Origin of the sequence: Algibacter luteus (assembly GCF_030344935.1) — a bacterium.
GTDB classification, from domain to species: domain Bacteria; phylum Bacteroidota; class Bacteroidia; order Flavobacteriales; family Flavobacteriaceae; genus Arenitalea; species Arenitalea lutea.
This window is the reverse complement of sequence record NZ_CP128313.1, coordinates 3,665,050-3,722,720: the sequence shown is the minus strand read 5'-3', so window position 1 is coordinate 3,722,720 and position 57,671 is coordinate 3,665,050. Positions and strand designations below refer to the sequence as shown.

Annotated in this window: 50 protein-coding genes and 2 tRNA genes (2 of these 52 only partly in view); 23 read left to right on the top strand and 29 right to left on the bottom strand. The window is 33.5% G+C overall.

Going from position 1 to position 57,671, the window contains the following annotated elements:
* The 6 genes from O5O44_RS16165 to O5O44_RS16140 all read right to left on the bottom strand — a co-directional run.
* On the bottom strand, positions 1-479 hold the 5' end (the start) of the coding sequence (locus O5O44_RS16165) for an OmpH family outer membrane protein (protein ID WP_289195220.1). Its footprint begins 532 nt before the window's first position; 479 of the gene's 1,011 nt are visible here — the first part of the coding sequence; its start codon is at positions 477-479; its stop codon lies beyond the left edge, outside the window.
* Between the two features lie 173 nt (positions 480-652).
* Complete coding sequence (bamA, locus tag O5O44_RS16160) at positions 653-3,334, bottom strand: outer membrane protein assembly factor BamA (protein WP_289195219.1); 2,682 nt, start codon at positions 3,332-3,334, stop codon at positions 653-655.
* Positions 3,267-4,007 (bottom strand): undecaprenyl pyrophosphate synthase, encoded by a 741-nt coding sequence (gene uppS, locus O5O44_RS16155; RefSeq protein ID WP_289195218.1) that lies wholly within the window; start codon positions 4,005-4,007, stop codon positions 3,267-3,269. The genes bamA and uppS overlap by 68 nt, the downstream gene beginning before the upstream one ends.
* Before the next feature lies 1 nt (position 4,008).
* Entirely contained in the window at positions 4,009-4,695 is a 687-nt protein-coding gene (gene porG / locus O5O44_RS16150) for a type IX secretion system protein PorG (RefSeq protein ID WP_289195217.1), read from the bottom strand.
* A 103-nt stretch (positions 4,696-4,798) separates the two neighbouring features.
* A complete protein-coding gene (locus O5O44_RS16145) occupies positions 4,799-5,692 on the bottom strand; it encodes an NAD kinase (RefSeq protein WP_289195216.1) in 894 nt (297 codons plus the stop codon).
* 65 nt (positions 5,693-5,757) lie between these two features.
* On the bottom strand, positions 5,758-6,417 hold the full coding sequence (locus O5O44_RS16140) for a CBS domain-containing protein (protein ID WP_019387666.1): 660 nt from the start codon (positions 6,415-6,417) through the stop codon (positions 5,758-5,760).
* 146 nt (positions 6,418-6,563) lie between these two features.
* Between O5O44_RS16140 and O5O44_RS16135 the strand changes: the two genes are divergently transcribed.
* The 6 genes from O5O44_RS16135 (at position 6,564) to clpX (ending at position 12,061) form a co-directional block, all read left to right on the top strand.
* Positions 6,564-7,277, top strand: a complete 714-nt coding sequence (locus tag O5O44_RS16135; protein WP_289195215.1) for a pyridoxine 5'-phosphate synthase — start codon at positions 6,564-6,566, stop codon at positions 7,275-7,277.
* Entirely contained in the window at positions 7,277-8,044 is a 768-nt protein-coding gene (locus tag O5O44_RS16130) for an alpha/beta fold hydrolase (protein WP_289195214.1), read from the top strand. Before O5O44_RS16135 ends, O5O44_RS16130 begins: the two co-directional genes overlap by 1 nt.
* 15 nt (positions 8,045-8,059) lie before the next feature.
* Entirely contained in the window at positions 8,060-8,407 is a 348-nt protein-coding gene (locus tag O5O44_RS16125; protein WP_289195213.1) for a phage holin family protein, read from the top strand.
* Between the two features lie 203 nt (positions 8,408-8,610).
* Positions 8,611-9,939: a trigger factor gene (gene tig, locus O5O44_RS16120; RefSeq protein WP_289195212.1), complete on the top strand. Its 1,329-nt coding sequence runs from the start codon at positions 8,611-8,613 to the stop codon at positions 9,937-9,939.
* A gap of 143 nt (positions 9,940-10,082) precedes the next feature.
* Positions 10,083-10,757, top strand: a complete 675-nt coding sequence (gene clpP, locus O5O44_RS16115; RefSeq protein WP_019387671.1) for an ATP-dependent Clp endopeptidase proteolytic subunit ClpP — start codon at positions 10,083-10,085, stop codon at positions 10,755-10,757.
* 71 nt (positions 10,758-10,828) lie between these two features.
* Positions 10,829-12,061 (top strand): ATP-dependent Clp protease ATP-binding subunit ClpX, encoded by a 1,233-nt coding sequence (clpX, locus tag O5O44_RS16110; RefSeq protein WP_019387672.1) that lies wholly within the window; start codon positions 10,829-10,831, stop codon positions 12,059-12,061.
* 393 nt (positions 12,062-12,454) lie between these two features.
* Here the strand turns inward: clpX and O5O44_RS16105 are convergent, their stop codons facing one another.
* Positions 12,455-13,969, bottom strand: a complete 1,515-nt coding sequence (locus O5O44_RS16105) for a GH3 auxin-responsive promoter family protein (protein WP_289195211.1) — start codon at positions 13,967-13,969, stop codon at positions 12,455-12,457.
* A 42-nt stretch (positions 13,970-14,011) separates the two neighbouring features.
* Here O5O44_RS16105 and O5O44_RS16100 point away from each other — a divergent pair, with 42 nt between their 5' ends.
* The gene (locus O5O44_RS16100; RefSeq protein WP_289195210.1) at positions 14,012-14,806 is read left to right on the top strand and encodes a DUF2797 domain-containing protein; all 795 of its coding nucleotides are present in this window, start codon (positions 14,012-14,014) and stop codon (positions 14,804-14,806) included.
* Between the two features lie 61 nt (positions 14,807-14,867).
* A complete protein-coding gene (locus O5O44_RS16095) occupies positions 14,868-15,107 on the top strand; it encodes a hypothetical protein (RefSeq protein ID WP_289195209.1) in 240 nt (79 codons plus the stop codon).
* 80 nt (positions 15,108-15,187) lie between these two features.
* Here the strand turns inward: O5O44_RS16095 and rpsU are convergent, their stop codons facing one another.
* The 4 genes from rpsU to O5O44_RS16075 form a co-directional block, all read right to left on the bottom strand.
* Complete coding sequence (gene rpsU / locus O5O44_RS16090) at positions 15,188-15,382, bottom strand: 30S ribosomal protein S21 (RefSeq protein ID WP_019387676.1); 195 nt, start codon at positions 15,380-15,382, stop codon at positions 15,188-15,190.
* Positions 15,383-15,418: 36 nt separating this feature from the next.
* Positions 15,419-16,282, bottom strand: coding sequence for a sigma-70 family RNA polymerase sigma factor (locus O5O44_RS16085; protein WP_019387677.1), 864 nt, complete (start codon positions 16,280-16,282; stop codon positions 15,419-15,421).
* Positions 16,283-16,482: 200 nt separating this feature from the next.
* Positions 16,483-19,155 carry an AsmA family protein gene (locus tag O5O44_RS16080; RefSeq protein ID WP_289195208.1) on the bottom strand — a complete coding sequence of 891 codons (2,673 nt, stop codon included), beginning with the start codon at positions 19,153-19,155 and terminating at the stop codon, positions 16,483-16,485.
* Between the two features lie 117 nt (positions 19,156-19,272).
* Positions 19,273-19,977, bottom strand: coding sequence for a queuosine precursor transporter (locus tag O5O44_RS16075; RefSeq protein ID WP_289195207.1), 705 nt, complete (start codon positions 19,975-19,977; stop codon positions 19,273-19,275).
* Between the two features lie 70 nt (positions 19,978-20,047).
* Here O5O44_RS16075 and folK point away from each other — a divergent pair, with 70 nt between their 5' ends.
* Together folK and O5O44_RS16065 are read left to right on the top strand one after the other, a co-directional pair.
* A complete protein-coding gene (folK, locus tag O5O44_RS16070; protein WP_289195206.1) occupies positions 20,048-21,193 on the top strand; it encodes a 2-amino-4-hydroxy-6-hydroxymethyldihydropteridine diphosphokinase in 1,146 nt (381 codons plus the stop codon).
* A 130-nt stretch (positions 21,194-21,323) separates the two neighbouring features.
* The gene (locus O5O44_RS16065) at positions 21,324-22,268 is read left to right on the top strand and encodes a hypothetical protein (RefSeq protein ID WP_289195205.1); all 945 of its coding nucleotides are present in this window, start codon (positions 21,324-21,326) and stop codon (positions 22,266-22,268) included.
* Positions 22,269-22,333: 65 nt separating this feature from the next.
* Here O5O44_RS16065 and O5O44_RS16060 read toward each other — a convergent pair whose 3' ends face one another.
* From O5O44_RS16060 to O5O44_RS16050, 3 genes are all read right to left on the bottom strand, one after another.
* Positions 22,334-23,161 carry a hypothetical protein gene (locus O5O44_RS16060; RefSeq protein ID WP_019387682.1) on the bottom strand — a complete coding sequence of 276 codons (828 nt, stop codon included), beginning with the start codon at positions 23,159-23,161 and terminating at the stop codon, positions 22,334-22,336.
* A 69-nt stretch (positions 23,162-23,230) separates the two neighbouring features.
* Positions 23,231-23,890 carry a class I SAM-dependent methyltransferase gene (locus O5O44_RS16055; protein ID WP_289195204.1) on the bottom strand — a complete coding sequence of 220 codons (660 nt, stop codon included), beginning with the start codon at positions 23,888-23,890 and terminating at the stop codon, positions 23,231-23,233.
* Positions 23,891-23,896: 6 nt separating this feature from the next.
* The gene (locus O5O44_RS16050; RefSeq protein ID WP_289195203.1) at positions 23,897-24,430 is read right to left on the bottom strand and encodes an RNA methyltransferase; all 534 of its coding nucleotides are present in this window, start codon (positions 24,428-24,430) and stop codon (positions 23,897-23,899) included.
* Positions 24,431-24,559: 129 nt separating this feature from the next.
* Between O5O44_RS16050 and mutS the strand changes: the two genes are divergently transcribed.
* From mutS to O5O44_RS16035, 3 genes are all read left to right on the top strand, one after another.
* Positions 24,560-27,172 (top strand): DNA mismatch repair protein MutS, encoded by a 2,613-nt coding sequence (gene mutS, locus O5O44_RS16045; protein WP_289195202.1) that lies wholly within the window; start codon positions 24,560-24,562, stop codon positions 27,170-27,172.
* A gap of 97 nt (positions 27,173-27,269) precedes the next feature.
* Positions 27,270-27,341 (top strand) — tRNA-Gly (locus tag O5O44_RS16040).
* Between the two features lie 26 nt (positions 27,342-27,367).
* Positions 27,368-27,451: transfer RNA gene (locus O5O44_RS16035), tRNA-Leu, on the top strand.
* A gap of 83 nt (positions 27,452-27,534) precedes the next feature.
* Here the strand turns inward: O5O44_RS16035 and O5O44_RS16030 are convergent.
* The 3 genes from O5O44_RS16030 to O5O44_RS16020 form a co-directional block, all read right to left on the bottom strand.
* Positions 27,535-27,954 carry a putative metal-binding motif-containing protein gene (locus tag O5O44_RS16030; protein ID WP_289195201.1) on the bottom strand — a complete coding sequence of 140 codons (420 nt, stop codon included), beginning with the start codon at positions 27,952-27,954 and terminating at the stop codon, positions 27,535-27,537.
* Positions 27,955-28,344: 390 nt separating this feature from the next.
* Positions 28,345-28,677 carry a hypothetical protein gene (locus O5O44_RS16025; protein ID WP_019387687.1) on the bottom strand — a complete coding sequence of 111 codons (333 nt, stop codon included), beginning with the start codon at positions 28,675-28,677 and terminating at the stop codon, positions 28,345-28,347.
* A 100-nt stretch (positions 28,678-28,777) separates the two neighbouring features.
* Positions 28,778-30,013 (bottom strand): 3-deoxy-D-manno-octulosonic acid transferase, encoded by a 1,236-nt coding sequence (locus O5O44_RS16020; protein WP_289195200.1) that lies wholly within the window; start codon positions 30,011-30,013, stop codon positions 28,778-28,780.
* Positions 30,014-30,167: 154 nt separating this feature from the next.
* On the opposite strand from O5O44_RS16020, the gene O5O44_RS16015 reads away from it, so the two are divergent.
* The 7 genes from O5O44_RS16015 (at position 30,168) to O5O44_RS15985 (ending at position 40,147) form a co-directional block, all read left to right on the top strand.
* Complete coding sequence (locus tag O5O44_RS16015) at positions 30,168-31,322, top strand: DegT/DnrJ/EryC1/StrS family aminotransferase (protein WP_289195199.1); 1,155 nt, start codon at positions 30,168-30,170, stop codon at positions 31,320-31,322.
* Positions 31,315-32,334 carry a UDP-glucose 4-epimerase GalE gene (gene galE / locus O5O44_RS16010; RefSeq protein ID WP_289195198.1) on the top strand — a complete coding sequence of 340 codons (1,020 nt, stop codon included), beginning with the start codon at positions 31,315-31,317 and terminating at the stop codon, positions 32,332-32,334. Before O5O44_RS16015 ends, galE begins: the two co-directional genes overlap by 8 nt.
* A gap of 222 nt (positions 32,335-32,556) precedes the next feature.
* Positions 32,557-34,095, top strand: a complete 1,539-nt coding sequence (locus O5O44_RS16005; RefSeq protein ID WP_289195197.1) for a helix-turn-helix domain-containing protein — start codon at positions 32,557-32,559, stop codon at positions 34,093-34,095.
* A gap of 235 nt (positions 34,096-34,330) precedes the next feature.
* A complete protein-coding gene (locus tag O5O44_RS16000) occupies positions 34,331-37,489 on the top strand; it encodes a SusC/RagA family TonB-linked outer membrane protein (RefSeq protein ID WP_289195196.1) in 3,159 nt (1,052 codons plus the stop codon).
* Positions 37,490-37,509: 20 nt separating this feature from the next.
* Positions 37,510-38,967, top strand: a complete 1,458-nt coding sequence (locus tag O5O44_RS15995) for a SusD/RagB family nutrient-binding outer membrane lipoprotein (RefSeq protein WP_289195195.1) — start codon at positions 37,510-37,512, stop codon at positions 38,965-38,967.
* A 32-nt stretch (positions 38,968-38,999) separates the two neighbouring features.
* Positions 39,000-39,650: an immunoglobulin-like domain-containing protein gene (locus O5O44_RS15990; protein WP_289195194.1), complete on the top strand. Its 651-nt coding sequence runs from the start codon at positions 39,000-39,002 to the stop codon at positions 39,648-39,650.
* Positions 39,651-39,670: 20 nt separating this feature from the next.
* Positions 39,671-40,147, top strand: coding sequence for a lipid-binding protein (locus O5O44_RS15985; RefSeq protein WP_289195193.1), 477 nt, complete (start codon positions 39,671-39,673; stop codon positions 40,145-40,147).
* Between the two features lie 57 nt (positions 40,148-40,204).
* Here O5O44_RS15985 and lspA read toward each other — a convergent pair whose 3' ends face one another.
* The 5 genes from lspA to O5O44_RS15960 form a co-directional block, all read right to left on the bottom strand.
* Positions 40,205-40,717 (bottom strand): signal peptidase II, encoded by a 513-nt coding sequence (lspA, locus tag O5O44_RS15980; RefSeq protein ID WP_289195192.1) that lies wholly within the window; start codon positions 40,715-40,717, stop codon positions 40,205-40,207.
* A complete protein-coding gene (gene fabD / locus O5O44_RS15975; RefSeq protein ID WP_289195191.1) occupies positions 40,718-41,611 on the bottom strand; it encodes an ACP S-malonyltransferase in 894 nt (297 codons plus the stop codon).
* Between the two features lie 187 nt (positions 41,612-41,798).
* Positions 41,799-43,355 carry an NAD(P)/FAD-dependent oxidoreductase gene (locus O5O44_RS15970; RefSeq protein ID WP_289195190.1) on the bottom strand — a complete coding sequence of 519 codons (1,557 nt, stop codon included), beginning with the start codon at positions 43,353-43,355 and terminating at the stop codon, positions 41,799-41,801.
* A 139-nt stretch (positions 43,356-43,494) separates the two neighbouring features.
* Positions 43,495-44,550: a bestrophin family protein gene (locus O5O44_RS15965; protein WP_289195189.1), complete on the bottom strand. Its 1,056-nt coding sequence runs from the start codon at positions 44,548-44,550 to the stop codon at positions 43,495-43,497.
* A gap of 116 nt (positions 44,551-44,666) precedes the next feature.
* The gene (locus O5O44_RS15960; protein ID WP_289195188.1) at positions 44,667-45,599 is read right to left on the bottom strand and encodes a dihydrofolate reductase; all 933 of its coding nucleotides are present in this window, start codon (positions 45,597-45,599) and stop codon (positions 44,667-44,669) included.
* Between the two features lie 316 nt (positions 45,600-45,915).
* On the opposite strand from O5O44_RS15960, the gene O5O44_RS15955 reads away from it, so the two are divergent.
* The gene (locus O5O44_RS15955; protein WP_019387696.1) at positions 45,916-46,212 is read left to right on the top strand and encodes an isoamylase early set domain-containing protein; all 297 of its coding nucleotides are present in this window, start codon (positions 45,916-45,918) and stop codon (positions 46,210-46,212) included.
* Between the two features lie 281 nt (positions 46,213-46,493).
* On the opposite strand, the gene O5O44_RS15950 is transcribed toward O5O44_RS15955, so the two are convergent.
* From O5O44_RS15950 to O5O44_RS15930, 5 genes are all read right to left on the bottom strand, one after another.
* Positions 46,494-47,318 (bottom strand): thymidylate synthase, encoded by an 825-nt coding sequence (locus O5O44_RS15950; protein ID WP_289195187.1) that lies wholly within the window; start codon positions 47,316-47,318, stop codon positions 46,494-46,496.
* Positions 47,319-47,493: 175 nt separating this feature from the next.
* Positions 47,494-49,017 carry a NupC/NupG family nucleoside CNT transporter gene (locus O5O44_RS15945; RefSeq protein WP_289195186.1) on the bottom strand — a complete coding sequence of 508 codons (1,524 nt, stop codon included), beginning with the start codon at positions 49,015-49,017 and terminating at the stop codon, positions 47,494-47,496.
* A 15-nt stretch (positions 49,018-49,032) separates the two neighbouring features.
* Positions 49,033-49,656: a bifunctional nuclease family protein gene (locus O5O44_RS15940; RefSeq protein WP_019387699.1), complete on the bottom strand. Its 624-nt coding sequence runs from the start codon at positions 49,654-49,656 to the stop codon at positions 49,033-49,035.
* Positions 49,657-49,775: 119 nt separating this feature from the next.
* A complete protein-coding gene (locus tag O5O44_RS15935; RefSeq protein WP_289195185.1) occupies positions 49,776-50,735 on the bottom strand; it encodes an electron transfer flavoprotein subunit alpha/FixB family protein in 960 nt (319 codons plus the stop codon).
* 103 nt (positions 50,736-50,838) lie between these two features.
* Complete coding sequence (locus O5O44_RS15930; RefSeq protein WP_289195184.1) at positions 50,839-51,585, bottom strand: electron transfer flavoprotein subunit beta/FixA family protein; 747 nt, start codon at positions 51,583-51,585, stop codon at positions 50,839-50,841.
* A 156-nt stretch (positions 51,586-51,741) separates the two neighbouring features.
* On the opposite strand from O5O44_RS15930, the gene O5O44_RS15925 reads away from it, so the two are divergent.
* Together O5O44_RS15925 and O5O44_RS15920 are read left to right on the top strand one after the other, a co-directional pair.
* Positions 51,742-52,719: a pyruvate dehydrogenase complex E1 component subunit beta gene (locus O5O44_RS15925; RefSeq protein WP_289195183.1), complete on the top strand. Its 978-nt coding sequence runs from the start codon at positions 51,742-51,744 to the stop codon at positions 52,717-52,719.
* A gap of 63 nt (positions 52,720-52,782) precedes the next feature.
* Positions 52,783-55,290: a DUF5686 and carboxypeptidase-like regulatory domain-containing protein gene (locus O5O44_RS15920; protein WP_289195182.1), complete on the top strand. Its 2,508-nt coding sequence runs from the start codon at positions 52,783-52,785 to the stop codon at positions 55,288-55,290.
* Between the two features lie 110 nt (positions 55,291-55,400).
* On the opposite strand, the gene O5O44_RS15915 is transcribed toward O5O44_RS15920, so the two are convergent.
* Together O5O44_RS15915 and metK are read right to left on the bottom strand one after the other, a co-directional pair.
* A complete protein-coding gene (locus O5O44_RS15915; protein WP_289195181.1) occupies positions 55,401-56,285 on the bottom strand; it encodes a hypothetical protein in 885 nt (294 codons plus the stop codon).
* Positions 56,286-56,497: 212 nt separating this feature from the next.
* Positions 56,498-57,671: the 3' portion of a methionine adenosyltransferase gene (gene metK, locus O5O44_RS15910; protein ID WP_289195180.1), read on the bottom strand. The gene runs 80 nt beyond the window's last position; 1,174 of the gene's 1,254 nt are visible here — the last part of the coding sequence; the start codon falls outside the window, past its right edge; it ends in the stop codon at positions 56,498-56,500.

Sequence of the window (57,671 nt, the reverse complement as noted above, 5' to 3'; positions counted from 1 at the left end):
TGTTTTGCAGAATACAACATCACAGCGTCTGATGATTTATCAAATATAAAATCATATTTTCTGCCTTCAGCCATGTCTTGAACTGCTGCAAAAATTTGATCTTGTATGGGTTGCATCAATTGTCTTTTTTGAATAAACAAATCGCCATTAGGCCCAAATCGCTTTTGTTGATAATCTAAAATCTCATTTTCTTCAAAAGCAATATCTTCTTCGCGCTCATCAACAAGTTCTTTTGTTAAAAGCGCTTTTTCGTTACTTAAATCTTTTCGCTTTTGCTCAACCGTTGCTAATTTTGCTTGAATCTCGTTTTTCCATTTCTGAGCTTTATCTTCTAATTGTGCTGTGGCTTCTTGATATTCGGGTACATTTTGTAAAATATACTCGGTATCAATATAAGCAATTCTTACCCCACGTTGTGCATGCGAATAAAAGCTTAGTGTAAAAACTAATGTCAGTAAAAAAAGAACTTTATTTTGCATCTGTTTAATATTTTATAATTTATCTTTTATAAATTCTAAAATGACAGATGGTTATTCTCTGCCTTTTTGAACTTGGTTTTCAAAATTAACGAATTTTAATCTTAAAAATTTTAATTCTCATGCAAATCATTATTGTGTTATTAGAAAATATCGTGCCAAAGTATTTTTTTTAGTTAAAACTGTTGTCCAATTATGAAATGAGTTTCCCATCCATTTTTAGTAGTTTGCCCAGGTAATGGATCAAAACCATGGCCAAAATCAATACCTAATAAACCAAATGCTGGCATAAATATTCGAATACCTAATCCTGCAGAACGCTTGATGTTAAAAGGATCGAAATCTCTAAAATTTTCGTACGATGAACCACCTTCAATAAAACCAAGGGCATAAATTTTAGCCGATGCTTTTAATGTTATTGGATAACGAAGTTCTAATGAGAATTTATTGTAAATACTTGAACCATCTTGAGATGCCTGCCCTGTAGTTTCATCTAAATGGGTAAGCGATTGGTTTGGATAACCACGTAATTGAATAACTTCTCTTCCATCTAACGAGAAATTACCTAAACCATCTCCTCCTAAATAAAAACGCTCAAAAGGTATTACACCTCTGGCATTATTATATGCTCCTAAAAATCCAAATTCTATTTTTGGCCTTAAAACTAAATTTTTTGTTATTTGAGTATACCACTCACCAGAGAATTTTACTTTGTAAAACTCTAACCAATTGAAGCGTTTTTGGTCAATTTCAGTGATGTCATTAGTGGCTTCAATATACTCAATATCTGCAGTGCTATCAGCATTGTTTCTTCTTTCTACGGCGTCATCGTAATCATCTGAAAGTTGTTCGTAGTCAACACCGTTAAATAAAGAATAAGGGAGCGAAAATTTTGCGCTAAAGGCGAAGTTAGACCCTCCTGTTGGGAAAATAGGATCAACACTTGTGTTATTTCTACTTAAGCCAAAAGTGTATGATAAATTGTTTGAGAAACCATCACCAAATGTAAATAAACCTGTGTTGTAGTTATTTAAGTCATAACGTTGGTAACTTACTGCTTGCGATAAGGTGAAATAGTCATCTGGAACCGATAATCTTTTAGCTAATCCAAAGGTTAAACCTGTAATGTTAAAACTTCTACTTTTATCTGCGTTCCCAGTCCTGTAATCGTATAAAAATTGTTTGGTATGCGATAAAGATGTAGAGAATTGTACTGGACGTTTTCCTCCTAACCAAGGTTCAGAAAATGAGAAACTATAGGTTTGATAGAAACGACTAGCTTGCAAACGTAGCGATAATTTCTGTCCGTCACCCATTGGGATTGGCTTATAAGCTTCTTTTTTAAAGATGTCTTTTATAGAAAAGTTGTTAAATGATAAACCAAGTGTTCCTATAAAACCTCCACCGCCGTAACCACCTTGTAGTTCTATTTGGCTAGATCCAGTTTCTTGAACTGCATATTCCATATCAATAGTGCCTTCTACGGGGTTGGGATTGTTAAAATTTGGAGTTATTTGTTGGGCATCAAAAAAGCCTAATTGCCCAAGTTCTCTAACCGTTCTTACCACATTGGCTTTGCTGTATAATTGTCCAGGGCGTGTACGTAGTTCTCTATAAATAACATGGTCGTTGGTTTTATCATTTCCAACAACTGAGACGCTGTTAAAATAAGCTGGTTTTCCTTCAGAAATTCTAACTTCAATATCAATAACATTATTATCAGCACTTACCTCCACAGGGTTTACACTCGAGAATAAATAGCCGTTATTTTGATATTGATTTGTAATATCTTGAGCATCTGGTTTCGAATTGTCGGCTATTCTTTTTTGTAATAAGATTCCATTGTAGGTATCGCCTTTTCTAATTCGTAACAATCTACTAAGTTGTTCGTTTGTATAAACGGTATTACCAATAAATTTAATGTCTCCAAAAGTATATTGCTCACCTTCATTAACTTTAATTACTAAAGAAATGGTTTTATCATCGTTATAAATCAAACTGTCCGATAATATTCGGGCATCTCTATATCCATTTTCTTTATAAGTATCAATTACATGACCTAAATCTGCTTGATACGATGAGTCTATGAATTTTGAACGTTTTAAAACCCTTATTGGGTTAATTTTCTTAGTGCCTTTCATGCTTTTTCTAAGTTTTTTATCACTCAGAACGTCGTTGCCTTTAAAGGTTATATCTTTAATTTTTACTTTTTCACCTTTATCTATATTCAACACCATATTTACTCTTGAGGCTTTCACGGTATCTTGCACCTCAATGGTATTAATATGTACTTTAGTATTTAGGAAACCTTCTTTTTTGTATTTTTTAGTAAGAAAGTTTTTGGTAGTTGTAATTAAGTTTTCGGTGACTTTAGTTCCTTTTGTTAGTTTATTCTCTTTAACTATACCTTCAATTTTACCCTTTTTAACGCCTTTGACTTTTAGTTCGTTGAGTTGAGGTAAATCAAATAATTTAATCTGCAAGTAAGCCACATTATCTTCTATTTTTGTAACGTATACTTCTATATCGCTAAATAGTTTAGAGTTCCAAAGTTTTTTAATGGCATTACCTATGTCTTCACCAGGGATTGTAATTTCTTGCCCTTTTCTTAAACCAGAATATGCTATAATAGTTTGTTCGCTAAATGCAGTGTTTCCAGCAACTGAAACTTCGCCTAAAGTGTATTTTTTTCCTTCTGTAAAGTTAGAATTTTGTGAACTAACATTAAAAAAGCTAATAAAAAATAGTATTGCAATGCAGTTCTTTAAATATGATGTAGTAGATATATTTTTAACTAAGTTGTTCACTTGTTTTCCCAAATCGTCGTTCTCTTTTTTGATATTCAATAATAGCTTCATATAAATGCTGCTTTGTAAAATCTGGCCATAAGACACTTGTGAAATATAATTCTGCATATGCAATTTGCCATAATAAAAAGTTGCTTATACGTTGTTCTCCACTGGTTCTAATTAGCAAATCTACATCTGGTAAATTTTGCGTGTAAAGATGCTCATTTATAATTGATTCATCAATATTTTCGGGAGAAATTATATTATTTTTAACTTTAATACTTATTTCCTTAACAGTGTTTATGATTTCTTCTCTAGAGCCATAACTTAGTGCAAGAGTTAGGGTCATTCTAGAATTATCTTTTGTGTTTTCTATAACTTCATAAAGTTCTTTGTGCACTTTGGTCGGTAAAGAATTTAAAGCACCAATGGCAGATAATTTAATGTCGTTGTCTTGAAGTGTTTTTATTTCTTTTTTCAAAGAGGACACTAAAAGTTTCATAAGTGTTTGTACTTCTAATTTTGGTCTATTCCAGTTTTCAGTTGAAAAAGCATAAAGAGTTAAGTTTTTTATGCCAAGTTCAGCGCTAGCTTCAACAGTTTGTCTTACAGATTTGGTTCCGTTTTCATGACCAAAAGCGCGCATCATGCCCTTTTGTTTTGCCCAACGCCCATTTCCGTCCATAATTATGGCAATATGTTTAGGTAATGATTTTGTATGAATACTGTTCTTTAAATCCATTTTATTCTACGCAATAGCAAGGGTTTTCTCCAAAGGTGTAAGTTAATGTAATTCCAGAAAACACATACCAGTCGCTATTATTTATATTTCCAAAACGCAATGATTGTAGTTCACTTGCATCAGGTTTGCTTCCATCAAGTTCGTCTGAGAAGGTATAACGCGCACCAACTTCAATACCTAAAATAAAATTCTCTAAAACATTGGTTTTAAACCCTATAGCCATAGGAATTCCATAAGCCCAACTTGAGGTATCTTCTTGTGTTTGTGCACCGTTTGAAAAATAGTGATTATCGTGATAAGCCACTGTAATACCTGAATATAAATATGGAGTTCCTAGCTTTTCACCAGAGTGCAGGTTAAAATCTAAAAATGTAAATTCCATACCTAATGAGATTTCAGTTATTTTGCTCGAGAACTCATAGCCTCTTTGAATACGTCTTGGGTCGTCTGAATTGGTATCGATACCTTCTAATTCACTAAATATTATTGAGCCTCTATAGGAATGTCTTTTACTTCTGTTCCATTTATATAAACCGCCAATAGCGAATTGATTTGGTGAAATATAGTCGGTAGCACCTACGTCTCCAATAAAATTACTTCCACCTAAAAAAACGCCAATTTCGTTAATTTGGCTAAAGCTTAATTGAGCGCTTAAAATGCTTAATATCAATATGGTTAAATGCCTCATAAATATTCAAAAGTTTGCAAATATAATAAATAAGATTAGCCCATAACAATTTGAGCTAAATAGTATTAGTGTAAAACAGAAATTCTTTTGAAATATTGTTAAGTTATTTAAGCGAATTACGTTTATCTTCTCCCCAAAGCAGCTTTTTTCTTAAGGTTGCTAAAAAGCTTTCGTTTAAAAGGTCTATCATCTTAATTTTAAAATCTGCCTTTTTAATTTTAATAAGTGTGCCGTTATCTAGTGTGGCAATTCTAGAATCTAAGGAAATTAAATGCTGTTTTTCTCGACCGTTTACTCTAAGGTGAATTTCTGTAGAATCGGGAATAACCAATGGTCTAGCACTTAGGTTATGAGGCGCAATAGGAGTTAAAACAAAGTTAAGTGCACCTGGAGTAATTACAGGGCCGCCGCAGCTTAATGAATAGCCTGTTGAGCCAGTAGGTGTAGAGACAATTAAACCATCACTCCAATATGAATTTAAAAATTCGTCATTTAAATGTGTATCAATGGTAATCATAGCAGTTGTGTTTTTTCTGCTTACTGAAATTTCATTTAACGCGAAATTCATCGATTTTATATCCTCATTTTCCGGAACTGTTTCAACAGTTAGTATTGAACGTTCAGAAATTCTGTATTTTCCATCTATAATATTTTGAATAGCCTCTTCAATGGCATCAACTTGAATAGTAGCTAAAAACCCTAATCTTCCTGTGTTAATTCCAATTATAGGAATACCTAAATCTTTCACAAACATGGTTGCTCTAAGAATAGTACCATCGCCACCAATACTCACTAAAAAACTAAAACTTTCATCAAGTTCGGTAAATGTTTTATACTTATGGTAGTCTTTTATATTGTGAGGTTCTTTGTATATAAGCTTGTAAAACTCCGTTTCGATATAAGCATCGATGCCTTTACTTTCAAGAAAATTGAAAAGCGTTTCAACCGATTGTGGTGTTGTTACATTAAAATATCGTCCAAAAATGGCAACCTTCATGTGTTTATTTTATTTTCTATGGTTGTTTGGTATTTTGTATTGAGTTCAAAATATTTTTCACCAAACTACATGTTTAAATATTTTTTTAAATAGTCTGAACGTTCTTTTAATGTTTCAAGATAGCCATCTTCTTCATGTCCAGAAACAATGTTATAGCTATAGCGTCTAAATGTTTGTATAATTTCATTAAGCCCAGTATTCCCTATCTTTAAGGTTACTTGAACCAAATCGGTGTTCATTCTAGAAATAAATGCGCCTAAAAGTTTACCGTCGTTCGATTCAACAATCTGACTTATCTCACTAAATGAATAATCGTTAATACCTTTTTCCACGATTAAAATGCCTCCAGCTTCAGAGAAAAAAGGCGATTCGCTAAATAAACTGATAACATCATTTAATTCATAATAACCTAAATACTTGTTATGAATATCTAAGACAGGCATGACATTGGTTGAATTTACAGCAAAAGTTTCCAAAATATCGAGCCATACGGTATTTTTTCTAACATAAAAATCTTCCAATGCGTATTTATACTCGCTTAGTTGTTTGTCGGCGTCAAAAATATGGGCATCGGTCTCAGAAAAACAACCTAAATAGGCACCGGTATCGTCTTTTACAGGAATATGCGAGAATGTTAGTTGATTAAACAATAATTGTAAATCTCTTGTTTTACTGTTAATGTTTAACGGTTTTATGTCGTTAATTATAAGTTCTGAAAGTTTCATCGTTCTTTCCTAATATAAATTGATAATTCAAATAAACTAACTGCGCATTCCATTTTAATAGTACTCTTAAAATGTACCGCAAATTAATCAAAAAAATAGTACCAATGCTTGTTGTACTTTGTATTTTTGTCTTTTAAAATAGATTTATGACAAAGTTAAGTGTTAATATTAATAAGATAGCAACCTTAAGAAATTCCAGAGGAAGCGATGTGCCAAATGTAGTACAGTTTGCAAAAGATGTGCAACGATTTGGTGCGGAAGGAGTGACTATACACCCAAGACCTGATGAAAGACATATAAGATATCAAGACGCACGCGATTTAAAACCAGAAGTTTATACCGAATATAATATTGAAGGAAATCCAATAGAATCATTTATTAATTTGGTGTTAGATGTGAAGCCAACACAGGTTACGTTAGTGCCAGATGCTGTTGATGCTATTACAAGTAATGCAGGCTGGGATACTATAAAACACAAAGATTTTTTAGTTGATGTGATTAAAGAATTTCAAAACACCAATATTAGAACTTCAATATTTGTTGATCCAGTTTTAAAACAAATTGAAGGCGCCAAAGAAACTGGAACTGATAGAATCGAGCTTTATACTGAGGCATTTGCGCATCAATATAGTAAAGGAGATTTTGAAGGCATAAAATCATATGTTGAAAGTGCCGAATTAGCAAATAATTTGGGTTTAGGAATTAATGCAGGTCACGATTTATCGCTTGATAATATTGAGTTTTTCAAAGAGAACATACCAAATTTGTTAGAGGTATCAATTGGGCATGCATTAGTTGCAGAGAGTTTATATTTGGGAGTAGAAAATGTAATTCAAATGTATTTAAACAAACTTAAATAATGCTTTTACATTCAAATATTTTAGGAGTAGGAAAGCCATTTGTTATCTTACATGGGTTTTTAGGCATGAGCGATAACTGGAAAACCCTTGGCACTCAGTTTAGCGAAGAAGGATTTCAAGTGCATTTGTTGGATCAGCGTAATCACGGAAGAAGTTTTCATGATGCCGAGTTTAATTATGAGGTTTTAGTTGAAGATTTAAAACAGTATTGCGATGTTAATAATCTTACCAATATGGTGCTATTAGGGCATTCCATGGGCGGAAAAACAGCTATGTTATTTGCTGCAACTTATCCAGAAATGGTTTCAAAATTAATAGTTGCCGATATTTCACCAAGATTTTATCCGGTGCATCATGATGCTATTTTAGAAGGACTAAGCGCTTTAAATTTTAACGAACTTTCATCAAGAGGTGAGGCAGATGAAGCTTTAAGTCACTTCATATCAGATCAAGGAATCCGTATGTTTTTACTTAAAAATTTATATTGGGTAGAAAAAGGGCAATTAGGGTTACGAATCAATTTAGAAGTTTTAAAAAATGAAGTTGCCGAGGTTGGTGAACCCTTACCAAGTTATGCCAGATTTGATAAAGACACCCTGTTTTTACGTGGAGACCGTTCAGAATATATAGGAATAGAGGATGAACGCATTATAAAAAATCATTTTTCAAAGGCTAACGTAGTTACCATTTCTAATGCTGGACATTGGTTACACGCCGAAAATCCGAAAGACTTTTTTGAAGCTGTAATTAATTTCGTAAATTCATAAATAAATACAAAAAACATGAATTTAATTTTAAGATTATTGCTCAACGCTATCGCGGTATTTGCTCTTGCAAATATTTTAACGGGCGTTTATGTAGATGGATATGTCTCAGCAATTATTGTTGCGCTCGTATTGTCTATCTTAAACCTATTTGTAAAGCCCATTTTGATAATTTTTACATTGCCCGTAACCATCATAACTTTAGGTTTATTTCTGCTCGTTATTAACGGGTTGATTATTCTTTTAGCCGATAAATTTATTGATGGATTTTCGGTCGAAAATATATGGTGGGCAATCTTATTCAGTATTCTTTTATCTATACTTCAATCGCTTTTACAGTCTTTCTTGAAAACAGATAAAAAATAGCTTCAAAATCAAGTAATTAAAAACTTTGTTGGGATGTAAAAATGTATTATTTTTGCATCCCAATTTTAGTCACAGAAATCGCTGTACATTAAAGGCTTAGAGTTTCTACTAAATTTGGATATTTTCGCGTAAGCGTGAATTAATTAATTTAGGTTTAAAAACCTTTTGTTAAACTCCCGTAAAAGGGTTTTATATCATTTAAAATGAATATTACAAGAGAAAACGTTGATGCATTAAATGCTGTAGTAAAAGTTGATATCGCTAAAGAAGATTATAGCGATAAAGTAGAAAAAATATTAACAGATTATCGTAAAACAGCTAACATTCCAGGTTTTAGAAAAGGTCATGTACCAATGGGAATGGTTAAAAAGCAATACGGAAAAGCTGTTTTGGTTGATGAGGTAAACAAGTTATTACAAGATGCTTTAAACAAATATTTAACTGAAGAAAAATTAGATGTTCTTGGGCAACCATTACCCAAAACACAAGATGAAATAGATTGGGATGCCGATAAATTTTCTTTTGAATTTGAATTGGGTCTTGCTCCAGAATTTAAAGTAGAATTGAAAAGTAAAAAAGCCATCACGCAATACCATATTATTGCTGATGACAAAATGATTAATGAGCAAATTGAGCGTATTCAAAAACAATACGGGAAATTAGTTTCTCAAGATACTGTTCAAAAAGACAGTGAAATAACGGGTACTTTTACTAATGAGGAAAAAGAGATAAACAATACAGTAACTTTAACTTTAGATAAGTTTAAAGGAAAATCTACTGCAAAACAATTTATTGGCGCTAAAGTTGGCGATGTTATTACATTAAAAACTAAAGGACTTTATGATGACGAGCATGAATTAATGCATGCTTTAAAATTAGGACATGATGATGTTCATGGATTAGATGTTGAAGTTAATTTTGAAATTACTGAAATTAACGAACGTGAATTGGCTGATTTAGATCAGGAATTATTTGATAAGCTTTTTGGAGCTGGAAATGTAACTTCTGTAACCGAATTAAAAGCCAAAATAAAGGAAGATGCCGAAAAACAGTTTGCGCAACAAGCAGACCAAAAACTGCTAAACGATGTTACTGAATATTTAGTTGAAAATACTAAATTCGATTTACCTGCCGAGTTTTTAACAAAATGGATGCAAACAGCTGGCGAGCAAGAATTAGATGCAGACCAAGCAAGAGAAGAATACGAGAAGTCTGAAAAAAGCTTACGTTATCAGTTAATAGAAGGAAAGTTAATTGAAGAAAATAACGTTCAAGTAACTATGGACGATATTAAGAATCATGCAAAAGAAATGATTAAAGGACAAATGGCTCAATTTGGTCAAATGAATCCTTCTGATAAAGAGTTGGATGATATTGCTGCCAGAGTGTTAGGTAATCAGGATGAGGCACGTCGTATATCAGAGCAGTTAATTAGCCAAAAATTGCTTGAGCTTTATAAAGAAAAAGCAAATATTAAAGTAAAAGAATTAAGTTACGAAAACTTTGTTAAAGAAGTTTACGGTGACAAATAGATAAATAATAAATGCTTATATTTAAGCGCTTAAATCAAAAGATTTAAGCGCTTTTTTATTAAAAACAAAATTCACATTTAATTCATTAAAACTTATCTTTATGTAAGTCAGATGGTTAAATAAAAAACACAATAAAAACGACTATGGATTACGCAAAAGAATTTGAAAAATTCGCGATAAAAGACCAAGGTATAAGCAGTACATACTATAATAAAATTATAAGTAGCATGTATCCTACTAACCTTACACCGAATATTATTGAAGAGCGCCAAATGAATATTGCAATTTTCGATGTATTTTCTCGTTTAATGATGGACAGGATTATTTTCTTAGGAACAGGAATTAATGATCAAGTGGCCAATATTATTCAGGCTCAATTATTATTCTTAGAAAGTACAGACGCTAATAAAGATATTCAAATATATATCAATTCTCCAGGAGGAAGTGTTTATGCGGGCTTAGGTATATATGATACCATGCAATTTATAAAACCAGATGTAGCAACTATTTGTACTGGTATGGCAGCTTCTATGGGGGCCGTATTGTTATGTGCTGGTGAAAAAGGTAAGCGAAGCGGATTAACGCATTCGCGTGTCATGATTCATCAACCTTTAGGCGGAGCGCAAGGTCAAGCTAGTGATATTGAAATTACGGCTAGAGAAATTTTAATTCTAAAAGAAGAACTTTATAAGATAATTAGTAAGCATTCAGGACAAGATTACGACAAAGTATATGAAGACAGTGATAGAGATTACTGGATGAAAGCTGATAAGGCCAAAGAATACGGTATGATAGACGAGATTTTGGCTCGCAAATAAATAATTTGTAATTTTAAAGAATTGTTACAGAGGTAATTATAACTTTTTACTCTCAAAATTAAATAAGATTAATGGCAAAAGAAGAATTAGAATGTTCGTTTTGTGGTCGTAAAAAACCTGAGACAAACTTGTTGATTGCGGGATTAGATGCACACATCTGTGATAGATGTATTGAGCAAGCTCATGGTATTGTACTAGAGGAATCAAAACAAAACGATAGCAGTGACTTATCTGCAGAATTAAAACTTCGTAAACCCCAACAAATTAAGGCGTTTCTGGATGAATATATTATAGGTCAATCGTCAACCAAAAAAGTAATGTCGGTTGCTGTTTATAATCACTACAAAAGATTATTGCAACCAGTTACTACAGATGATATAGACATTCAAAAAAGTAATATCATAATGGTTGGGCAAACGGGTACAGGTAAAACATTAATGGCGAAAACCATTGCTAGAATGTTAAATGTACCATTGGCTATTGTTGATGCAACGGTTTTAACTGAAGCTGGTTATGTAGGTGAAGATGTTGAAAGTATTTTAACGCGCTTGTTACAAGCCGCTGATTATAACTTAGAAAAAGCAGAAAAAGGCATTGTTTTTATTGATGAAATTGATAAAATTGCTCGTAAAAGCGATAACCCATCTATAACTAGAGATGTTTCTGGTGAAGGTGTTCAACAAGCATTACTTAAGCTTTTAGAGGGTACCGTTGTTAATGTCCCACCTAAAGGAGGGCGTAAGCATCCAGACCAAAAGTTTATTGAAGTCAACACAGAAAATATATTATTTATTGCCGGTGGTGCTTTTGATGGTATTGATCGAGTTATTTCAAAACGATTAAATATGCAAGCTGTTGGCTATAGCGCATCGATGTCTGATGAAGTTGTCGATCAAGATAACCTTCTGCAATATATTATACCAAAAGATTTAAAAGATTTTGGTTTAATTCCGGAAATTATAGGACGTTTACCGGTATTAACATATATGGATCCGTTAGATGCAGATACTTTAAGAGCCATATTAACAGAACCAAAAAACGCTATAATAAAACAATACAAAAAGTTGTTTGAGATGGATAATATAGACTTTACCATCACAGACGGGGCTTTAGGATTTATTGTAGATAAAGCAATTGAATATAAATTGGGTGCCAGAGGATTACGTTCTTTATGCGAAGAAATTTTAACCGATGCAATGTTTGAATTGCCAAGTAGTAACGAGAAAAAATTAAATGTGACAAAGGCTTATGCCGAAGATAAATTAACAAAAACAACTTTAAAGAAACTTAAAGCAGTTTCTTAAATAGTTTGTCAATTAATATTATAAAAAAACCACGCTATATAGCGTGGTTTTTTTTATTTATGGATATTAATTAATATGGATATACGTTATTTAGTTTTTGTTACTCTTTAATCTGACGTAAAAGTATAGCTAATAAATACATGGGCAATGACCACAAACTGTGTTTTAGACTATAAGACGAAATACTCGTTTAAAAACTTTTTTGGTAGCACTTAATCGATATGACAACCTTTTATCGATAAAATCTAAATGATGAATATGAATTTGATGTGTAAAACAGTTTGAGATTTTTTAACTTCATAGTTTGTTTTGCTAATTATTACATATGAAGAAGTTAAGAACCTTGATTTAATAAATCAATAAATGTTCTAGAATGAGTTTTGAAGAAAGTGGTTAGTTGTTCAGTTTCAGTAAATCTTCAATATAATCACGAGAATTTGAAAGTCTAGGTACTTTATGTTGTCCACCTAATTTGTCATTTAATTTTAACCAATCATGAAACAAATGTGTGCGTGCAATATTTATTTTTGGCTTGTTAAGGGTGATATTATTATAACGTTTTGCTTCATAATCTGAGTTTAATGATTTTAATGCATTATCAAATAATTCATTAAAATAATCGAGATCCTTAGGAGGTGTTTTAAACTCTATTAACCACTCATGAGCACCTTTTTCTTTGCCTTTCATAAAAATTGGTGCTGCAGTAAAATCTACAATTTCTGACTTGGTTCGTTTGCAAACTTTTTTGAGTGCGTTTTCTGCATTTTCAATAATGAGTTCTTCTCCAAAAACATTTATATGATGTTTAGTTCTTCCAGAAATTTTAATACGGTAAGGATTTAAAGACGTAAATCTTACGGTATCACCAATTTTATAACGCCATAAACCTGCGTTTGTAGTTATAATGACTGCGTAATTTTTATTGAGTTGAACCTGGCTAAGTGGAATAGCTTTTTCTTCTGAAGTCGCATACACTTCCATTGGGATAAATTCATAAAAAATACCATAATCCAGCATCAGTAGTAATTCCGAGGAATTATTTTGATCTTGAATGGCAAAAAAACCTTCAGAGGCATTGTAAATTTCATAGTATTTAAAATCCTTAGAGGGTAGAATTTTTTTGTACTGATCTTTATAAGGTGTGAAGCTTACGCCACCATGAAAATACACTTCTAAATTTGGCCAAACTTCATGTAAGTTTTGTTTTCCAGAACTTTCTAACACGTTGTTCAACAATACAAGCATCCAAGAAGGTACTCCTGCTAGACTGGTGACATTTTCATTTATAGTTTCATCAACAATGGCTTGCATCTTATGCTCCCAATCGCTCATTAGCGAGACTTTGTTACTTGGAGTGCTGCTAAACTCTGCCCAAAATGGCATATTATCAATTAAAATAGCCGATAAATCGCCAAAAACAGTTCCGTTTTCTTTGTACAATTCCTTACTACCTCCTAACCTTAAACTCTTGCCAGTAAATAGTTGCGAGTTTTCGTTGTTGTTTAAGTACATACACAACAAATCTTTACTGGCTGCATAATGGCAATCTTCTAATGATTCTTCGCTTACAGGTATAAATTTACTTTTTGCGCTGGTAGTTCCACTTGACTTAGCAAACCATTTAATAGGTGTGGGCCAGAAAATGTTGTTTTCACCTTGTCGCGATCTTTCAATTGTACTTTGCCATCCCGTGTAATTCTTAATGGGAACGCGTTCTGCAAACGTTCTATAATTTTTAATAGATGCAAAATCAAATTCCTTACCTATTTCTGTATTTTTCGCAAAATCTAACAAGCTCAATAAGAGCTCTTCCTGCACTTCGTTTGGGTACTTTAAAAACAATTCAATTTGATGAAATCGCTTTTTTAAAAACCATGACGCAATAGAATTTACTAATGGAATTGACATATTTATGCTATCTTTAAGATTCTAAAAATAAGACTTTTTTTTATGACCTACCAAGGTGTTCTAACAAAAATGGAAACTGAATTTACTAGTCCAATTCAGTATTATTTAGTGTTTGAGAATGATTTTATAAATATGAATCAATTACTCAATAAAACCATTACCATACAATTTGTAAAATATCAGTGTTTAAACTGTGGATTGGATAAACCGATATTCAGACAAGGTTATGATAGGCAATGTTTTTACGATGTAGCACAAGCTGGAGATTGGATTATGAGACCAGAGTTAAGTACAGCACATTTAGATATTGCCGATAGAGATTTAGAATATGAGAAAAAAGTTCAGTTACAACCGCACATCGTTTATTTAGCGAATTCAAGTAATGTAAAAGTTGGGGTGACTAGAAAAAGCCAAGTTCCCACACGCTGGATAGATCAAGGGGCACATGAAGCCATTGAAATTGTTGAGGTCCCAAATAGGTATTTGGCTGGAGTCACAGAAGTTGCGCTTAAAGATTATGTAGCCGATAAAACCAATTGGCGCTCAATGCTTAAAAACGATATTAAAGATGAAAATTTAGTAGAATGGCGCGAACGTTTAAAATCTTATATTCCAGAAGAAGCAAAAGATTATTTTATTGAAAGTAATACAGAAACAAACCTCGAATTTCCAGTATTTAAATATCCTGAAAAACCAAAAAGCTTAAATATTGTTAAACAACATGCTTACACAGGTAAATTAGTAGGTATAAAAGGGCAATACCTCATTTTTGAAGATGAAACCGTTTTTAATGTACGTGCTAATGAAGGTTTGGTTGTTCAAATAACAGTTCATTAAGTCATTTTTACAAGGTTGTAACGGGTTAATTTTCTGTTATTTAGTATCTTGAAAATAAAAAATGAAAATTCCAGTAATGTTTTATGTAGCACTTACTACATTTATGTTAGTATTGCTCACCGTTATGGTTTCTATGAATATTGCTTTTTCATGGGTATTTTATACCATGTGTTTGGGGCAAGCCTTTCTATTAATTATGGTTTATAAGGTTTTAAAAGACCGTTATAGTACTGATAAAACTTTTGATCATTTTTATGAAGATAGACCCATAAATTACAGAAAAAATAATAACGATTCTTAAAATTGAAGAGATAAGAAAATAAAAAATCCCATAAACAATTAATGTAAATGGGATTTTAAATTATGAGAAGTTATATATGATTATATATCCTCTTGATCTCTTAAGTTTTGAATATATGCTGCTTTTTGCACTTCACGACGTCTTTTTACAGAGGGTTTAGTGAAAAACTGACCATCTCTAAGGTTCTGCATTACTTTAATATTTCTGTGTTTACGTTTGTAACGTTTTAAGGCGCGTTCTATATTCTCGCCATCTTTTACTATAATCTTTAACATAGTTTGAATTTAATATTTGATTTTTTTGTTTTAGGCTTATCCTAAATACGTTTTTAATATTTTATTTTTTGAGGTATGACGTAATTTACGAATACCTTTTTCTCTTATTTGTCTTACTCTTTCTCTAGTTAATCCAAAATTTTCTCCTATTTCCTCAAGGCTTTTGGGTGTTTTTGCATTAATACCAAAAAAGTGCTTTATCACAATAGCCTCTTTTTCTGATAACGTGTTTAATGCACGATTAACTTCAATGGTTAATGAGTTTTTTATCAGTGAAGCATCAGGTCTTGGAGATTCGCTAGACTTTATAACATCGTATAAATTAGACGTTTCTCCTTCTTTAAACGGTGCATCCATGGAAACATGTTTACCCGAAATCTTCATGGACTGCTTTACATCATTAACAGTTAAATCTAGATTAGTAGCAATTTCTTGTGCACTTGGCGCTCGCTCATGCTGCTGTTCTAGATATGAATAGGCTTTATTAATTTTACTAATTGAGCCAATTTTGTTCAAAGGTAATCTAACTATTCGAGATTGTTGTGCTAATGCAGATAAAATTGCTTGACGAATCCACCAAACTGCATATGATATAAACTTAAAACCTCTAGTTTCATCAAATCGTTTTGCCGCTTTAACCAGTCCTGCATTGCCTTCGTTAATTAAATCGGGTAATGATAGTCCGTGATTTTGGTATTGCTTTGATACTGAAACTACAAAACGTAAGTTGGCTCTTGTAAGTTTATCTAATGCCTCTTGGTCTCCTTGTCGAATACGTTTTGCTAGTTCCACTTCTTCATCGGCTGTGATTAATGGAATTTTGCTAATATCCTGAAGGTATTTATCCAGAGATTTAGTTTCACGATTGGTAACTTGTTTTGTAATTTTTAATTGGCGCATATATTATTATAGATTTTATGAAATTAGACTTCCTTATAACATAGTCAAAAAAGTCAGAAAACCTAATAAAACAGGATGTTTTTAAGTAAAAACGCGTAAAAACGTTCAAAAATCTTCAAATTTTGACGTTTTTTGACATTTTATTGATTTTAAGTAGAAACTTGTCTCAAGGCTAAATGACTCAGATTTTTTTATAAACACTATTTTACTGTGTCTTTTACTTTTTTCTTATTGCCTAATAATCCACCTAAAACATTTTTTACAGCATCTTTTGTTGTGCTGGTGGTGGTTGAATCTTTGGTTTTGTTACCTCCAACAATATCTCCTAAAACATCTTTTATAGCATCATTTTGTTTTTGCTTTACTGAATCTGTTTTTTGTTTATTCCCACCAATAACATCACCAATTAAATCTTTTACCTTGTCCTTACCTTGATTAAGTAATTTTTGTTTCTCAATCTCAATAAGTTGTTTGGTTAAAGTCGAAACTCCACTTGTTAAATCGGTTTTAACATTGGGGCTATTATAACTTCCTCCGATATTTGCTGTAACCGGAATGGTAATTTTATTTGTTTCTTCGGTATTTATCTTACCTATTAGCCTGTTTATATCACTTCCTAAATATTTTGCTGGTACGTTAAAAACGGCATTATAGTTTAAGGTTTTATCGAAACCATGAGAACCAGAAACCGTTATGGCAATATCTTTATATTTTAAATCGAAAGGTTTAACACTCACTTTACCATTGGCAAAAGCGAGTTGTGTTTTTAGGTCTTTTAAATCTAATTTATCGAAGTCAATAAACCCTAATGCGCCCTCAAGTTTGCTAAATAATTCGCCTTCTTTAGCATTAATTCTTGTAGCTAATAATTCTGCTAGGGCATTCCCAGAAATGGTATTTAAATCTGGAGAGAATTCTTGGTCTAGTTTTCCTGAAAAGTTAAGAGTTGTATTTAATTTTCCATCGAGTAATTTCGCAATTGGCGCAAGACTTTTTAATAATTCTAAATTTTTAAATGATTCTGAAATATCAAATCCATCGGCACTTAAACTCAAGTTGAAATCTGGTGTTTCGCCTTTGGTAGATACATCACCAGAAATGGACAATGCCCCGTCAAAAATATTCGATTTCATATTTTGCAAGGTCGCTTGCTGGTCTTTAATTATTAGTTTTCCTGTAACATTTTTTAAATTCAAATTATCATAAACAACCGTTTTCGCATCAGCGTTTATGGTGCAATCTAAGAATGCAGGGATTTTTAAAGATTCAGATTTGTCAGTAGTTTTATTCGCTTTCGAAGACTCGTCTTCTGTCATAAAATCACTCACTTTAAACAGGTTTGAGCTAACATTAAAGTTTCCTTTTAAGTTGTTGTCACTCAATAAAAAGCCCAATAAATTATTAATAGTTCCTGTGGCATTTAAATCGGTATCGCCTGTTTTGGCTTTAAAATTATTCAATGAAACAGTTCCAGGGTTAAAAGTCATATCTGCTCGAGAAATATGAATTGGGTTTACAATGTCTTCTGAAGAAAATACAAAATCTGAAATGCTAGCTGAACCATTATTCTTTATACGCTGGTAGGCATTGGTTTCAATAGCGTTCATGTCAAAAGCCGTATTCAGTTTCGCTTTTAATATCCCCGTAAGGGCATTTTCCAATTCAATAGGGTATGCTTTTGTAAGGTTAGCGAGGTTTAGCGTGCCATCAATATTGGCATTAACCAGCATATTTTTTGTAATGTTTTTTAATAATGCCGATGATTTAAAAACATCATCGTCAATTTTAAAGTTCAATGCCTTTATATCTATATAGGTATCATCAACATATCCCGTTGTGTTTTTTATTTCGGTGTTAATTATAATGTTTTCAACACGTTTAGGTAAGTTTGGATATTTAAATGAAGCATTATTTGAAGTAATACTTATGTCAAGATTAGGGATAGTTTCTTCTGAATTTAATCCTTTTATGTGTCCTTTTAATTTGAAATCGCCAGTGGTTTGTACATTTTCTAGATTCTTTGAATAGGTTTTAGGAATAACGGCAAGAAAATTTTTAAAATCAGATTCTGGATTTTCAAAAGATATGTCAATTTCTTGTCCGTTTTCAAGTTGTTGCACATACCCTTTAAATTCTATAGGTAAATCGTTAATGAAACCTTTATTCTCTTTAAACGTGTATTTGCTGTTTTTTAAATCTAAACCAATTACAGCGTCGAGTTTTACCGGGTTACTACTCAGGTAACTTGTGCTATCCATAAAAAAGCTAACATTGGCTTCGCTTTTTGTGATTAATTCTGAATTTTCAGCTGAAAATGTACCATGACCTTCATGATTAAATTCGGTAATATGCATGATGATGTTTGACCCTTCATCTATATAACTTATCACGCTATTATGAATATTGTAATCTTCAATATCGAAAGAAAAACTGCTTGATTCTCCTTCCGGGGAAGCGTTATTAGTATCAGCTTTGGTAATATCGTAATTGTTGTTGCCTAACTTGTCAGTCTTCAAAGTTAGGAGCGCTTCATCAATGTTTATGGCGTTAATGACTATTGGGTCTTCATTAGCACTTTTAAACAGTTCTTTAATAGACATGGTAAAGGCTATATTTTTAACAGTTGCAAAAGTTTCGTCTTTAAAAGGTTCAAAATTGGTAATAACCAAATCGTTTACATTCACATGTGCTTGCGGAAAACTGCGAATAAAACTCAAACTCACATCACTAAACTCCACTTGTGCATTTAAATTTTGATTTATTATTTGCTTTACCATGTCTTTTATTTTACCCTGAAATGCAAAAGGAATGGCTACCAAAAGCGCGATTAAAATAACTAAAGTAATACTGGTAATTTTTAAAGCTTTCTTCATAAAGAATATGTTTTGTATATAAAAACAGTCATTATAATATACGCAAAAATGCCATTTAAAGATGAAGAACTATCTTATTATTATGTTAAGTTTTAATGTTGTGTAGATTTGAAATATTTAAAGTAAATCAATTTCTTCATTCACTTTTAAATGGAATCGTTTTCTAAAAAAATAAACACCTAAGTACAAAAATGGTGTGTCGCAAGCAGCAACAATTACTTTAAATAGAAAGCCACTTACTAAAAGGCCTTTAAAGTTTATCCAATCAATAATCTCGAAAGAACACAACAAGAAAACAATTGTAAACGTATCTATGAATTGAGAAAACCAAGTTGAAAAATTATTTCGAAGCCATAAATGTCTGCCTTTGGTTAGGCGTTTCCAGAAATGGTAAATTTGAATATCTACAAATTGCGCAAACAAATAAGTAAGCATACTTGCAAAAACAGCAATCATGGAGTTTCCAAAAACCAATTGGAAGGTATCGTCATTTACATAAGACCAAGAAGTTGCGGGCACATTGCCAGCAGCGTAAATAATTAAAAGTGAAAAAAGCGACGCAAAAATGCCAACTACAACAACATCATTAGCTCGTTTTTTGCCATAAATTTCGCTAATTAAGTCAGTGATTAAAAACGTTATGGGATAAGGAAGAATACCAACAGAAATTTCAAATAGTTTACTGCCAAAAATTTCAAAATTAAACGGATACCAATAAAAAAACTTTTGAAAAATGAGATTCGAAACCACTAATGAGGTTATAAATAAAGCCCCTAAAAGGATGTAAATACGTTGGGCAGCAAGTTTATCTCTTAAGGTCATTTAAATTGTGAATAAATAGCGTATGTAAATATAAAGGAAAACCATTTACTTTTTATTATTTTGCTCCTTCATGACAAAACCAATAACATATCATATTGCATTAGGCAGTAATAAAGGTGATAAATTTAAAAATTTGCAAAATGCGGTTAATGCTATTTATTTAGAAATAGGAGCTATTAAGCTAATTTCGAAAGTGTATAAATCGCCTGCTTTAGGTTTTGATGGTGAGGACTTTTTTAATTGCTGCTTGGTTCTGGAAAGCTATTTAGAACCGCAAAAGGTTTTAGAAACACTTTTAAAAATTGAAACATCGTTAGGGCGAATAAGAACACAATCTGAAGCATACGAAGCCCGAACTATAGATTTGGATATTGTTTTCGCTGAAGCTGAAATCATCAATACCAACGCGCTACAAATACCGCATCCTGAAATGACTAAGCGCAAGTTTGTATTGATGCCTTTAAACGATATTGCATCAAAAGTGAGACATCCTAATATAGGTAAAGAAGTTGCTGTTTTACTCGATGAATGTGAAGATGAATCGGTGTTAGAACCCATCAAAATATGGCTTAAAAATCCTAGTAAACAATACAATTTTTCAAAGTACAATTACATCGCTATTGAAGGTAATATTGGCGCAGGAAAAACCAGTTTAGCTACTAAAATGGCACACGATTTTAATGCCAAATTGATTTTAGAACGTTTTGCCGACAATCCGTTTTTGCCCAAGTTCTACGAAGATGCCAATCGTTACGCATTTACATTAGAAATGTCTTTTCTTGCAGATAGGTACCAGCAAATTTCTGATGATTTATCGCAACTCGATTTGTTTAAAGATTTTATTGTGAGTGATTATGATGTATTTAAATCGTTGATATTCTCAAAAATTACTTTGCAAGAAGACGAGTTTAATTTATACCGAAAGCTATTCTATTTAATGTATAAAGACATTGCAAAACCAGAATTGTACGTGTACTTATACCAGAACACTCAGCGTTTACAGGAAAATATAAAAAAACGCGGACGCGATTATGAGCAAAATATTGCTGATGATTATCTAGAGAAAATTAATTCGGGGTATTTAGATTTCTTGAAAACGCAAAAAGATTTTAACGTAAAAATAATTGATGTTTCAGATAGAGATTTTGTGGAAAATCGAAGTGATTATTTGTGGATTTTAGGTGAAATATCTGAGGACTTAAATCAGTTGATTTAATATATGGATCGACTTTTAGTTTGTGCTTTAGGATGTGTATTCAATTAAAACTTTTAACTTTCACTAACAGGATAGTTCAGGATGGTTTTACTTATTCGAAGTTTTATTTTTACTAAAAATTTAGATGGACATGAAAAATTCAAAAATCATTTACAAACTAACTTCATTGGTTATTTTGGTTCTTTTTATAAATTTCTACTCTTGTCAACCTGATGAGAAACCAGTGGAGTTTCTTGAAGATGTTATTACGGCACCAGATCCTGATACGGAAGAAGAAACATCTCCTGAAGTAGAGGAGGCTATTGATGAAGATATTGGAGCTTATACCACTTGTACACCTGAGGGTCAAAATACAGAAAGAACTAAGGATATAGCTAATCCAGTTAATGTAGGAACGATTGATGACAGGAGTTGTTATGCTGACTATAAAGAAAGTAACGTAGATGGAAAAGTTTGGGGTGTTTATAATATTACTGATGGCTCCAACCATATGGATGCGCCTAATACGTTACAACCTAGAATAGAACGTTCATTACCAAGAGCAGTAAAACTTGGTGTAGGAACATATGTAAAATTTACAGGAACTGTAAGAATTCTTGAAGTAGGTGATACTACGGGAGATGGTAGTGATGGTACTTATATTGCACAGGCCAAAGGTAAACACACCGGAGGAGGTGGTTCTCCAGACCCAGCTATTTGTTTGTATTTAGCTAAGCCCGTTTATGGAACAGGTGCGAATGCAAATAAGCAAGTATCCTTCGATGTTTATGCTGAGCGTATCTTAGTGCGCGGCGGATCAGGAAGCGGTAGAGAAGTTGTTTTCCTGAAGAATATTGAGAAGAATAAACAAACCGATTTTCAGCTAGAGGTAGGTTTTAGAGTAGATCCAAACGATGCTACTAAAAAAATTCATTATTGCGATGCTGTAATTGGTGGTGAAAGTTTTAATTGGAACATACCAGAACCAGATCGTGCAACAGAATCAAAAATAAGATATGGTGCATATCGAGTAAAAGGTGGTAGAGCTCAAATTAGATGGGCAAATACGACGCATACTAAAGTAGAAAACGATTAGTGTTAATTAGTTTGAATGAGGGGTTAAGCTTAAATTCGCAACCATTAGGAAGATTGTTGTATTTGTTACTCGTCTTCTGTGTTGTGGGTTTTTAGCCACTCTTCTCCGTCTTTGTCTACAAAGAAATCCATCCATACATAGTACATTTCATTTTCAGCATTTACACTAACTGAATGGCTGGAACCCCGCGGAATATGAAGTAAAGAATACTCAGGAAAATCAACTTGAGCATCATCAGCATAAACAATGGTTTGATTATCAGTAAGCCCCAAAAATAATTGTTCTAACATCGCATGCTCATGAGCACCAACTTTGTCGGGACCTATAGTTTTAACGGTGCCCATGGCTACTCTTGGAATGTATTTGTTAGGTAATATGGTTCTGCTTGTTGTTTGCGGACTTTTAATTGGTTCAGTATAAGATTTACAATCCGTGAACTTTTTAAAATAGATATTGTTGATATTTTCCTTAGGAAACGTTTTTATATCTTCTTGATCTAATTCAGTTTGGAATACAGATATTTTTAGATAGTGCAGTGTGTCATTTGCTATGGGCTTGAAAGATACATCACCCACATTATTTGGCAACATAATAGTCTCCGGAACAATTTCGTATGTTTTTCCACCAGAAGTCAATTGTCCATAACCTTTTATAAATAAGTAAACGAATTTATATCCATTTTCAAGCTCAACCTTTTCAGTAATATCACTTGATATTGTAACATGTTCAGAAATTACACCATCAATTTCTTTGTTTAAGATTGTTTTGTGTTGTTCTTTCTGATTAGTTTGTAATTCCATTGAAAGAAATTCAATAGGGATTTCTTGTGAATAAACACTTAAAAATGAACAAATTAAAGTGAATGCGATACTATAGATAAAACTGATTTTCATAATAAAATAAAATTGGTTTACCAATTTAATCAAAAAGGATGGATTATGCTTTATAAGTTCAGAATAATTTCAAAATGTTTGATATAAAGTAGTTACGATGCGTCCACTTTTTTCTTCCAGAATATGCTCATGAAGTTGTTTTTCGTCTTTAATTTTAAAATTAAAAGGGGGCTCTAATAAATTAACACCGCTGTTTAGTTTGAGCCTGATACCTTGGCCACTAATAATGTCTTGATTAGGTGTAAAAACACCTATAGGGAGGTGTTCGGTGAGAATAATATATTTGAAATTCACTAGTTTTTCAACTACGTATTTAATTTCAGAATTTGATAGATGTTGCAAAACTTGGCGGAGAATAACGCAATCTGCCAACGGAATTTCGTCTTTAGCAATATCTAAACAATAGAATTCTAGATTTTTATTGTGAAACAGTTTTTTATTCCTATTGATAAGGCTTTCAACAATATCTATTGCTATATATTTTTTGGTATGCTTAACAAGGTGCTTACCAATGTTGAAATCGCCACATCCTAAATCGCAAACCTCTAAAGTGTTTATGTGAGATTTAATAAAAGCCTTTATCGCTTCTAAATAAGGTTCTACAATTGTCGGGTCATGTGATCCAAAACCAGAATAAAAATCATAGGCTTTTCCACCCCAAAGATGCTGCTCATAAATTTGGTTCATCACAGCTCGTGTTGGCCAAGGTGTTTTATTTTTTTTAGCCAACTTATATTATATTTCAGATAATTTACTAAACATATCCCAAACAACAACCCCACAACTCACCGAGATGTTTAAGGAATGTTTCGTACCAAATTGCGGAATTTCAATCACTACATCACTAGCATCTACTACTTTTTGAGCGACACCTTTTACTTCGTTACCAAAAACTAAGGCGTATTTCGTGTTTGGTTTAACTTTAAAATCGTTGAGCATTGTAGCATTTTCAGCTTGTTCAATAGCAATGATTTTCACATCTTCAGCCTTTAATTTTTCAACTAAATCTAAAGTGTTTTCAACGTATTCCCAAGCTACTGTATCAGTACTTCCTAAGGCCGTTTTATGAATATCTTTGTGCGGTGGTGTTGCCGTAATTCCGCAGAGATAAATTTTTTCAACTAAAAAAGCATCGCTAGTTCTAAAAACCGAACCAATATTGTTCAAGCTCCTAATGTTATCAAGAATAATAATTATAGGTGTTTTCTTCGCTTCTTTAAAAGCATCGATACTTAACCGGTCTAATTCGCTATTTTTAAGTTTGCGCATGGTTTTATTGTTGAAATCTCGTTCTAATTGTAGATAACTTCTAAAGAATCAATCTCATAAAACATGAAATTAATAGTACATTGCATGCTACAATTTTGTCAAAAATAAGACTTATAAATTACTTTACCATTGGCTAAAAAAGCAAAAAAAGAAACCCCGTTAATGAAACAGTACAATGCAATAAAGGCAAAGTACCCTGATGCATTGCTGTTGTTTCGTGTTGGCGATTTTTATGAAACCTTTGGTAGTGATGCGGTAAAAGCTGCGGGCATTTTAGGCATTATTTTAACCAAACGCGGTGCAGGGAGTGATAGTGAAACTGAGTTGGCAGGATTTCCGCACCATTCATTAAACACCTATTTGCCTAAGTTGGTAAAAGCTGGTGAGCGTGTCGCTATTTGCGACCAATTGGAAGACCCTAAGCAAACCAAAACCATTGTAAAACGAGGTGTAACAGAGCTTGTAACACCAGGAGTTGCCTTAAATGATGAGGTTTTAGTTTCAAAATCTAATAATTTTTTATGCTCGGTTTACTTTGATAAAAAATACATTGGAGTTTCTTTTTTAGATATTTCGACTGGTGAGTTTTTAACATCGCAAGGTAATGCAGAGTACATTGATAAATTACTACAAAACTTTAGCCCTAGTGAAGTGCTAGTGTCAAAGCAAAAGCGAACGCTGTTTAATGAAACGTTTGGGAACGATTTTCACACATTTTATTTAGAAGATTGGGTCTATCAAACCGATTATGCTTACGAAACACTCATCAAACATTTCAATACAAAAACATTAAAAGGCTTTGGTATTGAAGATTTGTATGAAGGCATAATAGCTTCAGGTTCAATTCTACATTATTTAGGTGAAACGCAGCATCATAAATTGCAGCACATAACATCTATTTCTAGAATAGCTGAAGATGACTATGTGTGGATGGATAAATTCACTATCAGAAATTTAGAGCTTTACAATTCAACAAATAATAATGCGGTTACTCTTTTAAATGTTATCGATAAAACCATTTCGCCAATGGGCGGAAGATTGTTAAAACGTTGGTTAGCACTTCCTTTAAAAAATGTTGAAAAAATAAAGTTACGTCATGAGGTCGTTAGTTTTCTTTCCAAAGAAAATACAGTGCTTCAGAAGATTCAGAATCATATAAAACACATAGGTGATTTAGAACGTTTAATTTCAAAAGTGGCAACCGGTAAAGTTAATCCGCGTGAGGTTATTCAGCTTAAAAATTCCTTAGAAGCTATCGTGCCTATTAAGTCATTGGCTTCAAATTGTGCAAATGAATCGCTTAAGATTATTGGAGACAAGCTTCAAGGTTGTGATGTGCTTCGAGATAAAATTAAAGCAACTTTAAATGAAGATGCGCCGGTAAATGTACTGAAAGGAAATAGTATTGCCGCTGGGTATTCATCAGAGTTAGATGAATTACGAGGTTTGTCGAAATCTGGAAAAGATTATCTTGATAAGATGCTAGAACGCGAGAGTGAACGTACCGGAATCACTTCACTTAAAATTGCATCAAACAATGTATTTGGATATTATATAGAGGTAAGAAATACACATAAAGATAAGGTTCCTGAAGAGTGGATAAGAAAGCAAACGTTGGTGAGTGCAGAACGTTATATTACTGAAGAACTTAAGGAATACGAAGCTAAAATTTTAGGTGCTGAAGATAGAATTCAAGCCATAGAACAGCAGTTGTTTGCAGATTTGGTAAGCTGGATGAATCAATACATAAAACCAGTACAACAAAATGCTTATTTAATTGGGCAAATTGATTGTTTATGCGGCTTTTCGCAATTGGCAAAAGACAATAATTATATTTATCCTACTATTGATGATTCATTTGATTTAGACATTAAAGATGGTCGCCACCCTGTAATTGAAAAACAATTACCAATAGGTGAAGCTTATATTGCTAATGATGTGTTTTTAGACAGAACAGCTCAGCAAATCATCATGATCACTGGCCCCAATATGTCTGGTAAATCTGCCATATTACGTCAAACGGCACTTATTGTTTTATTAGCCCAAATAGGAAGCTTTGTACCCGCAAAAGAGGCAAGAATTGGGTTGGTTGATAAGATTTTTACACGGGTTGGAGCAAGTGATAATATCTCTATGGGCGAATCTACATTTATGGTAGAAATGAATGAAACCGCATCCATTCTTAATAATATATCTGATAGAAGTTTGGTCTTATTAGATGAAATTGGGAGGGGCACAAGCACTTACGATGGTATTTCAATTGCCTGGGCTATTAGCGAATATTTGCACGAACACCCCGCAAAACCAAAAACTTTATTTGCTACGCATTATCATGAACTTAATGAGATGAGCGAGACGTTTGCTCGTATTAAAAACTTTAATGTTTCTGTAAAGGAATTAAAAGATAATGTGCTTTTTTTAAGAAAACTGGTTGAAGGAGGAAGTGCGCATAGTTTTGGTATTCATGTGGCGAAAATGGCTGGAATGCCTCAACAAGTTTTGCATCGTGCAAACAAAATATTAAAGAAATTAGAGCAATCACATTCAAGCGAAGAGCTTACAGATAAAGTGAAATCAATAAAAGATGAAATGCAACTAAGCTTTTTTAATTTAGATGATCCTTTACTTGAAAACATTAAAGATGAAATATTACACATTGATATTGATACACTTACGCCTGTTGAAGCGCTAATGAAATTGAACGAAATAAAGCGAATGTTAGTTAAGAAAAAACAGGCTTAAAATAATTTTGATTTATTTTCAGAAAAGGCTTTGCATTTAGCATAAATATTTTAAATTTGCATCCGCAATAGCAATATTGTAACGTTCATTAAAGACTGCGAAAGTAGCTCAGGGGTAGAGCATCACCTTGCCAAGGTGAGGGTCGCGGGTTCAAATCCCGTCTTTCGCTCTGAAACTTTCTTAAAACATACCAATGCTGAAGTGGTGGAATTGGTAGACACGTTGGACTTAAAATCCAATGTCCATTAGGACGTACGGGTTCAAGTCCCGTCTTCAGTACTAAACCTCTTGTTAATCAATAGATTTTCAAGAGGTTTTTTGTTAAATATTATTTATTCTGAATAAATGGAGAGATTACTTTTCTAGTGACCTCCTCCATTATAATCTACAATGCCATCGCAGTTATTATCGATACCATCAGAATATACTTCCGTCGCACCAGGATTAACATTTGGATTATTGTCATCGCAATCAGTGCCATCACCCAAACCACATGGGTTGTCACTGCCATAAGGAGCAGTAAAACCATCTCCATCCATGTCAGGGTTAATATCGCCATGACCGTAATGGGAATCTAAAGCATTTGCACTTACTTCTATGGTATGAAACCCAGAACCTGTTCTATGACAAATTAAAACTTTGTCTTCTTTAGACTTTTTAGTAGTCTTACTTTTGCTTGCTAAGATTAAGTTATCATCTTGAAGCATAAGTTCATCTGTATTATCGCTTGAGCAATTAAATACAATTAATAAAGCAATAAATAAGTAGTTTACTTTTTTCATAAAATTTGGGATTTAAAGATTTAGTAAAGCAAGTACCAACAAAAATGTCTTAAAACTAAATTTGGAAAGAATTTCTCGATATAAGAGGTGTTTTCTTCTATAATTGAAAAAAAAAATGTAAATAAATCTGATAAAATGTTAAGCATCAGCACTTTAAAAAACTAAGTTTTATGTGGTGAAAATTAATAATAATAATTTTTTTTCCTTGTAGTAAGTTATTGAAGATATTTATTGATTTAAGTTCGCGATTTGTTGAGTTTAGATAATCTTTTGTTAGATTCATTTCTAAATGAATAAAATTATAAGTTGAATATATTTAATTTAAGAATTAGGCATTAAAAAAACCACCTATGAGGTGGTTTTTTATAAATTTTAAAAACTAATCAGAAATTAGTGTTCAGCTTTTAATTTATCAGCTTCTTTCTTAACTGCATCAGCAGCTTCTCCAGCTTTTTCTTTTACATTGTCAACAGCTTCTCCTGCAGCATCTACAGCAGAATCAACAGCTTCACCTGCAGCATCAGCGGCTTCTTCAGCAGCTTCCTCAACAGAATCTACCGCATCGCTAGCAGCGTCTGCAGCATTGTCAACTGCGTCGCCAGCGGCATCTGCAGCGTTTTCAATAGCATCTTCCATAGATTCTCCTTTTTTGGTATCTCTACATGAAGTGAAACATAAACTTAAAGCTAATAATAAGATTGAACTCAATAATAATTTTTTCATCAGTTGTTTGTTTTAGTGTTAATTATTTTGTTGAAAGTCACAATTTAATGACTTTTTATTAAAAATTATGATTTTTGGTAAATTCTTGATTAAAATCTCTTTATATACGCAGATAATCTAGTATTTGGATTACGGCACCTGTGTTTTTTTCAATGTATTGTCTGTTTTTGATGCCAGAAATTTTTCTTTTTTCCTCGTTTAGAATGAGTTCATTTAAAATTTGGTTAAACTCTTGTTGGTTTGAAATTGAGAACATTCCTCCATTAGTTATAAGGGCGCTCGCCTCTGGAAATTTATAATGATTGTTGCCTATTATTATAGGAACTCCAAAAACTGCAGGTTCTAAGGTATTGTGTAATCCGGTATTGCCCATAGCACCACCTACATAAGCTATGTCTGCATAACTGTAGATTTTTGAAAGAATACCTATGGTATCAATAATAAAGACCTTGTAATCCGATAAATTCTTGTTGTTTTTATCTGAAAACAATATGCTTTTTGACTTTATACTCTCCTGTAATTTTTTAATTCGATCTGGTTTTATATCATGGGGAGCAATAATATACTTAATATCTTTTGATGCTTCAGAATTTATAAAATCTATAAATAATGATTCGCCTTCGGGCCAAGTACTACCGGCAACAACGCATAGTTTGTTGTTTTTAAAAGCTTCAACATAGGGCAATGTGTTATCGGTTTCTAACTGGCTGTAAACTCTATCAAACCTAGTGTCTCCATTTACTGAAACAGTCTTGTAGTTGATTGCGTTTAGAATTTCTTTAGAAACCTCATTTTGTGTAAAAATGTGCTCGAAAGTAAAAAGTGCTTTTCTAAAAAAACCTCCGTAAGTCTTAAAATAAATTTGATTTTCTCTAAAAGAAGCAGATATGAGTAGGGCACGCTTTTGCTGACTTTTCAATTCGTACAAAAAATTAGGCCAGATATCATATTTTACAAATACGGAAAGCTCGGGTTTCACTAAATTTAAAAATCGTTTTGCATTCGTTCTGGTGTCTAGAGGGATATAAACAACAAGATCTGCTATAGGGCTGTTTTTTTTTATGTCATAGCCAGATGGGGAAAAAAAACTCAAAACTATTTTATGACTTTTATAATGATTCCTAAGCTTTGTGAATACAGGCAGCCCTTGTTCATATTCGCCTAAAGAGGCACAATGAAACCAAAGTGTTTTATCATTTTCAGAGATGCTGTCTTTTAAAATTTTGAAAGTACTTTTTCTGCCTTCAACACCTTTTTTTAGTTTGTTGTTAAACAGAGCTCCTATTTTTAAAGCAATACCTGCAAGAAAAATCCCTATGTTATAAATAAAACGCAATATTTAATTTTAAATGCTAAAATACATTTCTTTGACAGAAATTCATTGGTTAGCGATAATCATTTTTGTAATTTTGTTACGTGTTATACCGTAAAAGATTAACATTAAAATAAGTCGTATTTGATTCTTTAAATAGGGCTACAATTTTTTTTAGATGAAAAAAATTCAAATGGTTGACCTCAAAGGTCAGTACAACGATATCAAAGATATCGTTAATCCTTCTATCCAAGAAGTAATTGAAAACACAGCTTTTATTAACGGACCAAAAGTACATGAGTTTCAAAAAAACCTTGAAACGTATCTAGGCGTTAAACATGTTATTCCTTGTGCTAACGGAACCGATGCCTTACAAATAGCCATGATGGGTTTAGGTTTAAAGCCGGGGGATGAAGTTATAACTGTCGATTTTACTTTTGCAGCTACTGTAGAGGTTATTGCGTTATTACAACTTACTCCTGTTTTAGTTGATGTTAACGAAGATGATTTTAATATTAATATTGAAGCCTTAAAAAATGCCATTACGCCTAAAACGAAAGCCATTGTGCCAGTCCATTTATTCGGCCAATGTGCTAACATGGAGGCCATTATGAAAATAGCTAAAGCGCATAATCTCTATGTTATTGAAGATAATGCTCAAGCAATTGGAGCAAATTACACTTATAGTAACGGCACAAAAGTAAAAGCTGGAACTATAGGCGATGTAGGTGCTACATCGTTTTTCCCATCAAAAAATCTTGGTTGCTATGGTGATGGTGGCGCTATTTTTACCAATAATGACGAATTAGCTCATACTATTCGAGGTATCGTAAATCACGGCATGTACGAGCGCTATCACCATGATGTGGTAGGAGTGAATTCAAGATTAGATAGTATTCAAGCTGCAGTTTTAGATGCTAAACTACCAAAATTAGATAGCTATAATAAATCGAGACAAAATGCAGCGAGAAAATATAATCAAGCGTTTAAAAATATTAAACAAATTATAACACCGAAGGTTTCAAATGGCTGTGGAGATATTTGTGATACATGCGACTGTCATGTATTTCATCAATATACATTGAAATTAAAAGGTGTTGATAGAGATGCTTTAGTAAAACATTTAAACGATAAAGGAATCCCATGCGGCGTATATTACCCAATTCCACTGCATAAACAAAAAGCCTATCAAGATTCAAGATATAATGAGAAAGATTTTGCAGTTACCAATCAATTGGTTAAAGATGTTATTTCATTGCCAATGCATACTGAGCTTGAAGATGAACAAATTGAGTTTATAACATCTGCAATTATAAAATTTATAAATGGATAAAATATTAGTTACTGGTGGTTTAGGTTTTATAGGGTCGCACACGGTTGTAGAATTACAAAATAAAGGCTACGAAGTTGTAATAATCGACGATTTATCAAATTCTTCTGTGCAGGTGCTTGACGGTATTAAAGCCATAACAGGAAAAGCAGCGATTTTTGAGAAGTTAGATTTAAAAGATAAAACTGAAGTTGAATCGTTTTTTTATAAACATCAAGATATAAAAGGGGTAATACATTTTGCTGCAAGTAAAGCTGTAGGCGAAAGTGTAAACGAGCCTTTGATGTACTATGAAAACAATCTAGCCTCCTTAATATACATTTTAAAAGAATTGAAGAAATTGCCATCAGCAAGTTTTATTTTTAGTTCTTCATGCACAGTTTACGGGCAAGCTGATGAATTACCTATTACAGAAAATGCTCCCGTTAAAACAGCGGAATCACCATATGGAAACACCAAGCAAATTGGCGAAGAAATTATAGCTGACACTTGTAAAGTAGTGCCATCATTAAAAGCGATTGCATTGCGTTATTTTAATCCTATTGGCGCACATGAGTCTGTTGAAATTGGCGAATTACCAATTGGCGTTCCACAAAATTTAGTGCCTTTTATTACACAAACGGCCATTGGTTTAAGAGAGCAATTATCGGTTTTTGGTGATGATTACCCAACGCCCGATGGCACTTGTATTAGAGATTATATTCATGTAGTAGATTTAGCTAAAGCTCATGTAATCGCTTTAGGTAGATTACTGAAAGGCGATAATAAATCGAATTACGAAACTTTCAATTTAGGAACAGGTAAAGGCAGTTCTGTATTAGAAGTGGTTAATGCTTTTGAAGAAGTCTCAGGAGTAAAATTAAACTATAAAATTGTAGGAAGACGCGAAGGTGATATCATTTCTGCATACGCCGATACAAATAAAGCCAATAATGATTTAGGATGGAAACCCACTTTATCTCTTAAAGACGCTATGTTATCTGCATGGAAATGGGAGCAGAAAGTTAGAGGCTAATAAAATTTCAAATAGAAATTGTTCTGAAGGGTCGCTAATTTAGCGACCTTTTTGTTTAGATGTATTCTTTTATTTTATGTTAAAAAAGTAGAAAATATTATCGGGGTTTACCTTTTTTAGAAAATTTTAAGAAAAATCACAGCCTTTTATTTATACCTTCATGGAGAAAAGTTAGTTTGTAGTTTAACAATTGCATCTTTCGCTCTTACTAATTTCTTACTCATGACTAATCGAACCAAATTATCCATTGTATTTGTCTGTCTTTTTATTTTTGCCAATAAGATGATGGCTCAAGATGCTGGAATAAACTTAACTCAAGAATGGCATCAAAAACATTTGGATAGTTTGTTGCATGAAGTTAATATTAACAACGACATGAACCAGTTAGATCTTCTGGTATTAAATGAAAATGCTGCAAACAGCAAACACCCGGATTCTGTCAATATATTTAAAACATTAGCCCTATTAAATGCTGAATTGGAACAACCAAAAGATGCTTATAAATACACTTTAAAGTACATAAATAACACTTTTGATTTTTCAATATTAAAAGACAAATCTTTTGAGGCTATTAGTGAAACCGAGGAGTATAAAGTATTAAATAAATCATTTAACTTTCATATTAATGGTTTAGCTTTTTTTTATTTATATGCCGCATTAATTGGCTTTTTCTTTACAATAGCCATTAATTTTAGCAAAAAAGCTCAGCCTTATTCCAAAGTTTTGATTGGCACCTTTGTAGGAATTCAAAGTTTATTTATTTTAGAGTTTGTTCTGTATATAACTAATGCGAGATATGAATACCCTCATACATACAGAATGTCTTCTTCATGTGTTTTACTTTTAGGACCGATACTTTTTTTCTATTTCAAAAGTGTTTCACCCAATTTCAAGTTTAAATTTAAAGATGTCTTACATCTATTACCAACCATTTGCTTGCTGTTTTTCTTACTACCTGTTTATTTGGCTTCAGCAAATGAAAAGTACAATATGATGTTAGAATTAAATGCTTCAACTCATCATTATAATATTATTGTTTTTTCGGCAAAAGTAATATCGTTAATCGTATATGCCTTTTTGATAAGAAAATTATTAAAATCGAAGCAGAATGCGGTAATTAACAACAACGATACTTTTAAAAGAAAATGGGAGAGCGGTATATTTAATATATACGTAGCTTATATTGTTTCATATGTACTTTATGGATTGTCTATTTTAACGCAACTGGGCGGGATTTCAATAGTTATTTATAACGGCATGGTGGCGCTTATGTGCTTTATGCTGATATATATAGTATACATGGGATATGTACAGCCAGATGTGTTTAATAATACTTTTGTACCATTAAATAAAAGACTATTTTCTGAAAAATATCAGAAGTCTGGACTAACAAATACCCTTTCTACCGAATTAAAAGATAACCTAGAAAAGCTGTTAGTTCAAGATAAAGTTTTTAAAGAAAATAATATTAATTTAGAACTGCTTGCTTTCAAATTAAATACCACACGCCATAATGCTTCTCAAATAATAAATGAGCATTTTAAAATGAATTTTTTTGAACTTATAAATACCTTCAGAATTAAAGAAGCTATTAAAATGTTAGAAGAAGATTCGCATGGTAATTTAAATATTATTGATATTGCTTATGAAGTTGGATACAATAATAAAGTAACTTTTAATAAAGCATTTAAAAAAGTTACAAATACAACACCTTCTGAATATATTCATACTTCACTTAAAAACTCTCCAAGTAAATATTAGGTAAAAGTTTAACGGCGTAGGTTAACTATTATCAGGATTGCCCATCATTACTCACATTTTAACTTCTTTTAACGTGCAATTGTTAAAGGTAGGTAGTAAAAGGACTTTACTTACTTTAGATTCCTCTAAACTTTTTTTCACAATAGTAAAGTATAATTTTTTGAATTAGTCACTTAAAAAAATCTTTGCTACCGCCTTTTTTCAATCTGCGAAGACTAACTCAAATATTAATAAAATGAAAAAAAAGTTTAGTAGATTGTTAACGCTAATTTTAGCGTTAACTGTGCAGCTTACGTTTGCACAAGGAAAAACTATTTCTGGTACTATTACAGACGGCAATGGATTGCCGCTACCTGGTGCAACAGTTTTAGTGAAAGGCACCTCTTCTGGTGCTTCAACCGATTTTGATGGTAAATTTTCAATTGAAGCAAATCAAGGGTCAACTCTTGTATTTAGCTACGTTGGATATGCCACTCAAGAAATTGTAGCAGGCTCATCGGCTACAATAGATATTACCTTGCAGGAAGATGCACAAGCCCTTCAAGAAGTTGTTGTAACGGCATTAGGTATTAAGCGCGAGAAAAAATCATTAGGTTCTGCCATTACAACTATTGGATCTGAAGATTTAAACCAAGGCGCACAAACCAATATTTCCGATGCAATTAAAGGAAAAGTTGCTGGTGTAGTTATTTCGAATGCAAGTACCGATCCTGGTTCTTCATCAGGAGTCATCATTAGAGGTTTTAGCTCGCTTAGTGCTAGTAATCAGCCTTTATATATTGTTGATGGTGTGCCTATTAATAATGGTACAACAAATAGTACGAGTCTTAACGGGTCTTACGATTTTGGTCGAGGCTCTGGCGACATTAATCCTGAGAATATCGAATCCATTTCTGTATTAAAAGGTGCGTCGAGTACAGCACTTTACGGTTCCAGAGCTGCCAATGGTGTTGTTATTATCACAACCAAAAAAGGAAGCAAGGATAAATTAAGTGTTGAGTTTTCTACTCAAGCTACTTTTACAGATTTGTTACGAGCACCTAAATATCAAGAGGAATTCGGACAAGGATGGGACGGACAACACTTTTTAGGTGAAAATGGTTCTTGGGGCCCACGTTTTAATAATGAGGTTCTTGTTTGGGGTAATGTGGTAAACAATTCGCAAAAAATTAAACGATATGCGTTTCAAGAAGATCAATGGAGAAATTTTTTCGATATAGGTACTGCTTATGTAACAAACCTAGCAATTTCTGGAGGTTCTGGAAATACAACTGGGAGAATTGCTTTTAATAATACCACCGCCGATGGAATTTTTCCAACTTCAAATGATTCAAATGAAAGAAACACTATTTCTGCTTCATTCAATTCGCAAATTGATTTCTTAACCTTTGGTGGGACATTAAATTATGTAAGTACAAGAGGCGCAGGAATACAAGGAGGGCAAGGGCGATCAGTAATCAATAATTTGATGCAAATTCCAACAGATTTTGATATTACAGAATTTAAAGATTATAAAAACGACCCATTTAACAATGTAGATAATTATTACACACCTTTTGGAGTTACTAATCCTTATTTTACATTAAACGAAGATGGAGCAAAATATACCAAAGAAAGAGTTTATGGCGCGTTTGATGTGAATGCACAAATTAACGAATGGGCAAGTGCTACATACAGATTGGGTATAGATTCATATTCAGATTATACTAAGGTTTGGAATGCTATTATTGATGCGGCTCCCGGGAGCCCCAATGATGGAACCACAACAGAGCAGCCTGGGTTTTATGGCGAAGTTCAGAATTTTGTTAAACAGGTTAATCATGATATTTTGTTGAATCTTAACTTCGATGTGAATGACGATTTTAATATTTCTTCATCCTTCGGGTTTAATTACAACGATAGAACAACGCAAGGAGCTACCGCAAGCGTAGCATCACAAGACATACCCGATTTTTTCTCGCTGTCTAATTCTGCAAGCCCAGTAGCTGCGACTTCTACAGTAACTAAAAGAAGATTATTTGGTGTTTTAAATTCAACCACGTTTTCATATAAAGACATGCTGTTTCTTACAGCTAATGTTAGAAACGATTGGTATTCTACTTTACCAGAAGAAAATCGGTCGGTGCTTTATGGAGGTGCCAATGCTTCATGGGTTTTAACTGAAACATTTCCAGATATAAAAAAGGTATTAAGTTACGGTAAAATAAGAGTTGGTTATGGAGAAACAGGTGTGGATACGGCACCATATCAAATAGATCCTGTTAATATTGCGGGCTCAACAGATAACCAAGGATTTAGAAACCTTAATTTCCCAGTAGGAGGTTTAAATGCTTTTGAAGTTGGAAACAGAGCTGGAAATCCAAATTTAGCACCAGAAAGAAGAAAAGAGTTTGAAATAGGTACAGAATTATCTTTTTTAAAGAATCGTATTAGTTTAGATTTTGCATATTATAATGCTACGGTTGAAGACCAAATTCTAAGTCTGCCATTAGCATCAACTTCTGGTTTTACAAACCAAACGGCGAATATTGGAACCATTTCTAATAAAGGTTATGAAGCGCTTTTAACTCTAGGCGTTTTTAGAAATACCGATGGTTTTAATTGGGATTTGGCTTTTAATTATTCTACCAATGATGCCATTTTAGAAGAACTTGACGATAGAGTAGAACAAATTGCGCTAGGTGGTTTAAGCACAATAAGTTTGGTAGCTAGAGAAGGCGACCCCATTGCTTTAATTGAAGGTAGCGTGCCACTTAGAGACCCTAGCGGAAACATTGTGGTAGATAATAACGGTGTACCTATAGCATCTCCAGAAAAAGAGGTTTATGGCGATACGCAATATGATTACACTTTAGGTATCAATAATAATTTTTCATACAAAGGTTTTTCGTTAGGGTTTTCACTCGATATAAGACAAGGAGGATTAATGTATAGCCGTACTGCTAGTAACACGCGTTTCACTGGAAATTCAATTACAACAACAATAAATGATAGAAACCCTTATGTCGTTCCTGGTTCTGTAAATAGAATTGACGATGGAAGCGGTAATATTTCTTATGTGGAAAATACAACAGCGATAGATATTGAACATTGGGATGATTATTATAGAGCTACAGCTAACGAAAGAGGAGATGTAATCGATAAATCATTTGTAAAACTAAGAGAAGTAACCTTTGGGTATAATTTCTCCGATAAGATTATTGATAAAACACCTTTTGAATCTTTATCTATTACAGTTGTTGGAAGAAACTTACTATTATTTACACCAGAATCCAATCAATATATAGATCCAGAAGTGTCCACTTTCGGAACAGATTTAACGAGCCTTTTTGGTGAGTTTAGCGCGAGTCCTAGTACTAGAAGTCTGGGAATTACATTAAAAGCTAGATTTTAATTAATTAAAAACATATAAAAATGAAAAATATATTAAGACTTCTTTTCTTCTCTATTCTGATAACCTCTTGTACAGAAGATTTGAATATAAACGATAACCCTAACACACCAGTTAATGTAGATAAAAGCTTTGTGTTAACAGCTGCTCAAGGGTCTTTAGTAACAGGTCTAGGCGGACAATTAACCAATCTAGGGGGCTTTTTAGCGCAGTATCACACGCAACCACCAAGTGCATCACAATACCTTTCTATCGATACTTATAATATGAATATCGATTTTTCAGATCGATTATGGAATGAGCTTTGGGCTGGTTGCTTGAACGATTTAAATTTTGTTTTATCAAAGTCTGATGAAGAAGGAGATACGGGTTCCTTTTTAATTGCGAGCCTATTACGAGCATATACCTTTCAAATTTTAACCGATTTGTACGGCGATATTCCTTATTCTGAAGCACTTTTAGGTTCAGAAAACATTACCCCAAGTGTTGATTTTGGGGGTGATATTTATACAGGAATACTCGGTGAAATAGACTCGGCATTAACTAAATATAATAATAACCCTGTACCATCAACTGTAGGCGCGCAAGATGCGATTTATAATGCTGATATGGACGAATGGATCAAGTTTGCGAATACCCTGAAATTGAAGCTTTACATAAGAATGGCTTATACATCTCAAGCAAATGCTTCGGCAGTAACAGCGCTTTTAGCTCAAAATAATTTTATTACATCTGATGCGAAGTTTGCACTATATGAAAATGCTCAAAATAAGGCAAATCCATTCTACGATGTTCAAATTGATCGTTTAGGAGATGTGAATAATATTGCTAGCAACTCGCTTCTGCAATTCTTAGAAGCCAATGCAGACCCGCGTGAAGCTGCTATTTACAGAACAAACGCAAGTGCAATATTTAGAGGTATAGATCAAGGCGATCGTGATAATTATTCATCTGAAGTAGCATCTGCTTTTTCAAGACCAAATATTACGGCAACTACACCAGTGTATTTAATGACTGTTTCAGAAAGTAATTTTCTTCAAGCTGAAGCATTAATTAGATATGCAAACGGAACGGGAGCGAAGGCAAAGTATGATGCTGGTGTTTTAAACTCATTTTTAACTTTTGGATTAGATCCTGCCGGTGCTCAAACATTAACTGGAACTGGAGGTACTTATGAATATATGTCTTCAACCGATGTTGAAACGGCATTACGACAAGTTATTATACAAAAATGGGTGTCATTAGCTTATGTTAATACTATAGAAGGTTTTTTTGAAACTAACAGAACTCAATTTCCAGAAACAGTTACGCTTGGTAACGAAAATTATGCCATTGGAAATTTTGTAGTATCTGTAAGTTCTGTTCTAACAGGTAATCAAACACCAAATACACTTTTTTACCCAGATACAGAAACCTCTAAAAATCCAAATATTACCCAAAAGACTTCACTAACTGAAAAAGTTTGGTGGGATCAAAAATAATGGAACGCATTTTTAACTTAAAACATACGATAATGAAAATAATAAATAAAGTCGCAGGAATAGTTTCAGTACTTTGCTTGGTAATGGTGATGGCTTCATGCTCTGAAGCTAGTCCTATTACTTCAGAAGTTACGATATTCCCAAGTTTTGAAATTGACGAACCCTTTTCGCTCATACAAACAGGGTCTTCGTTTACAGATTCTGGAGTGAAAGCCCTAGCGGGAGCTGATGAGCTCCCTTTTACCACAACTGGAACGGTAAATACGAGTCAACCAGGAGTGTACAGATTGGATTATGCCGCAACAAATACCGATGGTTTTGATGGAACAGCCTCTCGATATGTTGCAGTTGTTGATGACCCTAGTTTTATAATTTCTACTGATATCAGCGGAAGTTATACTAGAGACTCCAACTCTGCTCATGTTATGACTTTAACAAAAATTGCAGATGGTGTTTATCAAGCTGATGATGTATTGCCAACCAATAATATTGCTGTGGTTTTATTCCAAATTTCGGCAACTGAAATTATAGGACCTAGACAACCTAGTCGTTTTGGAGACATCGTAATTGACCCAAGTGATGAAGCTGGAAGTAGCGGAACCATTTTGGCTTCAGGCGATATTACTTTAAGAACCTTTATTGGTTGTTGTGGTATATTCACACGTAGATTTCTAAAAAATTAATTCATAAAAATTATTAGATTATGAAAATATATATAAAAATATTGTTGTTAAGCTGTTTGTTAATAACAGCTTGCGAAACAGAAGAAGGCTATGAAGATTTTCCTGTGCCTACATCAAGTGTAAACGCCATGTCTGGTGATTATTATGTGCAAACTTTTTTTGGTGGTAGTCTGGTACTTGATTATCAGTTTATTACCATATCAAATTCAAACGCCGATAACGGCACCGAAATTCAAATTACCGATGATCATATTTGGCCATTTAAAGCTGTTGTACCAGTAAATTTAAATAATTTAACTTTCGCTGGAAGTGATTTAACTAGCGGAGATATTACGGTAACAATAAGTAATGGAGTCATTGTGAAAAATGGAACAACCAGCACATCAGGGGTTGTTGCAGATATGATATCTTTTGACGGTGAGTTTTCAGATGATCCCGGGAATGTATATCATTTCGAAGGCTATAAAAGAACTGGATTCTTAGAAGACGAGCATTAAATTTAATTGACTAGCTAAATTTTAAAAGCCCGAAGATGTTAATGCTTTGGGCTTTTTCTATGTTGTACTTTTCTTCTTTTTAAAACTTGCAAATAGCAAAATAATCATCCCAGTGGTTACCGATAAATCGGCTAGATTAAAAATTCCAGTTCTAAAAACACCACCTAAATCTATAAATAAAAAATCGGTTACTTTTCCAAAAGCTATTCTATCAAAAACATTAGCTATTCCGCCACCAATAATACTTGCAAATGCAAAAAGCGACCAGTTGTCTAGTGACTTGTCTTTGAAAATATGACGTAGCACTAATCCCAAAACAACTATTGGAAGTATGAGTAATAAAATAATTCTTAGCGTTTCGTTTAACTCACTACCCATACCTAAAAAAGCACCTGTGTTTTCTACATTCATTAATATGAAGTAATCACCGAGTATGGGGATACGTTCACCAGGATTAATGTTGGTTCTAAGTGTGATGTTATTTCTAACAATAACTTTTGAAATTTGATCGACAGCTATAGTTATGACGATAACCAGAATGATGTAGATGGAACGTTTAGATAACTTCATTTAGCTATTGCTTTCTAAAGTTGCTGAAACCGTTTCGGCATCTCTATTTATTTTTTTAACTAAGCCTTGTAAAACTTTACCAGGACCGACTTCAGTAAATAAAGTGGCGCCATCTGCAATCATTTGTTGAACAGATTGTGTCCAACGTACCGGTGCAGTTAATTGAGATATCAAGTTAGCTTTAATAGCGCTTTCGTCTATTACAGCGTTTGCCGTAACGTTTTGATAAATTGGGCAGTTTGGTTTGCTAAATGTTGTGTTTTCTATTGCTGCGGCTAATTCTTCACGTGCTGGTTCCATTAAAGGTGAGTGAAATGCACCGCCAACAGGTAAAACTAAAGCGCGACGTGCACCCTCTTCTTTTAATGCTTCGCAGGCTTTGTTAATGGCATCAACTTCTCCGGAAATTACTAATTGCCCTGGACAATTGTAATTTGCGGCTACTACAATACCTTCAGTCATAGCACAGATTTTTTCAACTACATCGTCATCTAACCCTAAAACAGCTGCCATAGTACTAGGTTGTAATTCGCAAGCTTTTTGCATCGCCATGGCGCGTTGTGATACTAATTTTAAGCCATCTTCAAAGTTTAAAGCGCCATTAGCTACTAATGCTGAAAATTCTCCCAGAGAGTGTCCTGCAACCATATCTGGTTTAAAGCTTGCGCCTAAAGTTTTTGCTAAAATTACCGAGTGTAAAAATATTGCTGGTTGTGTTACTTTAGTTTCTTTTAGGTCTTCAGCAGAACCCTCAAACATGGTGTCTGTAATGTTGAAACCTAAAATTTCATTAGCTTGTTCAAATAATTCTTGTGCTAGAGGTGAGTTTTCATAAAGGTCTAATCCCATTCCTGAAAATTGAGCACCTTGACCTGGAAATATATATGCGTTCATTTTGGTTAGTTTTTGTGAGGCTAAAATAACAATAAATCTTTAGACGTGTAACTCTGTTTATTGAAAGTTCTGTGTTCGCATTAGGGATTGCAGAGGAAAGCCCGCAGGGAGGCACGACTGAGGGCTTGCAACGGAAAGCCCAACCCTTGTGGTAACCTGCCTGCCTGCAGGCAGGCGCCTAAAAATATTAAAGATTGCTTGTGGCTGCTTCGGCAGAACGTTCGCCATCCATAGCCGCTGAAACGATACCGCCCGCGTATCCGCCACCTTCGCCACAGGGATATAAGTTTGTGATTTGTGGGTGGTGCAACTGCTCGTTTCGTGGTATGGAAACAGGTGATGAGGTTCTAGATTCTACACCAACAACGTTAGCTTCTGTGGTGTAATAGCCTTTCATTTTTCGTCCGAATGCTTCGAAGCCTTTGCGCAAGCGCCCGCCAATAAACTTGGGTAATAACGAATGTAGAGGTGCGGAATTTAATCCGGGTTGATAGGAACAGTCGTTTAAACTGGTTGACAATCTGCCTTCTACAAAATCGGTTAAGCGTTGTGCGGGTGCGGTTTGACTTCTTCCGCCTGCTGTAAAAGCTAATCGTTCTAGATTTTTTTGATATTCTAAGCCCTTTAAGGCCCCAAATTGCTCGTATTTGGGTAAATCGGTATCGACATTTATTTCTACTACTATACCAGAATTGGCGTATAAATTATTTCGTTTTGAAGGCGACATACCATTAACTACAACTTCGCCGTTGGCGGTGGCTGCCGGCACAATAAACCCGCCTGGGCACATGCAAAATGAATATACACCGCGCTCTTTTACCTGCTCGACCAAACCGTATGAAGCGGCTGGAAGTAAGTCGGGACGTTCGCCAGAACAATGATATTGAATTGAGTCTATAATATGTTGTGGATGCTCAACACGAACTCCCATGGCAAACGATTTGGCTTGTATTGCTATTTGCTTTTTATCTAGCAGGTAGAAAATGTCTCTTGCAGAATGACCTGTTGCCAGAATTACTTTATCGACTGCTATTTCACTGCCGTTTTGAAGTTGAATGGCTTTTATTTGGTGATCTTTTATGTTGAAATCTGTAACCCGAGTTTCAAAATGTATTTCTCCGCCATGTTCTAAAATGGTTTCGCGGATGTTTTGAACGACTTTAGGCAGTTTGTTGGTACCGATATGTGGATGCGCATCAACCAAAATTTGATCTGTTGCGCCATGATAGACAAGATTTTCGAAAATTCGACGAACGTCGCCACGTTTTAAACTTCTAGTATACAATTTGCCGTCACTATAAGTTCCGGCGCCACCTTCGCCAAAACAATAGTTGGAATCTTCATTTACAAAATGGTCTTGGTTTATGGCTCTTAAATCACGTCTGCGATCTTGTACGTTTTTACCGCGTTCTAAAACGATGGGTTTATAACCGAGTTCTATACAACGTAATGCAGCATACATACCTGCAGGACCAAAACCAATAATATGAATGGGCTTTGCTTTTGATACGTCTTGGTAATTAAAGTTGTATTCTGATGTTTCTGGTATAGCTTCGTTAATGTAAACAGCTACTTTGTAGTTGAAAAAAATTTTGGGTTTTCTGGCATCAATAGATTTTCTAAGGATTTTAACACCCGAAATATCATCCTGGTTTGTACCTAGTTTTATCGCCGATTTTTTAGCAAGAATATCGGGCTGTTTTTCTTCTTCAATTGTAATACGAAGTTGTATTTCTTTCACCATTTGGCAAAATTACTGAAAATTGTAACAGGAGTTTTGAAAAAGATTTTAGACTTTGTATTTCACCAATAAGCTATCAAGTTAAACTTAAAGAAGATGCATTAACTAATTTCAATTAATTGAAGTGCTATTTTAAATTACACTAGAATTGAACACCGTGTTCAGCTGGGAATTGAACAGGAATTTTACTTTTATCTTCTCCTAAATTTTGTCTTAAATCTATTTCTATTCCTCTTGAAATGGTCGAAATTGGAACATCATTAGAAGTGCCTTCAAATGGATTTTCTCCTGTTCTACCAATACGCTCCATGGTATGAAACATCCAAGCTACCGCAGTATAAATGGGAATAGTAAACCATATGAAAATATCTCCCCATAAGGGATAATTAACTGCAATTTCTTTTCCAATGTCCATAAATTGTGGAACTAATGCCATGGGCAGAAGCAACAAGAGTAGCCACATGAAATAATGATTTAGAGAAGCATATTGCCTTGGATATGGAAAATTCTTGATGCGCTCCGTTTGTCCTTGAAGGGTGAATAATTCTTTGATGAGTGCTTCAAGTTCAAGAAATGAAAACTCCCAGATTATCCCTTTGTCTTTTAATTTTCTGATATGATGTGATTGTAAATAGAGTATTGCCGTTTGGTGATTGTCTCTGTTCATCACTTCTTTTAGATCGTCATCAGACAGATATAATTTAAGTTCCTCTACTAATGTTGACTTAATTTCAGGTGGCTTGATACCCCATTCCGTATTCGTTCTATGTTTACTTGTTGTTTCCCATTGTTTTTTATTTCGCATGGCATATCTTAATGCAGTCATCCACGCGATATGTCGATAAGTTAAGATCTTAACTTCTTTCTTAATGGAATCGTTAGAAACACTCTCTTTAGCATGTTCGTCAGTAACCATATCTTGAACATAAATACCAAAAGTACGAGACGTATTGACTATGCCTCCCCATATTTTTCGTGCTTCCCAAATTCGACCATACACAGCATTATTTTGAAATCCTATAACAAATGCAACCGCTGTACCAATTAAGGCCATTGGAGTCCAGGGAATTCTAAACCAATCTAGTTCAAGGAAATAATAGATAGAAACCCATGCTCCAATAATTATGACGAAGGAGAGCGTTTCAAAACGAGTCCATTTCACCATGTCAATTATTCGATATACTTTGCCTATATACATAATTTAAGTATTGGAATTTATAAAATACCTGATATGCTACTTATAAAAATCGTTTCATCGATTTAAACAAGAGTCAAACGAATTTAGATATTTTTTATGACAAAGAAAAAAGAAGGCTATTTCCTCTCATAAGTTAAAAACGAAAACTCATAATCGTGGTCTGCGTCTTTTTTATTGAAAACATTGGCAGTTTCTTTCCAAACAGAAGTATCTATTTTAGGGAAATAGGTGTCGGCATCAAAATTATGATGAACCCGTGTCAATTCAATTTTATCGGCAATTGCCATGGCCTGTTTGTAAATTTGGCCTCCGCCAATAATAAATGGTTGCGCGTCGCTTTTTGATGCATCAATAGCATCTTCTAGACTATGCACTAAAATAACACCACTTGGTGCTTGGTAATCTTTCTGCCTTGTAATTACCACATGCGTTCTATTTGGTAAAGGCTTCGGGAAACTTTCAAAGGTTTTGCGCCCCATAATAATATGGTGCCCGTTTGTAAGAGCTTTAAAGCGTTTTAAGTCGTCGCTTAAATGCCAAATTAATTTATTTCCTAGTCCTATGGCATCATTTTCGGCAGCAGCTACAATTATAGTAAGTTCAGATTTTTTAGTTTTTGTGATTGAAGTTTCGGATTGAGTGGCAGATTCATTAAACACTTCACTTTGCGCTATTAGTTTTTCCTCTTTTACAAATTCAGCTTTAAGAGATTCTATGCGGTCTTGCTGTTTGGCAACCAGTTTTTCTAATTGGGCTTTTTCCCATGCTTTACCCATAAATTTCTGAGTAACAAACACGTTAAACAGGTGGTAAACAAAAAAGAATAACCATAGTAAAATGGCAAACACAAACCAATCAATGTTGAAGATTTGAAAATCTTTACCAATTCCTAATACCGTATTGGCAGCAATTAAAAAAATAGCACCAATTAAAAAGATAACAAAATGCACATATAAACGCTTTTTTTGTTTGATGCGTTTTTGAGCATTTTCAATAAGCTCCAATTGGTCTTTATCTATTTGTGGTATGGGTTTCTTTTTTCCAAACATAATCGTAAAATAACAACTGTAAAGTTAAAGTTTTTTAATGATAATTAATAAGATAAATCATACTTAAAAAAATCAAGTTTACTAAAACGTTTTAGTAATAAAAACCGTTGATAATCAGCGTAAAACGTAAAATTTTGATTGATAATAATTTAAATTTAATCCTAAATTTTTGTAGACTTTAGTTATTTGAATAACTCAAATTGTCAAATTGATAATTCTTTAGAACTAAAAGCTTTAAATGGCAATCTATAATAAATAGTTTATAAATTTGCAGTGTAATTAAACGTAAAAGAACAAATTTCAAAAATATACTATTATGGCTATTAAAAAACAATTTTTAAAAAGTAAACCAGTTTGTAAAGTAACATTTACTGTTCCTGCCGAGGATGCAAAAAAAGTATCAGTGGTTGGGTCTTTCAACGATTGGAATGCTAAAAAAGCACCTCTTAAAAAACTAAAAAATGGTACATTTAAAGGTACTTTAGATTTAGAAGCTGGAAACACTTACGAGTTTAAATACCTAGTTGATGGTGTTTACGTAAATGACGATGCTGCCGATGCTTATGCATGGAATGACTTTGCTGGTGCAGAAAACGGTGTTATAAAACTATAATTTCCACAATTTAAAAAATATAAAAGCACCTCTTTAGGGGTGCTTTTTTGGTTTTATAATTTTTTTAGGCGCCTGCCTGCCGGCAGGCAGGTTACCACAAGGGTCGGTCTATACCATATATCTTTTACTTTTAATTAAATCCGCTTAGGCTAGAAAATTCTTATTTTGGTATAGTCTAATCTACGGTTTTTAATCATTTACTTTTAAAAGTAAAAGGATGCCGCTGCTATCCCTAACGCACCATCAGCTGCATTAAATCTTTAATCTAAAGTTTAGGAAATTTATACAGCAACAACGCCTTTAATGTGCGGGTGCGGATTATAATCAACCAAAGTAAAATCTTCAAAATCAAAATCAAAAATATCTTTAATTTCAGGATTAAGAATCATTTTTGGTAACGGACGAATATCTCTAGATAATTGTAACTCCAATTGTTCGTAGTGGTTGCTATAAATGTGAGCATCGCCAAAAGTATGTATAAATTCTCCAGCTTCATAACCACAAACTTGCGCCATCATCATAGTAAATAATGCATAAGAAGCAATATTAAAAGGTACACCTAAAAATATATCAGCACTACGCTGGTACAATTGGCATGATAATTTACCATCGGCCACATAAAACTGAAAAAATGCATGACATGGCGGAAGTGCCGCTTTACCATTCGCTACATTTTCGCTAAAGCTTTTTGAAGTATCTGGTAACACAGAAGGGTTCCATGCAGAAACCATCATACGACGACTATCTGGGTTGTTTTTTAAGGCATCTACAACCTCTTTTATTTGATCTATTTCGTCATCATTCCAGTTGCGCCATTGGTGACCATAGACAGGTCCTAAATCACCATTTTCATCAGCCCATTCATTCCAAATACGCACGCCATTTTCAGTAAGGTATTTTGTATTGGTATCCCCTTTTAAAAACCAAAGTAGCTCATAAACAATAGATTTTAAGTGTAATTTTTTTGTGGTAACCATAGGAAAGCCTTCACTTAAATCAAATCGCATTTGGTAACCAAAAACGCTTTTTGTTCCTGTTCCTGTGCGATCTCCTTTTTCATTGCCGTTTTCTAAAACGTGTTTTACTAGGTCGTGATATTGTTTCATAACATTCCCCATGAAAATGGGGATTTTTTTTAATTAAACCATGATTTTTAAAGCAGAGTAAAAATAAAAAATAGCTTTAAATGATAGCACCTAAGATTTCAGATATTATAATAAAGTTATTAACGATTTTGTTTTGTGTTTTGGTTGCTCCTTTGAAGAAACAAAAGGGCAGTTTTTATCCAATTATCATTCCAGCAATGGTAGCCGAAATTAACGATGCAATAGTACCACCAATTAAGGCCTTCATGCCAAATTTTGAAAGCGTTTTACGTTGCCCAGGAGCCAACGACCCAATACCGCCAATTTGTATGCCTATAGACGCGAAGTTTGCAAAACCACACAGCATATAGGTTGCCATGATTATGGATTTTTCATAACTGAGATGAATAGCATTTGAGGCTTCTTTTAATTCTCTTAATTGTATATAGCCGATAAACTCGCTGGCGGCCAATTTGATTCCTAAAAGTTGTCCCATTAAAGCCATATCTTCTTTAGCGACACCAATAAGCCACATTAATGGCGCGAAGGCGTAACCTAAAATAAGTTCTAGCGAAAGGTTGTTGTAAGACGTATTATTAGCAATCCAACTGTTTGCAGTTGTGACATCACCTATCCAACCTAAAATACCATTAAACATGGCTATAAATGCTACAAATACTAAAAGCATGGCGCCAACATTTACCGCTAATTTTAAGCCTTCGGTAGTTCCGTTTGCAATAGCATCTAAGAAATTTGAGCCTATTTTTTCTTGCGATACAGAAACATCGGTATTCACATCTTCGGTTTGTGGATAAAGTATTTTTGAAATAACAATAGCACCTGGAGCAGCCATTACAGAGGCCGCTAATAAATGTTTCGCATAAAACAATCGTAGTGCAGGATCATCACCACCCAAAAACCCAATGTAAGCAGCAAGTACAGCACCTGCCACTGTTGCCATACCACCAATCATGACTAAAAGCATTTCTGACTTATTCATTTTTTCCAAATAAGCCTTAATTAAAAGAGGTGCTTCGGTTTGTCCTAAAAAGATGTTTCCGGCAACACTTAAACTTTCAGCACCAGATATTTTTAATGCTTTTGAAAGTAACCATGCCATGGCTTTTACAACTTTTTGAATAATACCTAAATAGAAAAGTACCGAGGTTAAGGCAGAAAAGAATATTATGGTTGGTAGTACCTGGAAAGCAAAAATAAACCCGAAAGTATCCATATCTACCACTAAGCCCTCAAATAAAAACTTACTTCCGGCTCTCGTAAATTCTAATACTTGGACGAATAAACCACCAATAAATTCGAATATGTTTTTTATGAATTCAATCTTTAAAACGCCTATAGCAATAAGTAACTGAAACGCTAAACCAATAGCTACAATTTTCCAATTAATGGCTTTTCTGTTACTGCTAAAAAGAAAGGCGACAAAAATTAAAGTTATCATACCCAAAACACCTCGCCATAAACTATTAATAGAAAATCCTTGGCTAGGGATAATTGTGTTTTCGCTATCTTCAGGATTAAGTACCGTGGTTTTTGCTTCTGGAGTTGCTTCTAAATTATTGAGATTGGATTCAGATTCATCGGAATTAACTTCCAAAGTATTTGTTATCGTATCTACTGCAACCGTGTTCTCTAAATCTTGTGCTGTTAGCGTTGTAAAACAAAAGAATAGTGCGGAAATGAGCAGTAAGAGTTTTTTCATAAAGGGTAGTTCAGATTATTCTCTTTTTGAGATTTCATCGCGAATATGTGCTGCTCTTTCATAATCTTCATTGTTCACAGCCTCTTCTAGTAAAGTTTGCAATTCTTCCAGGGTTTTTCCTTTGAAATTCTCTTTTGGTTCAGAAGGTTCTAATTCATTAGCAACCAACTCGTCCATTAAAATACTGTCTTGAGCTTCATCTTCTTCATCCTCTTTTTTCGGATTCACTTTTAAGTAAATACCAGCCTTATCAAGAATATTTTTATATGTAAATATAGGAGCTTGAAAACGTAGTGCTAATGCAATTGCATCACTAGTTCGGGCATCAATAATTTCTTCAATTTTATCGCGTTCGCAAATTAAACTAGAATAAAAAACACCATCAACTAACTTATGAATTATCACTTGTTTTACAACAATATCAAATCTATCTGCAAAATTTTTGAATAAATCGTGTGTTAATGGTCTTGGTGGGCTAATTTCTTTCTCTAAAGCAATCGCAATTGATTGTGCTTCAAAAGCGCCAATAACTATTGGAAGTTTACGTTCGCCATCAACTTCATTTAAAATTAAAGCATATGCGCCATTTTGTGTTTGGCTATACGATATGCCTTTTATATTTAATCTTACTAAACTCATAATTTATAAAAACGCAAAGAACTGCTTAAATTAGAACTTTACCAACTGCACATGGCATAATTAAGTTAAAATGCTAATTTAAGCAGTTCTATAGTACTACACAATTTATAAAAAATAAATTATTGTTGTGCTTTAAATGCTTTTAATTTTTCGATAAGTTCTGGAACCACTTGAAAAGCATCACCAACAACCCCATAATCTGCAGCTTTGAAGAAAGGTGCTTCAGGATCTGTATTGATTACTACTTTTACTTTTGAGGCATTAATTCCTGCTAAATGCTGAATAGCACCAGAAATACCAATAGCTATATATAAGTTTGAAGCTACAGGTTTACCTGTTTGCCCAACGTGTTCACTATGAGGTCTCCAGCCTAAATCTGAAACCGGTTTTGAACATGCTGTTGCAGCGCCTAAAACTTCTGCAAGTTCTTCAATCATACCCCAGTTTTCAGGTCCTTTTAATCCTCTTCCTCCAGAAACTACTATTTCTGCATCTGCAATGGTTACTTTGTCTGTAGCTTTATCAACAGATTCAACGGTAACTCCTAATTCTGGAATAGTTGGTGAAAACGCTTCCGCGGAAGCACTACCAGTATTTTCAACCAATCCGAACGCATTGTTAGAAACTCCAACAATTTTAACATCGGTATTGATTTGTGTCGTTTCAAAGGCTTTATTAGTAAATGCGGTACGTTTTACAGTAAAAGGACTTGTGCTTGAAGGAGCTTCAACAACATTTGAAACGTAGCCTGCATTTAATCCTACGGCTAATAACGGTGCTAAATATTTACTATTTGCACTAGAACTTACAATAACAACTTGTGCACTTTCTTGTTCTGCAGCTTGTTTTATTGCGGCCGCATAAGCATTGGCATTAAAATTATCAAGTTGCGCGTTTGAGATGTTTAAAACTTTATCTACACCATAATTACCTAATGCTGAGGTGTCGTTTGCATTAATAGCTACAGCCGTAACCGTTGTACCTAATTGATTAGCAACTGCTTTTGCATAAGATGCGACTTCGAGGGCTCCTTTTTTAAAGTTGCCTTGTTCTGATTCTGTATATACTAAAACTGACATATTTTATTTTGTTTTGTCATCCTAAACTTGATTCAGGATATCATTAATAACTGCTCATTTCAAATAATTTATCCCGATGTAATTTCCGGAACGATTTAGCTTGCTAAATCACCTTAGCTTCGTTATGAAGCAGATTTACTAATTCGTCTAAATTATCTGGAGATACCAAAGTAACCGCGCCTTTAGGAGCTGGTTTTTCAAAAGCTACTGAACTTGTTTCAGAGCTAACTGCAACAGGTTCTATAACAGTAAGCGGTTTTTTTCTTGCCATCATAATTCCTCGCATATTCGGGATACGTAAATCACTTTCTTCAACTAAGCCTTTTTGTCCGCCAATAACTAAAGGAAGGGATGTTGAAACCGATTCCTTACCGCCATCAATTTCTCTGACCGCTTTGGCCGATGTGCCATCAACCTCTAAACCAATACAGTTGTTTACAAAATTAGCACCTATTAATCCCGCAATCATTCCAGGAACCATGCCGCCATTGTAATCAATGGATTCTCGTCCTGCAATAACTAAATCGTAACCACCATCTTTAACAACGTTTGCTAGTTGTTTAGCGACCGAAAAACCATCAGTAGCAGGCATATTTACTCGTATAGCTTCATCTGCGCCAATAGCTAATGCTTTGCGTAAAGTTGGTTCGGTATCTGCACCTCCAACATTGGCTACCGTTACTTGAGCACCTTGTTTTTCTTTAAACCACATGGCACGTGTTAATCCAAATTCATCGTTTGGGTTAATCACAAATTGCACACCAGTTGGGTCAAATTTAGTATTGTTATCACTAAAATTAATCTTTGAAGTAGTGTCTGGCACGTGACTTATACACACTAATATTTTCATAATTTTTATGTATTTAAATGTCTTAATTTTTTTGAGTTCACGAAGTTAATTATTTTATTCTGAATATTTACTATGCACGCATAATAAATTTTAAAAAAATCTTTCATGACTGTATCTCATTAATTGTTATTTTTGCAGTTCTAAAAACAATTTTTAATGAAGACAATTCAATTTAGAGAAGCCATTTGCGAAGCCATGAGTGAAGAAATGCGCAGAGATGAAAGTGTATATTTAATGGGCGAAGAAGTGGCAGAATACAATGGTGCTTACAAGGCATCAAAAGGCATGTTAGATGAGTTTGGAGCTAAACGTGTTATTGATACACCAATTGCTGAGCTTGGATTTGCAGGTATAGCCATTGGCTCGACAATGACAGGTAACAGACCCATTGTTGAATACATGACCTTTAACTTCTCTCTAGTTGGAATTGATCAAATTATAAGTAATGCTGCCAAAATTAGACAAATGTCTGGTGGGCAGTTTAAATGTCCTATTGTTTTTCGTGGACCTACAGCTTCTGCGGGTCAGTTAGGAGCAACACACTCGCAAGCTTTTGAGAGTTGGTTTGCAAATACACCAGGTTTAAAAGTTGTTGTGCCATCAAACCCTTACGATGCTAAAGGCTTATTAAAAGCAGCTATTCGTGATGACGATCCAGTTATTTTTATGGAAAGTGAGCAAATGTATGGCGATAAAGGTGAAGTGCCAGAAGGAGAGTACATTATTCCTCTTGGTGTTGCCGATATTAAACGTGAAGGAACAGACGTAACTATCGTTTCTTTTGGTAAAATTATTAAAGAAGCATACAAAGCTGCCGACGAGTTAGAAAAAGAAGGTATTTCTTGTGAAATTATAGATTTGCGTACCGTTCGTCCTATGGACAGAAAAGCGATTGTAGAATCTATGAAAAAAACAAATAGGTTAGTGGTTTTAGAAGAAGCATGGCCTTTTGGAAATGTAGCTACTGAAATTACATATTTAATTCAATCTGAAGCTTTTGATTATTTAGATGCGCCTGTAGTTAGAATTAATACTGCCGATACCCCAGCACCATATTCTCCTGTTTTACTTGAGGAGTGGTTACCAAATCATGAAGATGTAATTAAAGCTGTAAAAAAAGTACTTTATAAATAAAAACATTTTATTTACGTTATATAAACTTCATTAGCACGATTGTTGATGAAGTTTTTTTGTATTATGAATATAAGACTACTTATTGCCCTTTTCTTTCTAGGAATTTTTTCTGCATTTTCACAAACCAAGGTAAGTGGTTATGTGTTTGATGAGTTTGATGCTCCAGTATCTTTTGCTAACGTTATATTTTCTGGATCTACTCAGGGCACGATAACAGACGAAAATGGTAAATTCTATCTAGAATCTGACGAAACTTGGGATACCTTAACCGTTTCCTTTATTGGTTATGAAACTTTAAATATTCCGCTTGATAAAAAGGTAAATTACAATTTAAAATTTGTCTTAAAAGAAGAAGCGGCAGCTTTAGATGCTGTAGTTATTCTATCTGGAAAGCAACCAAAAAAGAATAATCCTGCCATTGATTTACTTCGTAAAATTTGGGAGAATAAGCGAAGCAATGGTTTAAAACAGTTTAATCAATACGAGTACGATAAATACGAAAAAGTAGAATTCGATTTAAACACAATTGATAGTTCGCTTATAAAGAGTAAACTATTTAAAGGTATGGAGTTTGTTTTCAACGAAGTGGATACCTCAAAAGTTACTGGAAAAACTTATTTACCGATATTCATTAATGAAGCCGTATCAAAAGTATATGGCGATAATGTTATCAATAAGAAAAAAGAGGATTTACTTGGGAATAAAAACTCAGGATTTAGCGATAATCAAATGATTATTGATTTTGTTGATGATTTGTATTCAGACTTTAATGTATACGATAATTACCTGAAATTTTTTGATAAAAGCTTTGTAAGTCCACTATCTAAAACAGGAATTAGCACTTATAATTATGTGTTGTCAGACAGTGCTTATATTGATAACAAATGGTGTTATAATGTAATCTATTATCCTAGAAGACGCAACGAATTAACCTTTAAAGGCGATTTTTGGGTTGCAGATACCACCTATGCCATCAAAGAAATTAACCTTCAAGCTTCAAAAAGTGCTAATATAAACTGGGTTAAAGAAATATATATCGAGCAAGAGTTTGAAGTATTGAACGACTCTGTTTTTCTAGTGACACGTGATTATATGTTATCTGATTTCGCTTTCAACAAAAAGGAAAAATCACGTGGTGTTTATGGTAAGCGTACCACCTTATACAACAACTATAAATTTGATATAGAAAAGGATAAAAAATTCTATGAAACAGAAGTTTATAATTATGATAGAGATGTATATAATCGTGATGATGAATTTTGGGATTCAAATCGATTAGAGCAATTAAATAAAGATGAAAAAGGAGTCTATAAAATGCTAGACACTTTAAAAACGGTTAAAAAATTTAAGCGTCTTTATAATTTAGGAAGCATACTAGCATCTGGTTATATTGAATTTAATACCTTGCCTTTAGATTATGGACCCGTGTTTTCAACCTTTGGTTTTAATGAGGTTGAAGGATTGCGTTTGCGAACAGGTGGAAGGACCTATTTTGGACCTAATGATTTATGGCGAATTGAAGGGTTTTTAGCCTATGGTTTTGATGATGACAAATTTAAATACGGCATTTCAGGAAAATGGCTACTCGATAAAAAAAGTCGATTAACCATTTCTGGAGGAAACCGAAGAGATGTAGAACAAATTGGAGCGAGTTTAACAACAAGTACCGATGTTTTAGGTAGAAGTTTAGCCTCTTCATCGGTTATTGGCACGGGCGCAAACGATAAGTTAACCAATATCAATTTAACAAGTTTAGCTGTTGAGGCTGAGCCATGGCGAAATGTTATTTTTAGATTAGGTGGAAATTATAGAACTCTAGAATCGGCTTCACCAACATTTAGTTTAGATTATAATACACCAACAGGTATAGCTTCTGAAATTAAACAGTTTGAATCGAGTCTTTCTGTATCGTATTTCCCGGGCAGAAAAATGACTGGTTTTGGTGTTGAACGAAAAATTGCGAACGATGATTTTGCAAGATTATTTGCGCAGGTAAGTCGTGGCGATAAAACCATTTTTAATAGTGATTTTGATTATACAAAAGTGCAGTTTTCATACACGCAACCTTGGCAAATGGGAGGTTTCGGAAGATTGTATACCACTTTTGAAGCTGGTAAAACTTTTGGAGAAGTACCTTTAGGGTTGTTAAGTGTTATTCCCGGAAATCAAACATACTTTTCAATTTACAATACTTTTTCTCAACTTGATTTTTACGAGTTTGTTTCTGATACGTATGCGTCATTTCATTTTGAACATAATTTTAATGGACGATTATTTTCTAGAATACCGTTTTTACGAAAATTAAATCTTCGTGAAATTGTAAGTGTTAGAGGTGTTATGGGCAGAATTATAGACGAGAACGTTCAGTTAAGTAATGTACCAAGCAACCCGAATAATTTGCAACTAAAAGCTCCTAATAAAGAACCTTATTACGAATACAGTTTAGGAGTTGGTAATATTTTTAAAGTGTTTAGAATAGACTTTAATTTTAGAGGCAATTATAAGGATCAAGACTTATACCCAGAAGCCAGAAAATTTGGGGTTACAGGGAGTTTTGGGTTTTATTTTTAAGAAGCTCTTGAATTTTTGATTGTTTAGCTCATACTTTTTTTTGATTGAAAAAAACATAAATTGGCTTTAATATAAAATGCCGTTATTAAATTCTAAATATTCAAATCTAATTACATGGTTCTATAGACATTGTAATTCCTAGACCATGTCATTGATTCCCCGGGCTTAACAAATATTTTATGGAATAACTCGGGACAAATCACATGTCGCCACCCCCAAAGATTCACTTTGTTAGTTTGGAAACTTGCGGTCTCATTAATCCCAATTTTGCTTTCTAAATTTATTAAATCCCAAGTGGCTTTAACAATTTTCCCACCAGAGAGGTTACTAAAAAAGAATTGTTCTTTAATATTATTATTGAATTTTATATTACGTGGGCCAATATCAACTTTAAGTTCGGGGTTTACGGTTTCACCAAAGTGCTTGGGTTGTATTTCAAAAGGAAATTTTAATAAATAATGAGGTCCAATTATATCACTGTTGATTGAAGTAAAGTTGTGATTATACTCGTCTGTTCGAATATCCTTGTCGCCTGTGTTTTGTAAATAATAATTAATAGTAAAACTGTTTTCATGAAGTTCAATTACTTTTCTTAATACATACGAATATCCATTTACAGTCTCAGATTTACAGCTGATAATAATTTTATTTAATTCCTTATTTATACTAAATTTAGCTGGTTTAATCTCGTATTTCTTATGGTACAAATATTGTGAATCATCTTTTTTTAATAGACCCACGCCAATTTTATGAAACCAATCGCCGATTTCCGTTTCTCCAAATCCTAATGCAGTGTCAATACCAAATTCGTTATAGAACCCTTTTCCCAAAAAAGCTTCGTTTTCATAAGTGGTTGTTTCAATGGCCGATAATTGAATGTTTTGAAATATTACATTCACAATTTTTCCAGTCCAATCGAATCTTGAAAATTTGTAGCCCTCAAAAGGGTTATCAATATGAATTTCTAAGTTTTTATTTTTTAGTATATGAGTCATGTTCAAGATTGAAATTTATGAAAAAAACAAAAGGATAGGCTAATTAGGAACATAAATGTCTTCTAAATTAGAGGATAAAGTGCTTTTTAATTAAACTTTAGGCTATTTTATAATTTGCTTCTGTTTGGTTTTAATTTTTATTCTGAAAAATTTAGAATAAAAAAAGACCACCCATTAGGTAGTCTTTCGATATTCAATAAAAGTTTAAATATTTATAAACCAAAAGCCTTTTTTACTTTATCTACATAATCTAATTTTTCCCAAGTAAATAACTCTACATCAAGGGTTACGTTTTCGCCGTTAGGCTGAGAAAAAGTTTTGGTTACAGTTTCATTTGTTCGTCCCATGTGTCCGTAAGCCGCAGTTTCACTATACATTGGCGAACGTAATTTTAAACGTTCTTCAATAGCAAATGGGCGCATATCAAAAATTTCAGATACCTTTTCTGCAATTTCTCCATCCGTTAAATTAAAAGGACACGTGCCGTACGTATCAACAAAAATCCCCATGGGCTCTACAACGCCAATGGCGTAACTTACTTGTACCAAAATTTCGTCGGCAACTCCAGCAGCAACTAAGTTTTTAGCAATATGTCTTGTAGCGTAAGCAGCACTTCTATCAACCTTACTTGGGTCTTTTCCAGAAAATGCACCACCGCCATGAGCACCTTTTCCACCATAAGTGTCTACTATAATTTTTCTTCCTGTTAATCCTGTATCTCCATGCGGACCGCCAATTACAAATTTCCCTGTTGGATTAATATGATACTTAATGTCATCATTAAACAATTGTTGAGCAGATTCTGGAAGTTTAGCAACAACTCGTGGAATTAAAATTTCAACAATATCTTTTCTAATTTTAGCAAGCATGGTATCATCATCTGCAAAATCGTCGTGCTGTGTAGAAACTACAATAGCATCAATTCGTTGTGGTAAATTATCATCGCTATATTCAATGGTAACCTGACTTTTAGAATCTGGTCTCAAATAAGTGATGTCTTTATTTTCACGACGCAATTCTGCTAATTCTTTTAAGATTCTATGCGACAAATCTAAAGCCAAAGGCATAAAATTTTCGGTTTCATTTGTGGCATAACCAAACATCATACCTTGGTCTCCAGCACCTTGTTCTTCTTTATTGCCACGATCTACACCTTGATTTATTTCTTCAGATTGTTCATGGATTGCAGATAAAACTCCACAAGAATTACCATCAAACATGTATTCACCTTTGGTATAACCAATTTTATTTATAGTATCTCTTGCTATTTTTTGCACATCTAAATAGGTGGTAGATTTTACTTCACCAGCAAGCATAACTTGTCCCGTTGTAACTAACGTTTCACAAGCCACTTTTGATTCTCTATCAAAGGCTAAAAAATTATCA

Excerpts from the sequence above, each read along its gene's own strand:
- O5O44_RS16125 (WP_289195213.1), top strand. The coding sequence starts at position 8,060 with ATGAATTTAATTTTAAGATTATTGCTCAACGCTATCGCGGTATTTGCT.
- O5O44_RS15930 (WP_289195184.1), bottom strand. The coding sequence starts at position 51,585 with ATGAAAATATTAGTGTGTATAAGTCACGTGCCAGACACTACTTCAAAG.
- O5O44_RS15955 (WP_019387696.1), top strand. The coding sequence starts at position 45,916 with ATGGCTATTAAAAAACAATTTTTAAAAAGTAAACCAGTTTGTAAAGTA.
- folK (WP_289195206.1), top strand. The coding sequence starts at position 20,048 with ATGACAAAACCAATAACATATCATATTGCATTAGGCAGTAATAAAGGT.
- O5O44_RS15915 (WP_289195181.1), bottom strand. The coding sequence starts at position 56,285 with ATGACTCATATACTAAAAAATAAAAACTTAGAAATTCATATTGATAAC.
- O5O44_RS15945 (WP_289195186.1), bottom strand. The coding sequence starts at position 49,017 with ATGAAAAAACTCTTACTGCTCATTTCCGCACTATTCTTTTGTTTTACA.
- fabD (WP_289195191.1), bottom strand. The coding sequence starts at position 41,611 with ATGAACGCATATATATTTCCAGGTCAAGGTGCTCAATTTTCAGGAATG.
- O5O44_RS15960 (WP_289195188.1), bottom strand. The coding sequence starts at position 45,599 with ATGTTTGGAAAAAAGAAACCCATACCACAAATAGATAAAGACCAATTG.
- O5O44_RS16060 (WP_019387682.1), bottom strand. The coding sequence starts at position 23,161 with ATGAAAATCAGTTTTATCTATAGTATCGCATTCACTTTAATTTGTTCA.
- O5O44_RS16085 (WP_019387677.1), bottom strand. The coding sequence starts at position 16,282 with ATGCGCCAATTAAAAATTACAAAACAAGTTACCAATCGTGAAACTAAA.
- O5O44_RS15965 (WP_289195189.1), bottom strand. The coding sequence starts at position 44,550 with ATGTATATAGGCAAAGTATATCGAATAATTGACATGGTGAAATGGACT.
- O5O44_RS16005 (WP_289195197.1), top strand. The coding sequence starts at position 32,557 with ATGACTAATCGAACCAAATTATCCATTGTATTTGTCTGTCTTTTTATT.
- O5O44_RS16030 (WP_289195201.1), bottom strand. The coding sequence starts at position 27,954 with ATGAAAAAAGTAAACTACTTATTTATTGCTTTATTAATTGTATTTAAT.
- O5O44_RS16080 (WP_289195208.1), bottom strand. The coding sequence starts at position 19,155 with ATGAAGAAAGCTTTAAAAATTACCAGTATTACTTTAGTTATTTTAATC.
- rpsU (WP_019387676.1), bottom strand. The coding sequence starts at position 15,382 with ATGTTAAAGATTATAGTAAAAGATGGCGAGAATATAGAACGCGCCTTA.
- O5O44_RS16105 (WP_289195211.1), bottom strand. The coding sequence starts at position 13,969 with ATGTCAATTCCATTAGTAAATTCTATTGCGTCATGGTTTTTAAAAAAG.
- O5O44_RS16135 (WP_289195215.1), top strand. The coding sequence starts at position 6,564 with ATGACAAAGTTAAGTGTTAATATTAATAAGATAGCAACCTTAAGAAAT.
- bamA (WP_289195219.1), bottom strand. The coding sequence starts at position 3,334 with ATGAAGCTATTATTGAATATCAAAAAAGAGAACGACGATTTGGGAAAA.
- O5O44_RS15935 (WP_289195185.1), bottom strand. The coding sequence starts at position 50,735 with ATGTCAGTTTTAGTATATACAGAATCAGAACAAGGCAACTTTAAAAAA.
- O5O44_RS15950 (WP_289195187.1), bottom strand. The coding sequence starts at position 47,318 with ATGAAACAATATCACGACCTAGTAAAACACGTTTTAGAAAACGGCAAT.
- O5O44_RS16130 (WP_289195214.1), top strand. The coding sequence starts at position 7,277 with ATGCTTTTACATTCAAATATTTTAGGAGTAGGAAAGCCATTTGTTATC.
- clpX (WP_019387672.1), top strand. The coding sequence starts at position 10,829 with ATGGCAAAAGAAGAATTAGAATGTTCGTTTTGTGGTCGTAAAAAACCT.
- O5O44_RS16025 (WP_019387687.1), bottom strand. The coding sequence starts at position 28,677 with ATGAAAAAATTATTATTGAGTTCAATCTTATTATTAGCTTTAAGTTTA.
- O5O44_RS16095 (WP_289195209.1), top strand. The coding sequence starts at position 14,868 with ATGAAAATTCCAGTAATGTTTTATGTAGCACTTACTACATTTATGTTA.
- uppS (WP_289195218.1), bottom strand. The coding sequence starts at position 4,007 with ATGGATTTAAAGAACAGTATTCATACAAAATCATTACCTAAACATATT.
- O5O44_RS15920 (WP_289195182.1), top strand. The coding sequence starts at position 52,783 with ATGAATATAAGACTACTTATTGCCCTTTTCTTTCTAGGAATTTTTTCT.
- O5O44_RS16140 (WP_019387666.1), bottom strand. The coding sequence starts at position 6,417 with ATGAAACTTTCAGAACTTATAATTAACGACATAAAACCGTTAAACATT.
- O5O44_RS15925 (WP_289195183.1), top strand. The coding sequence starts at position 51,742 with ATGAAGACAATTCAATTTAGAGAAGCCATTTGCGAAGCCATGAGTGAA.
- clpP (WP_019387671.1), top strand. The coding sequence starts at position 10,083 with ATGGATTACGCAAAAGAATTTGAAAAATTCGCGATAAAAGACCAAGGT.
- O5O44_RS16065 (WP_289195205.1), top strand. The coding sequence starts at position 21,324 with ATGAAAAATTCAAAAATCATTTACAAACTAACTTCATTGGTTATTTTG.
- galE (WP_289195198.1), top strand. The coding sequence starts at position 31,315 with ATGGATAAAATATTAGTTACTGGTGGTTTAGGTTTTATAGGGTCGCAC.
- O5O44_RS16145 (WP_289195216.1), bottom strand. The coding sequence starts at position 5,692 with ATGAAGGTTGCCATTTTTGGACGATATTTTAATGTAACAACACCACAA.
- O5O44_RS16050 (WP_289195203.1), bottom strand. The coding sequence starts at position 24,430 with ATGCGCAAACTTAAAAATAGCGAATTAGACCGGTTAAGTATCGATGCT.
- O5O44_RS15985 (WP_289195193.1), top strand. The coding sequence starts at position 39,671 with ATGAAAATATATATAAAAATATTGTTGTTAAGCTGTTTGTTAATAACA.
- lspA (WP_289195192.1), bottom strand. The coding sequence starts at position 40,717 with ATGAAGTTATCTAAACGTTCCATCTACATCATTCTGGTTATCGTCATA.
- O5O44_RS15970 (WP_289195190.1), bottom strand. The coding sequence starts at position 43,355 with ATGGTGAAAGAAATACAACTTCGTATTACAATTGAAGAAGAAAAACAG.
- O5O44_RS15990 (WP_289195194.1), top strand. The coding sequence starts at position 39,000 with ATGAAAATAATAAATAAAGTCGCAGGAATAGTTTCAGTACTTTGCTTG.
- O5O44_RS16075 (WP_289195207.1), bottom strand. The coding sequence starts at position 19,977 with ATGACCTTAAGAGATAAACTTGCTGCCCAACGTATTTACATCCTTTTA.
- O5O44_RS15995 (WP_289195195.1), top strand. The coding sequence starts at position 37,510 with ATGAAAAATATATTAAGACTTCTTTTCTTCTCTATTCTGATAACCTCT.
- tig (WP_289195212.1), top strand. The coding sequence starts at position 8,611 with ATGAATATTACAAGAGAAAACGTTGATGCATTAAATGCTGTAGTAAAA.
- porG (WP_289195217.1), bottom strand. The coding sequence starts at position 4,695 with ATGAGGCATTTAACCATATTGATATTAAGCATTTTAAGCGCTCAATTA.
- O5O44_RS16000 (WP_289195196.1), top strand. The coding sequence starts at position 34,331 with ATGAAAAAAAAGTTTAGTAGATTGTTAACGCTAATTTTAGCGTTAACT.
- O5O44_RS16015 (WP_289195199.1), top strand. The coding sequence starts at position 30,168 with ATGAAAAAAATTCAAATGGTTGACCTCAAAGGTCAGTACAACGATATC.
- O5O44_RS16100 (WP_289195210.1), top strand. The coding sequence starts at position 14,012 with ATGACCTACCAAGGTGTTCTAACAAAAATGGAAACTGAATTTACTAGT.
- O5O44_RS15940 (WP_019387699.1), bottom strand. The coding sequence starts at position 49,656 with ATGAGTTTAGTAAGATTAAATATAAAAGGCATATCGTATAGCCAAACA.